Origin of the sequence: Paenibacillus cellulosilyticus, from assembly GCF_003182255.1 — a bacterium.
Classification (GTDB): domain Bacteria; phylum Bacillota; class Bacilli; order Paenibacillales; family Paenibacillaceae; genus Paenibacillus_T; species Paenibacillus_T cellulosilyticus.
Genome location: NZ_QGTQ01000038.1, coordinates 1 through 57,671, shown reverse-complemented (window position 1 = coordinate 57,671; position 57,671 = coordinate 1). Strand labels below are relative to the sequence as shown.

The 57,671-nt window shown below is 50.8% G+C and carries 53 protein-coding genes; 5 read left to right on the top strand and 48 right to left on the bottom strand.

Translation table 11 applies throughout. The features are described from left to right. Window positions 1–123: 123 nt before the first annotated feature. Both DFQ01_RS28055 and DFQ01_RS28050 read right to left on the bottom strand, forming a co-directional pair. The gene (locus tag DFQ01_RS28055) at window positions 124–1,428 is read right to left on the bottom strand and encodes a hemolysin family protein (RefSeq protein WP_110047244.1); all 1,305 of its coding nucleotides are present in this window, start codon (window positions 1,426–1,428) and stop codon (window positions 124–126) included. A 380-nt stretch (window positions 1,429–1,808) separates the two neighbouring features. Then, window positions 1,809–3,167, bottom strand: a complete 1,359-nt coding sequence (locus tag DFQ01_RS28050) for an Nramp family divalent metal transporter (protein ID WP_110047243.1) — start codon at window positions 3,165–3,167, stop codon at window positions 1,809–1,811. A gap of 412 nt (window positions 3,168–3,579) precedes the next feature. Here DFQ01_RS28050 and DFQ01_RS28045 point away from each other — a divergent pair, with 412 nt between their 5' ends. Continuing rightward, on the top strand, window positions 3,580–4,890 hold the full coding sequence (locus DFQ01_RS28045) for a GHKL domain-containing protein (protein WP_110047242.1): 1,311 nt from the start codon (window positions 3,580–3,582) through the stop codon (window positions 4,888–4,890). 89 nt (window positions 4,891–4,979) lie between these two features. Here the strand turns inward: DFQ01_RS28045 and DFQ01_RS28040 are convergent, their stop codons facing one another. The 13 genes from DFQ01_RS28040 to DFQ01_RS27980 form a co-directional block, all read right to left on the bottom strand. Continuing rightward, a complete protein-coding gene (locus DFQ01_RS28040) occupies window positions 4,980–6,296 on the bottom strand; it encodes a replication-associated recombination protein A (RefSeq protein ID WP_110047241.1) in 1,317 nt (438 codons plus the stop codon). Between the two features lie 168 nt (window positions 6,297–6,464). Next, a complete protein-coding gene (locus DFQ01_RS28035) occupies window positions 6,465–7,211 on the bottom strand; it encodes a tRNA threonylcarbamoyladenosine dehydratase (RefSeq protein ID WP_110047240.1) in 747 nt (248 codons plus the stop codon). A 138-nt stretch (window positions 7,212–7,349) separates the two neighbouring features. After that, entirely contained in the window at window positions 7,350–9,158 is a 1,809-nt protein-coding gene (gene aspS, locus DFQ01_RS28030; protein WP_110047239.1) for an aspartate--tRNA ligase, read from the bottom strand. Between the two features lie 42 nt (window positions 9,159–9,200). Further along, window positions 9,201–10,454: a histidine--tRNA ligase gene (gene hisS / locus DFQ01_RS28025; protein WP_110047238.1), complete on the bottom strand. Its 1,254-nt coding sequence runs from the start codon at window positions 10,452–10,454 to the stop codon at window positions 9,201–9,203. Between the two features lie 794 nt (window positions 10,455–11,248). Then, the gene (locus DFQ01_RS31275) at window positions 11,249–11,419 is read right to left on the bottom strand and encodes a hypothetical protein (protein WP_174812762.1); all 171 of its coding nucleotides are present in this window, start codon (window positions 11,417–11,419) and stop codon (window positions 11,249–11,251) included. Window positions 11,420–11,532: 113 nt separating this feature from the next. Next, complete coding sequence (gene dtd / locus DFQ01_RS28015) at window positions 11,533–11,979, bottom strand: D-aminoacyl-tRNA deacylase (protein WP_110047236.1); 447 nt, start codon at window positions 11,977–11,979, stop codon at window positions 11,533–11,535. A gap of 61 nt (window positions 11,980–12,040) precedes the next feature. Then, window positions 12,041–14,227 (bottom strand): RelA/SpoT family protein, encoded by a 2,187-nt coding sequence (locus DFQ01_RS28010; RefSeq protein ID WP_110047235.1) that lies wholly within the window; start codon window positions 14,225–14,227, stop codon window positions 12,041–12,043. Window positions 14,228–14,550: 323 nt separating this feature from the next. Further along, window positions 14,551–15,066, bottom strand: a complete 516-nt coding sequence (locus DFQ01_RS28005) for an adenine phosphoribosyltransferase (protein ID WP_110047234.1) — start codon at window positions 15,064–15,066, stop codon at window positions 14,551–14,553. A gap of 5 nt (window positions 15,067–15,071) precedes the next feature. After that, a complete protein-coding gene (recJ, locus tag DFQ01_RS28000) occupies window positions 15,072–17,465 on the bottom strand; it encodes a single-stranded-DNA-specific exonuclease RecJ (protein WP_110047233.1) in 2,394 nt (797 codons plus the stop codon). 486 nt (window positions 17,466–17,951) lie between these two features. After that, window positions 17,952–18,851 (bottom strand): cation diffusion facilitator family transporter, encoded by a 900-nt coding sequence (locus DFQ01_RS27995; RefSeq protein WP_110047232.1) that lies wholly within the window; start codon window positions 18,849–18,851, stop codon window positions 17,952–17,954. 12 nt (window positions 18,852–18,863) lie between these two features. Then, window positions 18,864–19,799: a protein translocase subunit SecF gene (gene secF, locus DFQ01_RS27990; protein ID WP_110047231.1), complete on the bottom strand. Its 936-nt coding sequence runs from the start codon at window positions 19,797–19,799 to the stop codon at window positions 18,864–18,866. Beyond that, window positions 19,789–21,024, bottom strand: coding sequence for a protein translocase subunit SecD (gene secD / locus DFQ01_RS27985; protein WP_110047230.1), 1,236 nt, complete (start codon window positions 21,022–21,024; stop codon window positions 19,789–19,791). Before secD ends, secF begins: the two co-directional genes overlap by 11 nt. A gap of 83 nt (window positions 21,025–21,107) precedes the next feature. Further along, window positions 21,108–21,347, bottom strand: a complete 240-nt coding sequence (locus DFQ01_RS27980; protein WP_245946911.1) for a post-transcriptional regulator — start codon at window positions 21,345–21,347, stop codon at window positions 21,108–21,110. Window positions 21,348–21,600: 253 nt separating this feature from the next. Between DFQ01_RS27980 and spoVB the strand changes: the two genes are divergently transcribed. Beyond that, on the top strand, window positions 21,601–23,184 hold the full coding sequence (gene spoVB / locus DFQ01_RS27975; protein WP_110047229.1) for a stage V sporulation protein B: 1,584 nt from the start codon (window positions 21,601–21,603) through the stop codon (window positions 23,182–23,184). 16 nt (window positions 23,185–23,200) lie between these two features. Here spoVB and DFQ01_RS27970 read toward each other — a convergent pair whose 3' ends face one another. Beyond that, window positions 23,201–23,926: a DUF421 domain-containing protein gene (locus DFQ01_RS27970; RefSeq protein WP_245946910.1), complete on the bottom strand. Its 726-nt coding sequence runs from the start codon at window positions 23,924–23,926 to the stop codon at window positions 23,201–23,203. Between the two features lie 203 nt (window positions 23,927–24,129). On the opposite strand from DFQ01_RS27970, the gene DFQ01_RS27965 reads away from it, so the two are divergent. Together DFQ01_RS27965 and DFQ01_RS27960 are read left to right on the top strand one after the other, a co-directional pair. Continuing rightward, the gene (locus DFQ01_RS27965) at window positions 24,130–24,519 is read left to right on the top strand and encodes a TIGR04086 family membrane protein (protein WP_174812763.1); all 390 of its coding nucleotides are present in this window, start codon (window positions 24,130–24,132) and stop codon (window positions 24,517–24,519) included. Between the two features lie 91 nt (window positions 24,520–24,610). Continuing rightward, a complete protein-coding gene (locus tag DFQ01_RS27960; RefSeq protein ID WP_110047228.1) occupies window positions 24,611–25,456 on the top strand; it encodes a phosphatase PAP2 family protein in 846 nt (281 codons plus the stop codon). A 74-nt stretch (window positions 25,457–25,530) separates the two neighbouring features. Here DFQ01_RS27960 and yajC read toward each other — a convergent pair whose 3' ends face one another. The 32 genes from yajC to DFQ01_RS27800 form a co-directional block, all read right to left on the bottom strand. Then, complete coding sequence (yajC, locus tag DFQ01_RS27955) at window positions 25,531–25,863, bottom strand: preprotein translocase subunit YajC (protein ID WP_110047227.1); 333 nt, start codon at window positions 25,861–25,863, stop codon at window positions 25,531–25,533. Window positions 25,864–25,878: 15 nt separating this feature from the next. Beyond that, a complete protein-coding gene (gene tgt, locus DFQ01_RS27950) occupies window positions 25,879–27,015 on the bottom strand; it encodes a tRNA guanosine(34) transglycosylase Tgt (protein ID WP_110047226.1) in 1,137 nt (378 codons plus the stop codon). Window positions 27,016–27,066: 51 nt separating this feature from the next. Next, window positions 27,067–28,113, bottom strand: a complete 1,047-nt coding sequence (gene queA, locus DFQ01_RS27945; RefSeq protein ID WP_110047225.1) for a tRNA preQ1(34) S-adenosylmethionine ribosyltransferase-isomerase QueA — start codon at window positions 28,111–28,113, stop codon at window positions 27,067–27,069. Between the two features lie 45 nt (window positions 28,114–28,158). Continuing rightward, complete coding sequence (locus DFQ01_RS27940) at window positions 28,159–30,243, bottom strand: SpoIID/LytB domain-containing protein (RefSeq protein WP_110047224.1); 2,085 nt, start codon at window positions 30,241–30,243, stop codon at window positions 28,159–28,161. 56 nt (window positions 30,244–30,299) lie between these two features. After that, window positions 30,300–31,307 carry a Holliday junction branch migration DNA helicase RuvB gene (ruvB, locus tag DFQ01_RS27935; RefSeq protein WP_110047223.1) on the bottom strand — a complete coding sequence of 336 codons (1,008 nt, stop codon included), beginning with the start codon at window positions 31,305–31,307 and terminating at the stop codon, window positions 30,300–30,302. Between the two features lie 25 nt (window positions 31,308–31,332). After that, window positions 31,333–31,956 (bottom strand): Holliday junction branch migration protein RuvA, encoded by a 624-nt coding sequence (gene ruvA, locus DFQ01_RS27930; protein ID WP_110047222.1) that lies wholly within the window; start codon window positions 31,954–31,956, stop codon window positions 31,333–31,335. Next, the gene (gene ruvC / locus DFQ01_RS27925) at window positions 31,953–32,456 is read right to left on the bottom strand and encodes a crossover junction endodeoxyribonuclease RuvC (protein WP_110047221.1); all 504 of its coding nucleotides are present in this window, start codon (window positions 32,454–32,456) and stop codon (window positions 31,953–31,955) included. Before ruvC ends, ruvA begins: the two co-directional genes overlap by 4 nt. A 500-nt stretch (window positions 32,457–32,956) precedes the next feature. Further along, window positions 32,957–33,649, bottom strand: a complete 693-nt coding sequence (locus tag DFQ01_RS27920; RefSeq protein WP_110047220.1) for a BofC C-terminal domain-containing protein — start codon at window positions 33,647–33,649, stop codon at window positions 32,957–32,959. A 118-nt stretch (window positions 33,650–33,767) separates the two neighbouring features. Further along, on the bottom strand, window positions 33,768–35,915 hold the full coding sequence (locus DFQ01_RS27915) for a LysM peptidoglycan-binding domain-containing protein (protein WP_181394755.1): 2,148 nt from the start codon (window positions 35,913–35,915) through the stop codon (window positions 33,768–33,770). Window positions 35,916–36,124: 209 nt separating this feature from the next. Then, on the bottom strand, window positions 36,125–37,003 hold the full coding sequence (gene pheA / locus DFQ01_RS27910; protein WP_110047218.1) for a prephenate dehydratase: 879 nt from the start codon (window positions 37,001–37,003) through the stop codon (window positions 36,125–36,127). Next, window positions 37,000–37,974: a homoserine kinase gene (gene thrB, locus DFQ01_RS27905; protein ID WP_110047217.1), complete on the bottom strand. Its 975-nt coding sequence runs from the start codon at window positions 37,972–37,974 to the stop codon at window positions 37,000–37,002. The genes pheA and thrB overlap by 4 nt, the downstream gene beginning before the upstream one ends. Before the next feature lie 102 nt (window positions 37,975–38,076). Next, window positions 38,077–39,363, bottom strand: coding sequence for a homoserine dehydrogenase (locus DFQ01_RS27900; protein ID WP_110047216.1), 1,287 nt, complete (start codon window positions 39,361–39,363; stop codon window positions 38,077–38,079). A 166-nt stretch (window positions 39,364–39,529) separates the two neighbouring features. Next, the gene (locus tag DFQ01_RS27895) at window positions 39,530–39,967 is read right to left on the bottom strand and encodes an ACT domain-containing protein (RefSeq protein WP_110047215.1); all 438 of its coding nucleotides are present in this window, start codon (window positions 39,965–39,967) and stop codon (window positions 39,530–39,532) included. 459 nt (window positions 39,968–40,426) lie between these two features. Next, window positions 40,427–41,746 carry a GTPase ObgE gene (gene obgE, locus DFQ01_RS27890; protein ID WP_110047214.1) on the bottom strand — a complete coding sequence of 440 codons (1,320 nt, stop codon included), beginning with the start codon at window positions 41,744–41,746 and terminating at the stop codon, window positions 40,427–40,429. A 17-nt stretch (window positions 41,747–41,763) separates the two neighbouring features. Continuing rightward, the gene (locus DFQ01_RS27885; RefSeq protein WP_110047213.1) at window positions 41,764–42,501 is read right to left on the bottom strand and encodes a Spo0B domain-containing protein; all 738 of its coding nucleotides are present in this window, start codon (window positions 42,499–42,501) and stop codon (window positions 41,764–41,766) included. Window positions 42,502–42,659: 158 nt separating this feature from the next. Beyond that, a complete protein-coding gene (gene rpmA / locus DFQ01_RS27880) occupies window positions 42,660–42,971 on the bottom strand; it encodes a 50S ribosomal protein L27 (protein ID WP_110047212.1) in 312 nt (103 codons plus the stop codon). A gap of 15 nt (window positions 42,972–42,986) precedes the next feature. Continuing rightward, window positions 42,987–43,325: a ribosomal-processing cysteine protease Prp gene (locus DFQ01_RS27875; protein WP_110047211.1), complete on the bottom strand. Its 339-nt coding sequence runs from the start codon at window positions 43,323–43,325 to the stop codon at window positions 42,987–42,989. Between the two features lie 12 nt (window positions 43,326–43,337). After that, window positions 43,338–43,649, bottom strand: a complete 312-nt coding sequence (rplU, locus tag DFQ01_RS27870; RefSeq protein WP_110047210.1) for a 50S ribosomal protein L21 — start codon at window positions 43,647–43,649, stop codon at window positions 43,338–43,340. Between the two features lie 230 nt (window positions 43,650–43,879). Then, window positions 43,880–45,154, bottom strand: a complete 1,275-nt coding sequence (locus DFQ01_RS27865) for an Rne/Rng family ribonuclease (RefSeq protein ID WP_110047254.1) — start codon at window positions 45,152–45,154, stop codon at window positions 43,880–43,882. Between the two features lie 54 nt (window positions 45,155–45,208). Next, a complete protein-coding gene (locus DFQ01_RS27860; RefSeq protein ID WP_110047209.1) occupies window positions 45,209–46,090 on the bottom strand; it encodes a M50 family metallopeptidase in 882 nt (293 codons plus the stop codon). Further along, window positions 46,083–47,144, bottom strand: a complete 1,062-nt coding sequence (locus tag DFQ01_RS27855; protein WP_110047208.1) for a M23 family metallopeptidase — start codon at window positions 47,142–47,144, stop codon at window positions 46,083–46,085. Before DFQ01_RS27855 ends, DFQ01_RS27860 begins: the two co-directional genes overlap by 8 nt. Window positions 47,145–47,235: 91 nt before the next feature. After that, entirely contained in the window at window positions 47,236–48,195 is a 960-nt protein-coding gene (locus DFQ01_RS27850; RefSeq protein ID WP_110047207.1) for a D-2-hydroxyacid dehydrogenase, read from the bottom strand. A gap of 122 nt (window positions 48,196–48,317) precedes the next feature. After that, complete coding sequence (locus tag DFQ01_RS27845) at window positions 48,318–49,466, bottom strand: FtsW/RodA/SpoVE family cell cycle protein (protein WP_110047206.1); 1,149 nt, start codon at window positions 49,464–49,466, stop codon at window positions 48,318–48,320. A gap of 7 nt (window positions 49,467–49,473) precedes the next feature. Further along, the gene (gene minD, locus DFQ01_RS27840) at window positions 49,474–50,268 is read right to left on the bottom strand and encodes a septum site-determining protein MinD (protein ID WP_110047205.1); all 795 of its coding nucleotides are present in this window, start codon (window positions 50,266–50,268) and stop codon (window positions 49,474–49,476) included. Between the two features lie 5 nt (window positions 50,269–50,273). After that, window positions 50,274–50,939 (bottom strand): septum site-determining protein MinC, encoded by a 666-nt coding sequence (locus tag DFQ01_RS27835; protein WP_110047204.1) that lies wholly within the window; start codon window positions 50,937–50,939, stop codon window positions 50,274–50,276. Window positions 50,940–51,072: 133 nt separating this feature from the next. Then, complete coding sequence (mreD, locus tag DFQ01_RS27830) at window positions 51,073–51,600, bottom strand: rod shape-determining protein MreD (protein ID WP_110047203.1); 528 nt, start codon at window positions 51,598–51,600, stop codon at window positions 51,073–51,075. Further along, window positions 51,597–52,466, bottom strand: coding sequence for a rod shape-determining protein MreC (gene mreC / locus DFQ01_RS27825; RefSeq protein WP_245946909.1), 870 nt, complete (start codon window positions 52,464–52,466; stop codon window positions 51,597–51,599). Before mreC ends, mreD begins: the two co-directional genes overlap by 4 nt. A gap of 91 nt (window positions 52,467–52,557) precedes the next feature. Next, entirely contained in the window at window positions 52,558–53,586 is a 1,029-nt protein-coding gene (locus tag DFQ01_RS27820; protein WP_110047201.1) for a rod shape-determining protein, read from the bottom strand. Between the two features lie 46 nt (window positions 53,587–53,632). Then, window positions 53,633–54,322, bottom strand: coding sequence for a RadC family protein (radC, locus tag DFQ01_RS27815; protein ID WP_110047200.1), 690 nt, complete (start codon window positions 54,320–54,322; stop codon window positions 53,633–53,635). Between the two features lie 73 nt (window positions 54,323–54,395). Then, a complete protein-coding gene (locus DFQ01_RS27810) occupies window positions 54,396–55,037 on the bottom strand; it encodes a Maf family protein (RefSeq protein WP_110047199.1) in 642 nt (213 codons plus the stop codon). 47 nt (window positions 55,038–55,084) lie between these two features. Beyond that, window positions 55,085–55,327: a DUF4321 domain-containing protein gene (locus tag DFQ01_RS27805; protein WP_110047198.1), complete on the bottom strand. Its 243-nt coding sequence runs from the start codon at window positions 55,325–55,327 to the stop codon at window positions 55,085–55,087. Window positions 55,328–55,388: 61 nt separating this feature from the next. Next, window positions 55,389–56,891: an SPOR domain-containing protein gene (locus DFQ01_RS27800; RefSeq protein WP_110047197.1), complete on the bottom strand. Its 1,503-nt coding sequence runs from the start codon at window positions 56,889–56,891 to the stop codon at window positions 55,389–55,391. A 251-nt stretch (window positions 56,892–57,142) separates the two neighbouring features. Between DFQ01_RS27800 and DFQ01_RS27795 the strand changes: the two genes are divergently transcribed. Then, window positions 57,143–57,472, top strand: a complete 330-nt coding sequence (locus DFQ01_RS27795) for a helix-turn-helix domain-containing protein (RefSeq protein ID WP_110047196.1) — start codon at window positions 57,143–57,145, stop codon at window positions 57,470–57,472. Window positions 57,473–57,671 lie beyond the last annotated feature (199 nt).

Here is a 57,671-nt window from a genome sequence, read left to right as displayed (position 1 = left end):
TGGGCAAGGGCAAGCTTACTAAAGTGCGTACAAATATTAATAATAAAGTGAAAATCATAAAGCCGTCAGCAGCAGGATGTCCTGCCGCTGACGGCTTGTTGTTTATTATTAGATGATAAGGGCTTAGCCGTGCTCTGCCTCGCGTTTCTCGTCGACCTCTTCTCCCTGCTGGCGCTTGCGGACTGTGATGCGGGAGATTCGCAGATGGTCGGTCTCTTCTACGATGAATTCATAGTCGTTGTCGGCTTGGACGCGTTGGTTTGGCTTGGGTGGAATTTCGATTTGCGAATATAACCAACCGCCGATTGTATCGTAATCATCGGTCTCAATATCGAGATCGAAGTAGCTGTTTACTTCCTCAATGAGCATCATGCCGCTTATGGAGTGAGTATGTTCGTCCCGCTTCTCTACCTCGGGTCGCTCTTCGTCGAATTCATCTTGAATTTCGCCGACGATCTCCTCCATGATGTCCTCCAGTGTAACGAGGCCAGACGTGCCGCCATATTCATCAATGAGAATCGCGATTTGCGTCCGCCGCTTCTGCATCAGCTTAAGCAGCGTACTGATTTGCATGGATTCAGGAACGGTCGTCATCGGACGGATAATGAGACGAATGTCTTTCATATTTTGCGAAGAAACCTTCAATATATCTTTGATATGGACGAAGCCGATAATATTGTCCTTATCGCCGTCGCACACCGGATAGCGGGTATGCATCTCCTTCAGCGCGATTGCCTTGTTATCCTCGAACGACATATCGGCATACAGACAAATCATCTCGGTGCGTGGAATCATAATTTCACGCGCATTCGTCTCGGCAAATTCGAAAATATTGTCCACCAGCGTTAATTCGGTATTATCGATAAGCCCATTCTTATGGCTCTCTTTCACGAGAATGCGGATTTCCTCTTCGGTATGCGCCGATTCCTGCTCAGACGCGGGCGCAACGCCAACCAGCTTCAGCAGACGATTCGCCATGCCGTTAAGCACCCATATGAAGGGGTACATGATGCGGTGGAATAATACGAGCGGGGCGGCAGTCAACAGTGTAACACTTTCGGATTTGCGTATCGCAATCGTCTTCGGGGCCAGCTCTCCGAGCACAATATGAAGAACGGTAATGAATGTAAAAGCGATAGCAAAAGCGATCGTATGCGTCAGCACCTCGCTTCGTAATCCGAACTGCGAGAACCACCTCTCTAACAGACTTGCAATGGCAGGCTCGCCGATCCAGCCAAGGCCAAGAGATGAAAGTGTAATGCCAAGCTGACAGGCCGACAGGAAACCATCGAGATTGTTCGTCAAGTGGGAGGCAAACCTCGCCCGCTTATGCCCAATCGACGCAAGCAAGTCGATGCGGCTGCTTCTCACCTTGACCATTGCAAATTCTGCAGAGACAAAAAAACCGTTCATAAACACCAACAGCATAATTAGTACCAGCTTCAACGCTAACGGTAACGGGTCGCTACTCAACCAGTCCCTGCCTACCGCACGCCGCTCGCTTCGCAGGAAACGGACGATGCAATGGCAGGCGCACCTCCTTCATTTAGACGAATACACGTAAAAATTACCAATTGCATACCATAAGCTTATTCGATTCATTACGGCAGCGTCAAATGATGGCTGGACCAATTTCCGCTTTAAACGCTCCGTATTCCACTCTATTCCGGAATGATCCTGTCTTATGCCAGTCATTCGTGCCTATTCTGCCGCTCAGCGATGAACAGTGCACTTTACATCAACTCTACAAAAACTTAGAGAAGCCGCACACTGCGCCCTCTTCGGGCCAGCGTACGGCTTCTTGTTGTTCAGCTGAACCAGTCTGCAAACGTCTGGTACAGCAAATAAATATTTAATCCTGCGATGATAACGGCTACTGTCCATGCCGTCAGCTTCATCCACAGCTTGTTGGCGAACTCGCCCATCTTCTGCTTATCACTCGTAAACTTGACGAGCGGGATGACTGCGAACGATAGCTGGAGCGACAAGATTACCTGGCTAAGAATAAGCAGGTCTGCCGTACCAGAATCACCTACGATTGCAAGAACGACAATCGCTGGAACAACTGCGATCAGACGAGTGATCAGCCTGCGGAGCCATGCCGGAAGCCGGATGTTAAGGAAGCCTTCCATTACGATCTGACCAGCCAGCGTACCTGTCAACGTAGCGTTCTGACCGGCCGCGAGCAGTGCGACACCAAACAGGACGCTCGCTGCAGTCGTGCCAAGCAGCGGTGCAAGCATATGATAGGCATCGCCAATCTCAGCAATCGCTGTGTTGCCTGTCGTATGGAACGTCGCAGCCGCGATGATCAGAATCGCCGCATTGATAAACAAAGCCAGCGTCAGAGCGATGGTCGAATCAGCTGTAGCGAAACGAATGGCTTGTCGTTTGCCCTTCGTCGTCTGTTCAATCTGACGTGTCTGTACGATCGAAGAATGCAAATACAAGTTATGCGGCATGACCGTTGCACCAAGAATACCAATGCCAATATAGAGCATTTCGGGATTGCGAAGCAATTCCATATTCGGTGCGAATCCAGCAAGCACGCCGCCTGCGTCCGGCTTCGCCCAAATGATTTCGATTAAGAAGCAGACACCAATCGTACCGATTAACGTGATAACTAACGCTTCAATGTAGCGGAACCCTTTATTTTGCAGCAGCAGCACGATGAATACATCAAGAACGGTTATGATGACGCCATATATAATCGGGATCCCGAACAATAAGTTCAACGCAATTGCCGTTCCGAGCACCTCTGCTAGATCACAGGCTGCAATCGCAAGCTCGCACAGCACCCAAAGTCCCATTGCAACCGGCTTACTGTAATGATCTCGGCACGCCTGTGCCAAGTCGCGGCCTGTTACAATGCCAAGCTTACCCGCCAGACTTTGCAGCAGCATCGCCATAATGTTGGATAGCAGGATGACGAATAACAGCGAATAGCCAAACATTGATCCGCCGGCGATATCGGTCGCCCAGTTGCCGGGATCCATGTAGCCGACAGCGACGAGGTAGCCGGGTCCTGCAAACGCAAGAAACTTTCGAAACCATGATCCTGTCTTCGGTATTGTGAGTGAAGCATGCACTTCAGGCAGGCTGACACCTTCACGCTGCTTCTTCCATCCTTGATTATTATGCATCGCCAATCCAGTTTCTTTCCCCATGTCGACTCACCTCTTTATAAAAATTGTACTAGGCAAACGGTTTTGCACTCGGTCAACTTTTTCGGTAAAAAAAGGAACGTATATGATCACGATATGTCATACCCTTTGGGAATGTACCTATCCTCATTGTAGCCGACCAAAAAAGTTTGTCAAGTGCAACTTTTATGTAAAATATTAACATAAGCTTGTCCACTGACGATAAATGTTCGAACTAACGTACTGCCTAACTAAAGCCAATTCAAACCTATAATAAAGCACGCATAATGGTTGAAATTAAAATTTTTCATTGAAACTGGATATTTTTACTATTAATGAATTCCTGAAAGTCGATTTCCTTGTTAATATAAAGGATGAATGCTCTCAACAAATTCGTACTCTCCGATAAACGTAATTCATATAGAAAGGATGTTTCATGAGGTCTTATCGCTATAACCCAAAAAAGAAAATCGCTTTCTTTATTGTGCTCACGCTGCTTATACTCGGTTTGCTTACGTTCTTAAAGATCATGCTCTCTAACTATACAACAGAGAAAGCATCACAAATAACACTTGCTCAGCAGTATATTGCAATGGCCCAGTCGATCGCTAGCGGCATGGACAAGATCGCCTATGAGAAAGTGCTGGCTTCTCGGCAGTATGATCGTGACTTTGATTCGATCAAGCATTATTTGGAGGAATACCGAACCAGAATCAACGCGCTGTATGTCTACACATTAGAGCTCGATGAAACCGATGTCGCGAAGGTTATGGTTGCCGCCATGTCGCCTAATGTGAACGATCATATGATAGGCGTACCTTGCACAGTTCCTCCTAAACAGGTCAATCAAGCAAAAAATGGTCTTTCCTATTATACAAATGTCATTAACGATCCTACCCATGGACTGTACATTTCTGTCGGCGTTCCATTCTACAGCGCTGCCGGCAAGATGTTAGGCGTCGTTGCGATTGATGTGGATGTCAACCATCTGAAAGAGATTGGACATGAAGTAGTCAACAGCAATCGGCTCATCCTCGTCGTTGATATTTTGTTTGTTGTCCTGCTTCTTGGCGTCGTATTTACGGTTCACAGTTGGTATCGCGTTAGCCTTAAGCACGACCTGACGGAGTCAGAAACGATGTATATCTCAGAAATGAGTAAAATTCTCCAGTCCATCAAAGCTGGACGGCATGATCTAATGAACCATCTGCAGGTGATGCGAGGGCTAATGGATATGAGGATGTACGATCGTGCGAATGAGTATTTGAAGCAGTTCTCCTCCGATACGCGAATGCTCGATTTATCGACACGCATCAAAAATCCGGTCCTTATGGTGTTGTTCCAAACGAAATGGCAGCAGGCTCATATAAAAAACATTGAACTGCAGTTTGAGATCGATTCCGATGATTTCAGCCGTGTGGCTTCCATGGATATTGTGAAAATCTATTCCAATCTGCTGGACAATGCAATTGAAGCGGTTGAAGCGTATAAAGGCGATCATCCGCGGTGTATCCGTGTCGTCTGTAAGACAGTTGGCTCCCACTATATGTTTGCAGTGGAGAACCCCGCCCTAATCTCGATGAAGGACCAAAAATATTTGTTCCAGCGCAACTATACGACCAAATCAACAGAGGCCGTCCTTCGTGGCAATGGTCTTATGATCATTAAGCGCACCGTGGACAAATACGAAGGGCATATCCACTTCCAATATGAGAATGAGAAAGTGTTGATTCAGATTACGATTTAATAAAATGGTATTACAGGAAAAAGGCCAATAGGAGTCGCGTGACGCTGACTTCTACTGGCCTTTTTGCTTTTGCATATACGAATAATAATCTACCCTTTGGAACGGCTGCGCCGGCGCAATTGGTTCTGGCGGATTTTGTCCTCCATCCCCTGCTCGGTCGCCTCGTAGAATGCACGCTCGCGCAGTCCGTCCGGCAAATACTGCTGCACCACATAATGACCAGGGAAGTCATGCGGATACTGATAGCCGACATGGCCCAGCTTCACAGCTCCCTTATAGTGCGCATCGCGCAAATGGAGCGGCACCTCCATCGTACCGACGTGCTCAATTGTTTCCATCACTTTGCCGATCGCGACAGTCGTCGCATTCGACTTCGGACTCTCGACCGCGAACAGAATCGCCTGCGCGATATTGTACTTCGCCTCCGGCCAGCCGATTTTGCGATACGCTTCAAGCGCTGTCGTCGCCTGCACCATTGCCTGCGGATTCGCAAGTCCAATATCTTCGCTGCATGCGACGATCAGCCGGCGGATGAACACCATCGGCTCCATCCCCAGCTTCTCGACCGCATACAAGAACCAGAACAGCGCAGCGTCACTGGAGCCCCTCACACTCTTGTGAAAAGCCGACAACACATCATACTGCGTTGATTCATCCGCCTTCGCCAGCGGCTTGCGTACCGATTCCTGTGCAACCTCTAGCGTAACATGCACCGAGCCATCAGGCTCGGATGGCGTCGTAACAGCTGCAATCTCGAGTGCATTAAGCGCCCTGCGAATATCGCCGCCTGCCGTCTGAGCAATGTGCTCAAGCGCGTCATCATCAATTGCCAGCTTCATGAATCCCAGCCCCCGCTGCGCGTCTGCAATCGCCCGTCTCATCGCTTCTCGGGCATGCTCCTTCGTCAGCGGCTCTAATTGGAACAACGTCGAACGTGACAGCAAGGCCCCGTTCACATAGTGGTAGGGATTTTCCGTCGTCGCACCAATAAATATAATAATGCCCTGCTCAACAGCAGGCAGAAGCGCATCCTGTCTGGAAGAATTAAACCGGTGCACCTCGTCGAGAAACAGGATCGTCTTGCGCCCGTACATCATCTTAGCTGTCTTCGCTTTATCGATGACGTCCCGAACGTCCTTCACGGAAGCGTCAACGGCATTCAGCTTCACAAAGTCCGCCTCGGTCCGTTTCGAAATAATATGCGCAAGCGTCGTCTTGCCGCATCCCGGTGGTCCGTATAGCAGAATCGATGAGATTCGGTCGCCTTCAATCGCCCGTCGCATCAGCTTGCCCGGGCCGACGATATGCTCCTGTCCGATATAATCGTCGAGCGTTTCTGGACGCATCCGGTCCGCAAGCAGTCTTGCGCGCGGCGTCTGCTCGTCCGCATAGCTGAACAAATCCATTTCCCCGTCGCTCCTTTAACTTGCTCTCTATAATAAATATTGTAGCATAAAGAGACGCTCATCCGCACACTTGTTCGGACATGGCAACGTGCATCGGCATGCTTACTTCACTTTATAACAAAAAAGAAACCAGCCCCATTGCGATGCTCAGGCTGGTTTCTTGGGTTACTACAAAATGTCCACGAGCAGGTCCTTCACGATCACGCTGACCATGATTAGACCCGCAACAGGCGGAACGAAAGCGTTGCTCGCCGGCGGCTGCTGCGCCTTGCGGATTTCTGGCGCATTCTCAGGCACGATACGCTGCGTGACGTCCTCACGCGGCTTCATCGGCTCTTCGGACGAGAATACGACCTTCACGCCTTTCTTAATGCCTTCTTTGCGCAGCTTCGTGCGTACTACACGCGCGATTGGATCGGTATGTGTCTTGCTGATATCAACAACTTGGAATTTCGTCGGGTCCATTTTGTTCGCGGCACCCATGCTGCTGATGATCGGAATTTTCCGCTCAAGACACTGCTTGATCAGATGGATTTTGTACGAAATCGTATCGGAAGCGTCGAGCACGTAATCAAGCGGATACTCGAACAGCTGCTCATACGTTTCCTCTGTATAAAACATCCGAAGCGAAATCACATCGCATTCTGGATTAATGAGCTTGATCCGCTCAGCCATCAGATCTGCCTTCGGCTGTCCGACGGTCGTTGTCAGCGCGTGAATCTGACGGTTAATGTTCGTAATGTCGACAACGTCTTTATCGATGAGAATGAGTCGGCCGACGCCTGTACGAGCCAATGCTTCTGCCGCGATCGAGCCTACGCCGCCGATGCCAAGCACCGCAACGGTGCTGCCGCGCAGCTTATCGAGTCCTTCAGGACCAACTGCTAACTCTGTCCGTGAAAATTGATGCAGCATGAGAAGATCCACCTTTCTTGAATTGAAAATTATGTATCCCTGAATACAGAAAATGTCCGGCATCGGCGGCATGTAGCGCCAGAAGCCGGACGATTCTCATGTTGTAGGGCCAGCAGCTAAGCCAGCCTCATCCAATCATTACGCTTGCGGCGCACCTGCACCAGCAGCGGCAGGCTTCGCGCTTGGCTTCGCTACCGTGCGGATGTGCAGCTGCTCAAGCTGCGACAGCTCAACTGTCGAAGGTGCATCAACCATAAGGTCCGTTGCGCTTGCCGTTTTAGGGAACGCAATCGTCTCACGCAGGTTCGTACGGCCTGTCAGCAGCATGATCAGACGGTCAAGACCGAATGCAATACCGCCGTGTGGAGGCGTGCCGTATTCAAATGCGTCGAGCAGGAATCCGAACTGCTCATGCGCTTGCTCCATCGAGAAGCCAAGCGTTTTGAACATAAGCTCTTGTACATCACGCTTGTAGATACGCATCGAGCCGCCGCCGACTTCGTAGCCGTTGAGAACGATATCGTACGCTTGTGCGCGCACTTTGCCTGGATCTGTTGCGAGCAGCTCGAGGTCTTCTTCGTTCGGACGCGTGAACGGGTGGTGCATTGCAACATAACGCTTCGCATCTTCGTCCCATTCGAGCAGCGGGAAGTCAACCACCCACAGGAACTTGAATTTCGACTCGTCGATGAGGCCCAGATCACGGCCGAGCTTCAGACGCAGGTTGCCCAGTACGTCAGCTACAACCTTCGGCTTGTCAGCGGAGAACGTCAGCAGGTCGCCATCTTCAACGCCTAGACGCTCCGTCAACGCTTCGATTTCTTCTGGCTTCAGGAATTTAACGATTGGACCTTTCCACTCGCCATCCTTCACCGTAATCCATGCCAGACCTTTACCGCCGTAGCGTGCTGCGAACGGCTGCAGGTCGTCGAGCTCTTTGCGGCTCCAGCTTGCGCAGCCCTTCGCGTTCAGCGCTTTAACTTCGCCGCCGGATGCTGCTACCGATGCGAACACTTTCACTTCGCTGTTTGCAACGATGTCTGTAATGTTCTTGATCTCAAGGTCAAAGCGCAGGTCCGGCTTGTCGGAGCCGTATTTGTCCATTGCTTCAGCATATGTGATACGTTGGAACGGAAGTGGAATCTCATAGCCGATCGTTTCGCGGAATACGCGAGCCATCAGCTGCTCCATCATGCCGAGGAGCTGATCCTGCGACAGGAACGACGTCTCAATGTCGACTTGCGTGAACTCTGGTTGACGGTCAGCACGAAGGTCTTCATCGCGGAAGCAGCGTGCGATTTGGTAATAACGCTCGATGCCGCCGACCATCAGCAGCTGTTTGAAAATTTGCGGCGATTGCGGAAGCGCGAAGAATTCTTCTGCATGCACACGGCTTGGTACGAGATAGTCGCGCGCGCCTTCCGGCGTGCTCTTCGTCAGAATTGGCGTCTCTACATCGAGGAAGCCTTCGCCGTCGAGGAAGTCACGGAATACTTTGGACGCCTTCGAACGAAGCAGCATCGTACGCTGCATCTCAGGACGGCGCAGGTCGAGGTAACGGTGCTTCAGACGAATCGACTCGTCTACTTCAACGCCGTCTTCGATTGGGAATGGAGGCGTCTTAGCCGCGTTCAGAATTTCGATCTCTGTTACGCGAATTTCAATCTCGCCCGTTGCGAGGTTCGCATTGTACGTTTCTGCATCGCGCTCAACGACTTTACCACGAACTGCGAGAACATATTCGTTACGCGCTTTGTCTCCCGTTTCAAGTGCAGCACCGGAGAAATCAGGGTTGAATACGGTTTGCACGATACCCGTACGGTCGCGCAGGTCGATGAACAATACGCCGCCAAGGTCGCGGCGACGCTGTACCCAGCCGTTCAGTGTTACGGTTTGGCCGACATCTGCTTTCGTCAGCGTACCGCAGGAATGAGTTTTTAACATCATGTTAGATCAAGCTCCTTCGGATAGTTTGAGTATGAGTTAGTGCTATTTGCTGCTCGCGATTGCATCAGCCAGCTGATCCAGCTTCACGAAGCGCTGTTCGCCTGTCGCCATCTCTTTCAGTGCGATTTCGCCGCGCTGCAGCTCGTCATCACCGAGAATGGCTGTAAAGCGTGCTTTGAGACGATCAGCCGATTTCATCTGAGCTTTCATCTTACGGCCCTGATAGTCCCGCTCCACAGACAGCCCGTGTTGGCGCATGCCGTAGATAAGCTTCGAAACTTCGCGTTCCGCCGCATCGCCTAGGGCGATAACGTACGCGTCAATTGCGTTCAAGTCCGGAAGCTCCGTCTGCTGGTGCTCCAGCAGCAGCACTGTCCGCTCAAGACCAAGACCGAGACCAACGCCCGGCTGGTCCGGACCGCCGATTTCGGATACGAGACCATTGTAACGGCCGCCGCCGCCGATCGTATCGATCGCGCCGATGCCTTCCGCCTTGTACTCGAACGCCGTGTGCGTGTAATAATCCAGGCCGCGCACGAGACGCGGGTTGACAGAGAACGGAATGTTCATGTCGCTGAGGTACATTTGGACTTTATCAAAATGCGTGCGGCACTCGTCGTCGAGGCTGTCGACGATCGAAGGTGCGCCCTCGAAGTGCGCCTGATCGACTTTGCAGTCGAGCACACGGAGCGGATTACGGTCCATCCGCGACTGGCAGTCCTTGCACAGCAGGCTGCGTTTCGGCTCCAAGAAGCTGAGCAGACGCTCACGGAATGCGGCGCGTACGGCTGGCGTACCGACGGAGTTGATTTCGACGCGAACGCCTTTAAGACCAACTTCTGTATAGAACGTATAGCCGAGTGCGATAACTTCCGCATCTAGCGCCGGATCAACAGCGCCAAGCGCTTCGATACCAAATTGATGGAATTGACGGTAACGGCCGGCCTGTGCACGCTCGTAGCGGAACATCGGACCGATGTAATACAGTTTCGTCAGATCCGGCTCGCCATACAGCTTGTTCTCGACGTACGCGCGAACCGCGCCTGCCGTTCCTTCCGGGCGCAGCGTCAGGCTGCGATCGCCACGGTCGGTGAACGTGTACATTTCTTTCTCGACGATGTCCGTCGTCTCGCCTACGCCGCGTTGGAACAGCTCGGTCGATTCAAAGATCGGCGTCCGAATTTCACGGAAGTTGAACCGGCGGCAAATCTCGCGCGCCTTGCTCTCAACGAACTGCCAACGCTCAACAGCGCCCGGCAGAAAGTCCTGCGTTCCCGGCGGTTTCTGGAATGCCATGTGAATCCTCCTAAAAGCAATTTGCTATCTTCTTCGGTTTTGCTGCTTGTGGCAAATTGCTGCTTCGTAAGCATACGCTTAGCAATTTGCTATCTTCTTCGATACTGCTGTTTGTGGCAAATTGCTTGCTTCGTAAGCATACGCTTAGCAATTTGCGTTCTTCATGGTTTCAAACTCGGTCAGCCCGGTAGGATGCTGTGAAACAAAAAAACTCCCGCCCCTGACTGCCGAATTAATCGGTCAATCAGGGACGAGAGATTGTCATTGTTCTCCCGTGGTGCCACCCACATTCCGAGTCTTATCACGATAGACGGCGTAAGGCCTGCCCCCGATCCAAGAATCGCTCAAACGGTTAACGCCCGTCATACGCGAAACGGCTAATGACATCTGCATAGGCTAACCTGCTTGCAGGATGCAAGTCATGCATGTGTTCACCGTTCGTTCTCAGGGAAGTCATTCGCCTCGCCATCATAAAGACGCTTGCAGCCTTGGCGTCTCTCTCTGTGTACGTGTACGCGGGTACTTGGTCCCATCATCGAATCATTACTTATTCCTTTAAATATTACTCGCCAGCTAATCCGAAGTCAAGCCGCCAATTAGAATTCAATTGCATCATCGATCAAATCAGGCGCAGACGTGTAAACCCTCTTGAAAAAGACAGAAAAAAACCTGCGGCATACGCCACAGGTTATCAAAAGTATATTTTAAAAAAGGGGGTCGAGTTCTAGTATAGACCGACCATGTTAAGGAAAGATGTTAATCGCATTACAAACAGATTACAAAATATAAAGCGTTTACGTTTGCTCCTGGTTATGCCTTCTCGCCGGCATCGTGCCATGTGCCCACTCCGCAGCCGCTTCCATGTCGTCCTCCCATTCGTCCAACAGCATCGCTTCCTTACGATCGGTGGACAGCAGGCGGTTATTAGCACGCTGCACACTTTGCTCTTTGCGCGATTGATGCATTCGGATACAGCTCCTTTACGGTCAGTCGTCTGCCGTGCCCACGGCAATTCGCTATCCCGTATTGTTTCCGAATTCGGGCAAAGTAACCGTCATTAGAGCGCTCGCAGCAGCTATTAGCTGCTTGGGCTGTCCAAAATAAGCGTAACCGGTCCCCAATTGACCAGAGACACGTCCATCATCGCGCCAAATCGACCCGTTTCAACCTGAAGCCCTGTATCGCGCAGCAGCTCATTAAATCGATTGTACAACGCCTCGGCAGGCTCTGGACGTGCTGCGGCCATGAAGTTCGGGCGCTTGCCATTACGGCAATCGCCGTACAGCGTAAACTGCGAAATCGATAAGATGGAGCCGCCTACGTCTTGAATGGACAAGTTCATTTTACCTGCATCATCTTCAAAAATACGCAAGCCGGCGATTTTGTCAGCCAGCCACTTCGCATCCTTCTCCGTATCGTCATGTGTGACGCCAACGAGCAGGACGAGACCGCGGTCGATCGCGCCTACAGTTACGCCTTCCACTTCTACAGATGCCTTCTTACTGCGTTGCAATACAACTCTCATCTCAATCTGCCTCCAAAATGTAAAACCGCCTGCCCAATTGGGCAGGCAGTCGCGAAATGTGCTATTGCATAATCCGCTGAACGGAATAAATATCTTTGACGCGCTTGATTTTCTCCACGACCGATTCCAGATGCTGAACGTTGCGAATGAGGATGGTCATATGGATCATCGCCATCTTGTTCTTCACCGCACGGCTCGTAACAGCAGAAATATTCGTCTTGCTCTCGGATACGGCCTGCAGCACTTCATTCAGAACGCCTCTGCGATCATGGCCGGTAATCTCGATATCGACGCTGTAATTCGCCTCGACCGACTCTTCCCATTCCACTTCGATCACGCGATCTGCTTCCTCGCCCTCACCAGCAGCCGGTATGTTCGTGCAATCCAAACGGTGCACCGAAACGCCGCGTCCACGTGTAATGTAGCCAATGATCTCATCACCCGGAACCGGATTACAGCAGCGAGCAAAACGTACGAGCAGGTTATCGATACCCTTAACGGTAACGCCGTAATTCGGTCGATTGCGCTTAGCGCCTGGCGACTTCATCTCATGCGGCTCGTTGGACAGCTCGATTAGGCTCGCTTCCTCCGCCTCTTTGCGAAGCTTCTCCGTCAGCTTAGAGCATACCTGCGCCGCTGTAATGCCGTTGAAGCCAATTGCAGACAACATATCTTCAACGTCGTTGAACGTAAACTTGGTCGCTACTTCCTGCAGCTTATCTTCCGTCAGCCATACCGAAGCTTCCAGTCCAAGACGTTTGATCTCACGCTCAAGAAGCTCGCGGCCCTTGGCCACATTCTCGTCGCGCTTCTCTTTCTTGAACCACTGCTTGATCTTGCTGCGCGCGTGCGACGACTGCGCGATCTTCACCCAATCCTGGGATGGTCCATACGAGTGCTTCGAGGTAAGGATTTCGACGATGTCGCCGGTTTTCAGCTTGTGGTCAAGCGGAACGATCCGGCCATTCACCTTCGCCCCGATCGTACGGTTACCGACCTCCGTGTGAACGCGGTAAGCGAAATCGAGTGGTACAGAACCTGCAGGCAGCTCGAACACTTCACCTTTTGGCGAAAACACAAATACAAGATCCGAGAAAAAGTCCATCTTCAGCGATTCGACAAATTCCGATGCATCCTTCGCGTCCTGCTGAAGCTCAATAATTTCACGAACCCATGACATTTTATCTTCAAAATTACCGCCAGCTACGATATTCGGGCTGCCTTCCTTGTATGCCCAGTGCGCAGCCACACCGTATTCGCTCGTCCGGTGCATGTCCCATGTCCGGATTTGTACCTCAGTGGGTTCCCCGTTCGGCCCGATCACCGTCGTATGGAGCGACTGGTACATATTCGCCTTTGGCATCGCGATGTAGTCCTTGAAGCGGCCAGGCATCGGTCTCCACAACGTATGAATAATGCCAAGCGTTGCGTAGCAGTCTTTAATATTGTCGACAATAATGCGAATCGCAAGCAGATCATAAATTTCGTTGAACTGCTTGTTCTTGATCGTCATTTTCTTATAGATGCTGTAAATATGCTTCGGACGGCCGGAAATGTCGCCATCAATGCCCATTTCCTCCATCTTTTCAAATATTCTTGCAATTACGTCCGCGATGTACCGTTCCCGTTCGGTCCGCTTCTTCTTCATCAAGTTGGCGATACGATAATACTGCTGCGGATTCAAGTAACGGAGAGCGATATCCTCCATCTCCCACTTGATCGCACTAATACCGAGCCGATGCGCAATCGGGCAAAAGATTTCGAGCGTCTCATACGCGATGCGGCGCTGCGCCTCTTCCGACTGAAATTTCAGTGTACGCATATTGTGGAGCCGGTCGGCGAGCTTGATTAGAATAACGCGAATGTCCTGTGCCATAGCGACAAACATTTTGCGATAGTTCTCGTTCTGCTGCTCTTCCTTCGACCGGAATTGAATTTTCTCTAGCTTAGTAAGGCCATCGACCAGCATCGCACATGTTTCGCCGAACCTCGCGCGAACAGCACTTAATTCGACGGTCGTATCTTCGACAACATCATGCAGCAATGCCGCAATAATCGACATAACGTCCATCTGCATGTCGACAAGGATTTCTGCTACTGCAACCGGGTGCAAAATATATGGCTCACCCGACTTACGGACTTGACCGTAATGGGCCTGCTCCGCAAAAGCATAAGCCTCGCGCACATGCAGCAGATCCTGTTCCTTCATGTAGGTCGATGCCTTTTCAAGTAACTGCTCTATGCCCATGCAACGTCCCTTTCCGAAACGAGTCGACATACCTCGTTTGCCCTAATCAAACTATCGGTCGTACACGATTCATTCATAATGGATTAAAGCTATTATGCCTGTTAAACCAACACGGCGTCAACTCTTGCCTGCTGTTAGCTGGGACCCACACCATAACGTCTGTACCGCAATTCATAATCGTTTATACGACAAATTAGGTCATTGGTGTCTGTTTTCTAGACTTCGAAGCTTAGAAATTGTTAGGTGTAAAACAAACACGCCCTTTGAAGGACGTGTCATGTGTCTGTATATCAATCGAAATTGAGGCTTCGTAATCGTTGATTCTAGTACGTAATAAGCGAGTTAATCTCGATTCCGCTTCCAAGCTTCTCGCGTCCTGGCAAATAACTGAGCTCAATGAGGAACGACGCACCAACGACTTCGCCGCCGAGCTGACGAATCAGGTTGATCGTCGTAGCGATCGTGCCGCCTGTAGCGAGCAGATCATCGGCAATAAGAACTCGCTGACCTGGCTTGATGGCATCGGTATGAATCGCCAAGCTGTCCTTTCCATACTCGAGATCGTAGCTTGCTTGCACTGTATCGAACGGCAGCTTGCCTGGTTTGCGGACAGGAACGAAGCCTACGCCAAGCGCAATTGCAAGCGGAGCGCCAATGACGAACCCGCGCGCTTCAGGACCGGCAATTACGTCGATCTCCAAATGTTCTACAGCAGCCCTCATTGCTTCAATTGCTGCGCGATAAGCAGGCCCGTCCTGAAGAAGGGTCGTAATATCTTTGAAACGGATACCCGGCTGCGGGTAATCGTGGATAACGCGAATATAGTCCTTGAAATTCATGAAGCTTAACTTCCTCTCGTTATAAAATGAAATAATTGCTCGGTCGATGCGAATAAAATGCCATTTGTCTCTACCCGGCGCTGCGCTTTGATATACGCTTGCGAGGTAGACAGCTCCGCCTTAACCGGCGTCTCCGCGACTGTTACTACGCCAGAGCTGCGTTGAATAAAGGCCAGCTCCTCGAACACATCCAGCATCATCGCCGCCACGGAAGGCGGCCAGCCAATTTGTCCAGAGAGCCGCTCAGCCAGCCCTTGCTCCTGTGCCTTGCCAAGCCGCCTGAGCAGCTGATAAGCCATACCGAAGTCATTCCGCTCTGGGAAGCTCGGCTTCCCAGCTCTATCATTCCGTTCATTGGCCCGCTTCGGATAAAGCAGATGAACGGACTGTAATCGTTCGAATTTGGCGAGAATCGACTGCAGGTCATCAGCAGATGGCGGTAAGCCGTAAACAATAGCTTCTACGAATGGCAGAGAATCCAATAATGAATCTTCATAATGCCCAATATAATAATGCTCCGCCATTGCATCGGTTCTTGCACACGCTGCCGCCGTCTCGCGAACCGCTTCTTCACTCGTGAGTATAATCGTTCGTCTGCCGCTTCGGCTTGCTGTCTCCAGCAGGCGCCGAAGCGCCGCATACGGTTCTCGTTCATCACGCCAATCGAATAGCTGGATTTTCTCCACTCTTAAATCTTGTATGAACAGCTGCGGCTTCCGATTGCCGTTCCATTCATTCACAGCAAGCTCGCCAACCAGATCAACGGATGAACCATGCGCCATACGTTCCGCTAACTCGCCGAAGCCGAAACCAACGGCTTCAAGCTTTATTCCGCTGCCGACAGTAAGCCTCAAATGGCGGTGATCCTTGCCCATCGTACGCTTGTCCGTAACGGGTTGATCAGTCAACAGAAACCGCGGAGCCGGATTTCCCGCACCGAAGGGCTCCAACAGACCCAACTGATCGATTGTTTCCAGCGTAACATCCGACGCTGTACAGCAAATATCTACAGCCGTCCGCGGAATCCAATCCTCCGGCTTAAGCCATGCATTGGCAGATTGAATAAGACTCGCCTCAAATGCTTCGAGACGATCGCGATGCAGACTCATCCCCGCCGCAGCCTGATGGCCGCCAAAATGTTCAAACAGCTCCGCGCATTCGTTCAACGCAGCATGCAGGTCGAAGCCTTCAATAGAACGCGCAGAACCTTTGCACATCCCAGTCTCAGCATCGATGCCAAGCACAACGGTCGGCTTGTAATGTCGATCAAGCAGCTTGGAGGCGACAATACCGATAACGCCGGCATTCCAGCCTTCACCTGCCACAACAATGACAGACGGTTCCGGTGCCCCAGCCTCTGCCGCCGCTTGGCACTTATCCGCCCACTGCTGCTTCGCTTGCTCGACAATAACTTCTACGATACCTTGACGTTCTCGATTAAGCGTATCCAGCCTTGCCGCCATGGCATCAGCTGATTCTTGATCCGGTGTTGTCAGCAGCTCAACTGCACCGTTCGCATGATCGATCCGCCCGCTTGCATTAATGCGCGGCGCCATGGCAAACGCTACATTCGTCGATGTCACTTTCTGAATATCGACGCCAGCGATCTCTGCTAGCGAGCGAAAACCTGGGCGCATGTTCTTCGCCATCGTCTGCAGTCCGAACTTGACGAGTACACGATTCTCTCCCGTGAGCGGCATCACGTCTGCGATCGTGCCGAGCGCTACGATATCCGTCAAATCAAGCGGCGGTTCGCCAAGCAGCGCCGTTGCAAGCTTGAATGCAACACCAACACCCGCAAGAGACGAGTAGGGATACGTGCAAGCTTCTTGTTTCGGGTTGACGATCGCATACGCTTCCGGCAGTATAGCTGGCGGTTCATGATGATCGGTGACAACTACATCGATGCCTAAACTATTCGCATAAGCGACCTCATCGACAGCACTAATTCCAGTATCGACTGTGATGAACAGCTTTACCCCTGCTTCAACTGCAAGATCTACAGCCGCATGGTTCATTCCGTAGCCTTCACGTGTCCGGTGTGGAATATAGTAATCAAAGTTGGCATTTAGTCGATGGAGCAAATGTATCATAAGCGACGTGCTGGAAACCCCGTCTGCATCGTAGTCACCGTAAATACGGATACGTTCTCCGCTTGCAATTGCATGACGAATTCGCTCCACGGCTGCTGTCATACCGTGCAGCTCATAGGGATCGTGGAGCAGCTCTTTGCCGCCTTGAAGAAAAGCTTCCGCTTCATCCGCTGTCTCGATGCCTCGTCCAACCAGCAAACGAGCAACGATCGTAGGAATGCCGAGCAGCTTCGATAGGCTGCTCGCCGCCTGATCGCGGTCTTCCGTCCATTCCGGCTCCGACCACCGTGTTTTCGATGGAATCATCGGTGCTCGCCTCCCTTACGTAGAATAGGGGCTCTCCGCCCCTTTTGACCCCGATATGTTTAAACCACCATAATAATTGCAATTTCTTAATCTTTAAGAGTTCTACCGCGCTGTGAGTCGCGTGCCCTGTCGGGCACAGCTTTTGTTCGAGCTGCTCATTTGTTACTCACTAGGTTGCTCTAACGGACCACAGAGATGCTAATTACCATTGAATTGCCCGTTTAGAGCTGTAACGGACTTCATTAGCGCTATTTGCTTGGAGTATGAGCTTCATTCGAGCAAATTCATCCTATAAGCACGTATGAGTCCGTTAGAATCTGAATTATTTAATTTGGTGCAAAATAAAGTCCTCTCGGTCCGTTAGAGCGGTAGCAGCCCCCTGAGGAGTGTCGCTCTTATAATCCTCCCTGCTAGGGAGGACCCCATGGGACTCCCGTCCCCTGAACCCCAACCCTTACAAATCTTCATCCACATGCAAAGACGCTGCTATTGCAGCAGCGTCGGCATATGGTCTTGATTTGGATCGTGGTTTGATTTGTACGGATAACCAGGATCATAGGGTTCAACATAGACGGACGTCTCTGTCACATGAATGAACCTTTTCATAATAAGCTCTTTAATCCGCTTCGCGATCTCTTGCCCTTCGAGCACAGAGATGCGAGGATTGACACTGATGACAATATGAACAACAATATAATGCCCATGCTCCCGTGCACGCAGTGACTCTACCGTAACAACGCCTTCGACACGCTGAACAATTTCCATAATAGAAGCAACCTGTTCCTCATGGCCGAGCGGCATGCTTCGACGATTCGACGTGAGCTGAAGCAGACAGCCATATCCCTTGTAAACAACAATAAGAGCAACGAACATGGCAGCTATAGGATCAGCTGCTTCAAGCGCAGGCAAGTTAGCGTAATCCCCTATTGCAGCACAGCCTGCACCTGCGACGGTTACAAGCGATGCCAGGCGATCAAGAAGCTGCTTACCGACAGCAGGCACCAGCCATTCCTTCAAGACGAGCGCAATTAAAGCAAACACAGCGGCGGTCCAGTCCGGTACTGCGGATGATTCTGACGACCAACTGCGAAATGCTTCAAGTCCAATCTCGACACCAAGGAGCAGCGTTATCGCAGACACGATAATAATCGCGGAAGCTCCGCTGCTCTCTGAATTTTTCATTCGGGTCGTGCTGCGCCCATCGATGTGGAAGCTGTATGCGAGCGATTCAGCGCCATTGGCGATTGACCGAATCGAATCTGCCATTAATGCCGTGCTTCCTGATAAAAGCGCTGCAGCCGCCTTGCCAAGCGCCAATGCTCCATTACCCCATATCCCTGCGCGCATCGCAGAGAATCGCTTGTCCGATAATTGATTAGCGCTCATGTAAATCCCCTCTTACGATGCAGCAGGCGTTTTGACTGTTTTGCCTTGTTTCTGCCCTTTACCGCGCAGCATCAGCCACAGTGGGCTCGCGATGCAGACGGAAGAGTAAGCACCACTCGCCAGACCGATCAGCTTCGCAAGTGCGAACAGCTTGATCGATTCGCTGCCGAACAGGTACAGGCAGGCAGCCACGATCAATACGGTAAGTACCGTATAGACGTTACGCGCCATCGTCTGCCACAGACTCGCGTTAACAAGCTCAGCGAGCTGCTCTTTATTTTTCTGTTTGCTGAACCGCAGATTTTCACGGATACGGTCAAAGATAACGATTTTATCGTTGATCGAATAACCAATCGTTGTTAGAACTGCTGCGATAAACGGAAGGTTAACTTCCAACTGGAATATCGAGAACAACGCAATAACGACAAATGCGTCATACAAAATCGCGATATTCGCTGCAAGCGCAAACCGCCATTCGAAGCGGATCATCACGTAGAGCATAATCGCGATACTCGAGATAATAATCGCATAAATCGTTTTCTTACCTAGCTCGCGCGCCATATCGGGGGATACAACGTTCGTCTCTGCCGCCACTTGGTCACCGTATTTAGCTTTCAGACCTGTCAGGATAGCAGTAACCTTCGCTTGCTCCAGTACGTCGTCGAAACGAACCGATAGACGCGAGTTGTTCGAGCCGCCTACCGTCGTCTCAACATCTTTATAACCCAGCTCGGCCATCTCGGCCTTTGCCTCGTCCTGCGTTACTGTCTTACCGAGCTCAATATCCATATTCGTGCCGGCTTTGAAGTCGACGCCGAAGTTCATGTGGAAGAAGATCAGAGACAGAATCCCGATAATAACGAGTGCGATCGACGCACCGAAAAACTTCTTCTGATGCTTGATGAAGTCAAAACGAATATTAGTATGAAACTTCTCGTTATAGTGCACGGATTTCGTCCTCCTTCACGCCATAGTAGCTTGGTTTCTTGAACACATTGCTGCGAATGAGCAAGTGAATGAGGAACCGAGAAAAGAAGATGTTCGTAATGATACTTACCAAAATACTGAAGATCATCGTGAGCGCGAAGCCGCGAATGGCGCCGTTGCCGATAACATACAGCACAACACTTGCAATGATGTTCGTAATGTTCGCGTCCATGATCGTACGCAGCGAGTTTTTCGAGCCTGCTTTGAGCGAGGACAGCAAGCTTTTGCCACTGCGGATTTCTTCCTTGATCCGTTCGTACATAATAATGTTCGCGTCAACCGCCATACCGACACCAAGCACGAATGCCGCAATACCTGGCAAGGTTAGCGTTGCGTTCATCAGCTTGAACACGACAAGCAGCAGCCAGACGTACGAAACGACCGTAATACCCGCAACAACGCCAGGTACACGGAACAAGATGACTAGGAACACAAGAACGATTCCCGAGCCGATAAGACCAGCTTCAACCGTCTGATGGAGCGACTGCTCACCGAGCTTAGCGCCTACGCTCTGCGTATACTTCTCCGTCAATTGGAGCGGAAGGGCACCAAGGTTAATCGTATCCTTCAGCTTCTTCGCTTCTTCCGTTGTATAGTTACCGCTGATTTGTGCGCTGCCACCGCTGATAGCGTAATTGACCATTGGATCAGACAGCATCGTATCATCGAGGTAGATCGACATTTTCTGGCCAATCAACGCTGTTGTTACTTCTTCAAACTTCTTAGCGTCTTTGAGCTTAATCGTAATAATCGGATTACCCAGATCGTCCCTTACGACATCAGCACCGTTCTGAACAAAGTCAGCACCTGTAAGCACTGTCTCGCCTTGCGGATTGCGGAACGTCAGGTTAACTGGTTTCTTGAGCATGTCGCGAACTTCATCTTCATTCATGACACCCGCCAGCTTAACGCGAATCCGGTTGCTGCCTTCAGTCGTAATCTCCGGCTCAGCAATACCTGCCGAGTCAATCCGATCTTGGAGGCTCTTAGCCGTCTGCTTCAACGACTCCGGCGTAACCTCTACACCGCCTTCAAGCGGTGATGCCTCGTACAAAACCTCGAATCCGCCTTTCAAGTCCAATCCCAATCTGATGTCCTTGACCAGCCCTGGGGATGTCCAAGCGAAAACGCCGGCCATAATAATGATAATACCCAGGAAGGCTACCAACCTGCTGCTGCCTTTCATAGACGAATGATCCCCCTTATTTTCACAATAGTCCTATTATACCGAGGAGGTAAAATGCAGTCAAAAAAAAGACCGTTTCTATATCAGAAACGGCTGCCTCGGTAAGCGTCCAACGTCATCTGATTCATGAATGTCGTCGCCTTCAGCGACAAAATATCGTTTACAACCGCATGCAGCGCCGGTACGCCAGTCTTGCTATACTTCCTGCTGACACAAGCCCATACTTCCTCTGCCTCAGCATACTCGTAGCCGATCAGCCTAAACTCCGCCGCCTTGCTTTCGCATAACGTTTGCACCATTTCATCGAATTCTTCCTCCGTCATCGCCGCGCTTCCTCTCCATTGCCGAAATTCGAATCCATTGATGGGCAACACTTCTGTATTCGCCTTAACCCGTAAAATCTCCTGCTGGGAAATATGAGAAAAGCTCTATACAAGGATTGGACATGCGCTATTCGTTGTCTGCATAAGGATTAGTATGAGCTTGTTCCACAAGCTGAATCGACTGTTACCAAACGCTAATCGGTACCGTCGTTTCATTCCGGATAAAGTCCTTATTTTGAAAAGAGGGAAGCACGTGACGAAACAATCGTTCATCAAGGGTGCCATGATTTTACTTCTGGCAGGCGTAATCAATCGTTTGCTCGGCTTCGTTCCCCGCATTATCCTGCCACGAATTATGGGAGCTGAAGGTGTCGGCATCTACCAGCTTGGATACCCGTTCTTGTCTGTCATGCTGACGATTGTCGTCGGCGGCATTCCGCTTGCCGTAGCGAAGTGGATCGCAGAAGCAGAATCGCGCGGGGACACCCGAAGAGTCAAGACGATCTTCCGCACGGCAATGACATTGACCGTTACATTGTCCTTAGCGCTTACGGCCTTACTTGTCTTATTCGCACCATTCCTATCATCACATATTTTGCCCGATGCACGGGTTTATCAAACCTTTCTATGTATGACACCGCTCGTTACGATTATCGGGGTTTCTTCGGTATACCGAGCCTATTTCCAAGGCAAGCATAACATGATCCCTACTGCGGCTTCACAAGTGACGGAAACCATTATACGGATCATCTTCCAACTTACGCTGGCAGCGGCTCTGCTTCCATATGGATTGGAATGGGCCGCGGCAGGCGCTATGCTCGGTACGGTTGCAGGTGAAATCGCAGGGCTCGGCGTGACGGTTTACCATTATTATAAAGATCGTCGGCGTCAGCCGATCGCTGATGAGCAAGAAACGGAAGTCAAATCTCCTCCTACCTTATATAAGCGTCGTCCTTCCGAACCACCTGTTATGCGCCGACTTCTCCATCTGTCCGTACCCGTTACAGGCAGTCGATTAGTCGGATCGCTGTCTTATTTGCTCGAGACCATTTTTACCAATCGCAGCCTTGCCGCTGCCGGTATTGCCATTGGTGTTGCGACCTCGCAGTACGGAGCACTGCAAGGCATGATTGTTCCACTTGTACTACTTCCAACAGCACTTACGTATTCGTTGTCTGTATCGTTAATTCCAACCTTAGCCGAAGCCGCCGCCAAAGGCGATCGTGAGCTTATTCACCGCCGAATGCATCAATCGCTGCGGCTATCGCTAGTGACGGGCGCACCATTCGTTGTTGTCATGACGCTGTTCGCAGAACCGTTGTGCCGACTAATCTACAATCATGCAGACATTGCCCCGCTTCTGCGACTCATTGCGCCGTTTGGAATGTTTATTTATTTGCAAGGGCCTTTGCAGGCTGCCCTTCAGGCACTAGAAAAGCCAGGAACGGCACTTATGAACACCTTCATCGGCGCCGGCATAAAGCTTGTCCTAATCATTCAGCTCGCCTCAAAGCCAGAGCTTGGCATCTACGGAGCCGCCATTGCCATTTGTTTAAATATCGTTATTGTTACGGCTTTGCATGGCTGGAGCGTTGCCCGCTTCGTTGGCTATCGGATTAAATTATTAGATTTTGTAAAGGTCGGGACAGCGATGATGATCATGAGCGCCTTCGCACTTTGGCTTATGAAAGGCGCATGGCTGCCGCATGAGGCACTTAATCTGCTGCTTGCATCAGTTGGCGGGATTGTCCTCTATATCATCATCATGCTGCTCACGGGTTTTGTAAATCGGTACGACGTTCTCCGCATCCCGATTATTAACCGTTTATTCAAATAAGCCAAGCCTCGAGATATTATTTACGATCACGCTTCGTGTCCACATACCATCTGCCGCGGTGATCAATCGTACAGAAGAACACTTCCTTGAAGTCATTAACGCCTTGCTGCTGCAGTTCATTTTTGAGCCAAAAACGCGTTTTCTCCATTCTCTCCAAGTTTTTATCCTGTACCTTGCCATCCATAATGAGCGGAACAGGCAGCATCTCAAACCGATAACGACTAGGGAAAATCGGGTCCTTCGTTTCCTGTGACTTGTCATTCATGATGGAGGATCCCAAAGAACCCTCCTTCTTAATAACCGACAGCTTACCGCTCGTCTCTAGAATGGCGAATTCCACTTCACTAACCGAGCTGATACCGTTCTCTCGAAGCTGCAGCATCAGATCGTCAAGGTTATAGCGCCCGCTGTGCATGACATGACGATCCAGCTCACCGTTCTGGACAATAATGCTCGGCTTGCCATCAAACAATAACCGCAGCCTACGGTTCTTCAATGTAACATAGGAAATAACAATTTGAAGCAACATCAGCAGTGCCATTGGGAAAATACCGTGCCACATCGAACGCTTCGTATCCTCAATGACAATGACGGCGATCTCCGCAATCATGAACGAGATGACGAGATCGAGCACTGACATTTTGCCAATTTCACGCTTGCCCATCAAACGCATGACAATAAAAACAACGAAGTATATCAGAACCGTTCGAAGGAATAAGCTCCCGAATTCTGCCGCTTCCACACTTAACGCCCTCCTCTTCGCTGTATTCGACTTGTAAAAGTATTCTCACCCTCACCCTTAGCCGTCATGCTTGCGTCAACGTTCGAATTTATGGCAGTACAACAAATGTTCGGCAGGCGCTTGTACTAAATGGGTGGACAGAGCCATACAGTGGAAGTAAGTCATCATTCGATCGATACCATTTTAAGGGGGGTACATCACTCGTGAATTCAATTAAAAATGTATCCAAGGTAAGCGTCTCTTCACCTATGCTTGGCGGCGCATTAACCGCCTGTATCTGGCTGGCTGTTGGCGCACTGCTGCTATCGCTCATTTTGAAGCTCAGCAGCATGCAAGAAACGTTACTTCCGATGTATGCAATGACTGTACATGGCTGCGCGTCTTTCGCTGGCGGTTTTTCTTCTGGCAGACGTTCGGGGCGTAAAGGCTGGTATTTCGGAGGTTCACTCGGCCTTTTATATGCCCTCATTATCATTCTGATTGGCTTCCTGTCCGTGAATGCAGGCTTCTCGTCGCATACTTGGAATCTGCTCGCTATCGTCGTTCCAGCTGGCGCCATCGGCGGCATGATCGGCGTGAATTTGAGAAAATAAGTGACGTTTGCGATTGTCCCCCAGTTTTGTGTTATACTAATGCAGGCACTTTCGGCTTCGCTGCTGCATTAAGTCATTAGGGGGATCATGCATGGTTTTGTTTGACAATATGGGGAGCGTAGCAATCTATACAACCATTGTCGTTACCGCGCTTCTTACATACGGCGTAGCTGGAAATCCGTTTGCTGTTGCATTGGATTTTCTGAAAAATTTAGTTTTATCGCCGAGGTATTTCATTCATTTCATCGCTCTGCTAGCCATATTGTACTTGAATAAGAGTGAAATGCGAATCGAACGAAACATGGATTATACCGTCAATTTCACACATTGGTTCAAATCCATTGAAGGCAGCTTCGTTGCCAATCTACAGCATACATTTGAAAATTCGGCGTTAACGACCGGACTTGTTTTTTTATATGTTGTCGGCCTGCAAGCACTTATCATCGCTTCCATCGGCGTTTATTCGTATCGAAGCAAATCGAAGGAAATGTACTACGCGACCTGCTATGCCATTATGCTTAATTACCTCATCGCGATCCCATTCTTCCTGTTCTTCCCGATCAACGAAGTCTGGTCCTTTGATCCTAACGTAAGGTTTCTTATGCTGGAGGCTTTCCCGAAATTCGAGACGGAATATCGTCCGCTGTCGGGACTTAATAACTGCTTCCCAAGCCTGCATACTTCGATCTTGACAACACTTGCTATTCTTTCCGTTAAGTCTGGCAATAAGAAATGGGCCGTTCTTGTCTGTACATGCGCGGTATTGACGATCTTCTCCATCTTCTATCTGGGCATTCATTGGCTAATCGATATGTGCGGCGGTCTAATGCTCGCGACTTTCGCTTCTGTCGTTGGCATCAAACTCGCGAAGGTGAACGTTCTACGTCTTCCAGACACGCTGCCTAGCCGTTTGTTCGCACGAGAAGAAGTGAAATAAATGAAATTAGGAATACCTTAAGCAAAAAAAGGTTGAGCAGATTAATCTGCTCAACCTTTTTTATGTCTTGTGGTCTACTCGGACTTCTCCAGCTTCTCCGATGGCGCTGGCGCGCTTGTCAGGACGCTGCTAATTGCGCTGCGTTCGAACGTGAGCTTGACCGTATCGTTGACGCGAAGAACTACCGTATCGTTGTTCAGTTCAACGATCGTGCCGTGCAAGCCGCCGATTGTAGCGATTTTGTCGCCCTTCTTCAGCTGGTTCATCATCGCATTACGCGTTTTCGTCTTGCGCTGCTGCGGTCTCAAGAGTAGGAAATAAAATACCGCGAACATGAGTACGAATGGGAGTACTAGACCCCAAATGCCACCGCCTGAGCTCGAGGCAGTATCTGCTGCTAAATACATACAAACTCCTCCTTTTTAGAATCCTCGTTCATTGTCATTCAGACCATACTTCGCGAAAAATTCGTCCCGGAAATCGAGCAGCCGGTCGTCCATAATCGCTTGTCGTACATCCTTCATGAGCTGAATCAGGAAATGCAAGTTATGGTACGTCGTCAATCGAATACCGAATGTTTCGTCGGCCTTGATTAGATGACGGATGTACGCGCGTGAGTAGTTGCGGCATGTGTAGCAGTCGCAGTTCGGATCTAATGGTCCGAAATCATCTGCAAACTTCGCATTGCGAATAACAAGACGACCTTCGCTTGTCATCGTTGTACCATTCCGTGCAATACGCGTAGGCAGTACGCAGTCGAACATATCGATGCCGCGAATGGAGCCTTCGATTAGTGCATCCGGCGATCCAACGCCCATCAAGTAGCGCGGTTTGTTAGCTGGCATCAGCGGCACCGTCACATCGAGCATCTCATACATAAGCGGCTTGGACTCGCCAACGCTCAAACCACCAATAGCATAACCCGGGAAATCCATAGCGGTCAATTGCTCCGCGCTTTGCTTGCGCAGATCTGCATACATGCCGCCCTGGATAATCGCGAACAAAGCTTGATCATCTGGACGAGCATGCGCCTTCAAGCAGCGCTCTGCCCAGCGTGTTGTCCGCTCCAGCGAATTTTTCACATATTCATAATCGGCTGGATACGGCGGACATTCATCGAACGCCATCATAATGTCCGGTCCAAGTGCGTTCTGAATCTCCATTGCAACCTCTGGGGAGATAAACAGCTTGTCCCCGTTCAGGTGTGAACGGAACGTTACGCCTTCTTCGGTAATCTTGCGCATATTCGCAAGACTGAACACCTGAAAACCGCCGCTGTCCGTCAGAATCGGACGGTCCCAGTTCATAAACTTATGCAGGCCGCCAGCTTGACGCACAATCTCATGGCCTGGACGGATAAACAAATGGTACGTGTTGCTCAGAATGATCTGGGCATCCATCGACTTCAATTCTTCCGGGCTCATCGTCTTCACGGTCGCCTGCGTACCTACCGGCATAAAGGTTGGAGTCTCGATGACGCCATGCGGCGTATGAACGCGGCCTAAGCGCGCTCCCGACTGTTTGCAAACTTTAATTAATTCGTATTTAACTGCTGCCACGAACGTCCCTCTTCCGTATCCATGAATGATCGTAAGTCATCATTATATTTTTTAGTAAATAAACATTGCGTCACCGAAGCTGAAGAACCGATATCGCTGTTCTACCGCTTGACGATAGGCTTCCATAATGTGCTCCCTGCCAGCAATTGCACTGACCAGCATGACGAGCGTTGACTTCGGTAAGTGAAAATTCGTGAGCAGCGCGTCTACCAGTTTAAACGAATAGCCCGGGAAGATGAAAATATCTGTCCAGCCGCTGCAAGCCTGCAGCTCCTTGCCTTCAAACCGCTGCGCTACGCTTTCGAGCGTACGCGCCGATGTTGTGCCCACAGCTACAATACGTCCCCCGCGCGCTTTGGTTTCATTCAATTGCTGGGCTGTTTCTTCCGACAATTCATAGTACTCGCTGTGCATCACATGATCCTCAACCGCATCAACACTCATAGGCCGGAACGTGCCTAGACCAACATGCAGCGTAATGTAGCCGATACGGACACCTTTGTCCTTCAACCGTTCCAGCAGGTCCTGTGTAAAATGAAGACCAGCCGTCGGAGCCGCAGCCGATCCCTCATGCTTCGCATATACGGTCTGGTAACGCTCGCGATCCTCTAGCTTCTCCTTAATATAAGGCGGAAGCGGCATTTCGCCAAGTCGGTCGAGCAGCTCATTGAAGATCCCTTCATATTCGAAGCGTACAACGCGGCCGCCATGCTCGCCTTCTTCTTCTACGACAGCTGTCAGCAATGGGCTGCCATCGGCAACACTACCGAATGCGAGGACCGTTCCTACTTTCATTCGTTTCGCTGGCTTCGCAAGCGTCTCCCATCGATTATCGCCAAGCGCCTTCAGAAGCAGCAGCTCAACCTTAGCGCCTGTATCCTGCTTGATGCCCATTAACCGAGCTGGCAGTACACGCGTATCGTTGAGAATTAACAGATCTCCCTCACCAAGCATCTGCTCGATATCGAGGAAGGTTCCGTGTCCTACTGCACCTGTTTGCTTATTCAGCGTAAGAAGTCTTGAGCCTGTCCGCTCTAACAGCGGAGTTTGTGCGATAAGCTCTTCTGGCAGTTCAAAATCAAACAAATCTACGTTCATCGCTTCCGTCCTAACTGATCAATCAACAGCTTGACCTTAATGCTCTTACTGTCCTTCGATCGTAATTCCATTATAGTAGTATTTCATGATATAGACGTAGTCATACCCAAGTTGTGCCAGCCCCTGCGCCCCATATTGCGACAAGCCAACACCATGTCCATTGCCATAGCCGACAAAACGGAACTTCGGCTCTACAGTTGCAGCTCGGATTGTACCGTCACCACTCAAAACATAATAGTTCGAGGATGCGGTCGTCTTGCCATTGGCACCTGCAATGTACAATGAACCGGACTGCTCTGGACGCTTGCTCGTCGCGCCATTGGCGCCTGCAATTTGGACACGCGCCGTCTCATCAATCGTGAATCGCGTGCTCGGCAGACCACCCATCAGCGTACGATAGTTGACTGGAGACTTCGTCGAAAGTGCGGAACCGTTAATGCTCATACCGATAACACGACCTGATTCACCATAATCGGCATCGAGTGTACGGATCGCCGTGGTCCACCCCGAAGACTTCTGAAGCACATCCGATGTATAAGGTCCGAGCACCCATGACATTTTGTTCGACTCGACCGTTTGTTCGATCAGAACAACTTCCGTTCCTCTCGCCAGCTTATCAACCAACGCAATGGCATCATTAATGACAGGGTTATCTCGTACCTTCACACCATCGGCATTCGTAATCATAATTGTCGCGCCAACTGCATTCTTGCGACCTGTATCGTCCAACAAATCCTCACGAATATAGCCGACGGCACCGCTAGGTACAACAACCCGATACCACTGCATCAGACCGTTCTCTGCACTCTGGTCCGGACTTGGCACCGACTTCAAGTATGGAACGGCGTTGCCCCAAATCTCGGTTGCGTCTGCTGTCTGACCGCCTGCATTCGAAGAGAACAATGCTTCGATCGGCTTACCGTTATACATCGCGACCATCCCTGCTGTTGCATTGACAGCCTCTGTCGTCGATGTTTTCTCCGTATCCATCCCGCTATAAACTTGGCTGAGCTCCGTATCATTCACATGCGCAATACCGAAGCCCATTCCTTGATAGAGCGCATAGGACCGTGCTGCCACAGCTTGTGCCTTAAGCGCCTCACTAGCCCAAGACGAAGGCATCTCGGAAGGAACAACCGAATACAAATACTGCTCGAATGGCAGCTCATTCACAACCGCCATTTTGCCATTGTAGGCACTTACCTCCATGGAGCCGCGGTAAGTCCGGCTGCTCCTCTCCTGCAGCTTAATTCCTGTGCCGCCGTCCGTAGACACCCATACCTTCGCGCTGCTAGCCGGGAACGAATAAGATGGGTATGTCTGCTTCGCCGTACCGGAAATCGTATTGTCATCACGAAGGAGCAAATAAGGGGTAGACGCATCTGCCTCACGAAGCGTAGGCGCTCCCGAGACCTTGCTTGCACTCGTCTTTACGGCTGCAAGTGCCGTTGCATCGGCTGCAGCTCCAACCATAACACTGTATGTACCTGCCTTACGAATGGCGGGATAAGCATCAATGCCTGCGCTGCTGAACAATTGAACCGCATTGCGTGCAGCAGCCTCTGTCGTGTAACTTCCGCCTTCTAAATGGAGCGGACCCGTTAACGATGCTTTGAGTGAACCCATCAACGAAGCAATCGAGCTGTCCTTCGTCCACTTATCCATTGCCGTCTTTGCGTCAGCAGCCGCACTATAACTGCCCTCTAATACGACGTAATAGGACTTCCCACTCTTCGAAATCGTAGTAACGACCGCCGATCCGCCTAACGCTTGCACCCGCTTCGCGACGGACAACGCTGTATTGAAATCTGTCGTCTCAATCAATTTGACTTTATAGTCGTCGACTGCGAAACGCACAGGGTCTTTACCGGCTGTCAACCAGTTCTCGACTGCGGAAGTCGTCCGCATACCGATCTTGAGCCCGCCTGTTGATGAGAAAGACGCAGTCGCAGTATTCAAACGATATTTACCGGTAGCTTCGATAAACAAAGCAACACGAATGTTATCCAACTTGGGGACTGCCGCACCGGCAGAAGGCGATTCCTGCCATACGGAGACAGTCAACAGCAATGCAGCTGACAAAATAGCGCCGAATACACGGTTTCTGACTTTGGTTCTTTTAGCAGACATGTTGTGAAAAGCACTCCTTCCTTATTGCATGCTGTTACCGACCCGGGGGCGATTCGTTACGAATCGCCGGGTACTGGTATGCCGAGATGGCGATATGCCTGCGGCGTGGCAATACGACCACGAGGCGTTCGCTGTAGCAGGCCGACCTGCATTAAGTAAGGCTCATATACATCTTCAATCGTCTGGCTTTCCTCGCCGATCGTTGCTGCGATCGTATCAAGGCCGACCGGGCCGCCGCGGAAGCCCTCGATCATGGCACGAAGCATCTTGTGGTCAATTGCATCGAGTCCCATCGGATCGACACGGAGCAGCTCCAGCGCAGAGCGGGCAAGCTCATGCGTAATGATACCGTCACCGCGAACCTGCGCGAAGTCACGCACGCGCTTCAGCAGCCGGTTCGCAATACGCGGTGTCCCCCGTGAACGGAGCGCAATCTCCGTCGATGCTTCGCCGACGATGCTAACGCCGAGAATTTCAGAGGCGCGAGAGACGATGAATGCCAGCTCGTCTGTCTTGTAAAATTCAAGTCGGCTGACGACACCGAAACGATCTCGCAGCGGTGCGGACAAGAGCCCTGCTCGAGTCGTTGCGCCGATCAGCGTGAACGGCGGCAGATCAAGCCGAACGGATCGCGCGCTTGGTCCTTTGCCGATCATAATATCGAGCGCGAAATCTTCCATCGCTGGGTAGAGTACTTCCTCTACTGACCGATTCAATCGATGAATCTCGTCAATGAACAGAACGTCGCCTTCCTGCAAATTCGTCAGAAGCGCCGCGAGATCACCTGGACGTTCGATCGCTGGACCTGATGTCGTGCGCAGATTAACGCCAAGCTCGTTAGCGATAATGTTCGACAGCGTCGTTTTGCCTAGACCAGGTGGTCCGTACAGCAGTACATGATCGAGCGCTTCCTTGCGCATCTTAGCAGCCTCGATGAATACCTTCAAGTTTTCCTTTACGCTTGTTTGACCGATATATTCAGCCAAATAGCGGGGACGAAGACTCAATTCAACAGCCTGCTCATCCATCATCAAGTTAGCGGATATGATGCGATCATCATCCATGGGTCATTCCTCCTTCCGCTTACCATTACCCCTTAAACAGCTGCTGCAGAGCCCGCTTCATAAGCGAATCCACCGACTCGTCCGGCTTAATCGACTCACGCAAGCCTTCATAGGCTTTATTAAGCTCTGCTCCCGTATAGCCCAGCGCTTCCAGTGCCTCGCGAGCTTCCGCCCACGGGCCTATCTTCTGGTCGGATTTAGCGCTATCCTCAGTGACCCATGCCGAAGCGTCCGCCCCGAATGCAAGCGGCGCATTGCCGAGCTTATCCTTCAGGTCAAGAATCATTCGCTGCGCCGTTTTCTTGCCGATGCCAGGCAGCTTGGTCAAGAAGTTGATGTTCTCCTGCTGGATAGCCGCTACAATGGCTTCAGGCTTGCCGCCCGCTAGCACGCCAAGCGCTACACGAGGACCTATGCCGGATACCTCAAGCAGCTTGCGGAACATCGTCTGCTCGTCACGCGAAGCGAAGCCGAACAGCTGGATCGCATCCTCGCGGACATGATGATGAATAAACACCGTTACCGGATCACTCGACCGAGCGAACGCATATGGATTCGGCGTAAACACCCGATAGCCGACATCCCTCACATCGAGTACAACGTACTCCGAATCCCAGTGGACGACTGGACCTTTTAGAAAATCGATCATAATTTCGGCACCCCGTTCAATTTGTTCGTCAGCACGACGGAATGCGCATGGCAAATCGCGACAGCAAGTGCATCGGCCACGTCGTCGGGTTTCGGTACGCTACTTAGCTTCAAAAACATGCGGACCATCTCCTGCACTTGCCGCTTCTCTGCCTTACCATAACCAACAACAGCCTGCTTGACCTGCAACGGCGTATATTCTGCAACGGGGAGACCGCGCTGCGCTGCCGCCAATATAATAACCCCACGTGCCTGACCAACAGCAAAAGCCGTCGTCACGTTACGGTTGAAAAACAGCTTCTCGACCGCAACTTCGTCCGGCTTGTATTTGTCCATCAGCGCTCCTGCCGATTCATACACCTGTATGAGGCGTTTCTCCTGCGGCGTTCCTGCCTTTGTCTCAATCGATCCGTATTGCACAGGCGTGAGCTTATGTCCGTCCTTATCCACAAATCCGAATCCCACAATCGCTATCCCGGGATCTATGCCGAGCACACGCAATATTGTCCTCTCCCTTACGCACCTGCTTTTAACGGAAGCTTCCCCCCATTATAGCAAAATATCTGCCCTATGAGAACGCGCGTTTCTACTTTGAGACACTTCGCGAGGGGAATCGTTTATTAGTATGACTAGTAATCATCACTACGCAGGCAAATGTTCTTCCGATCGCTGTGGTTTTCGGATTCCTTGAACAATATTCAAATGGGGGAATCCGAAAACCAAGGCGAACGCTGACGCTTCTCCAGAATCATTTGTCCGCTTCGTGATTTTCTAGTCATTAAAAATACCCATTTCTCTTCGCTTCGTTAGGGGGATGGGATTGATGCGGTCGTCCTATTTCATATGGACGACCTTAGCTGTCGTTAGTTTGTGGCTTGGACGCGCATGCCTGTTCTCTGTATTATATCGTCAATCATTGATCGCTCGCTGAATAGGCTTGGTGATTTTTCTATGGGTAAAAAGTGAACAGCCCCCTGTCTTATCGACAAGGGGCTGTTTGGCTAAGGGGTCATCGTTTGGCGGGAAGCGTCGAGTGCGAAGTCGCTGAATGACGAGAGGACGCTGTAATAGGTTTCTTTGTCCTCAATGCGAATGCCGTTGGTCAACCGTTTGATCTCTTCTTCTGGCAGACTGCTTTCCATAAAGTTGACATCCAGCTGGTAGAAGGTACGCACCACCTTTTCTTTCTTTGGTGGTCCGTCATACAGCGTCAGCCGACCAGCATGATCGAGTCCGATAACAGCGTGCTGCTTGCACGCTTCGGACAAATCGCTGACCCGCTCCTCTAGAATAAGTGATGGCATTGCTGACGATGATGTGTTCAATCGCGCAAAGGACACAGTCGGCCTCTTCGCAATCTTAAGTGCACGATCGATCGGAAGGAGCCCCAGTGAACGATATTCTTCGCCACATATATAGGTGCGATGAATACGTACAATCATCGGCTGCTTGACTGTTGCGATCGCTTTCTCAAGCTTTTGCCATTGGCCTTCAGTCTCTATATTTCCATTGAACGTCCATTGTGCAGCACTCGGTTCGACGTCGAATTGTGCCACGCTTGCAGCAGCGGCCGGCTCAACTAATGCAATAGAGCCATATACGACAAGGGCCAACATGCTAGCAAGCGTCCATACTGGGCGACCATTGCGGCGAAGCTTACGTTTAAGCTGTTTCCATAGGCTGAATGCCTTCATGGCGAATATCCCCTTACATCCCTTTTTTCCGTTATTGTGGCTTAATGCAAGGGAAATATTCACACTTCATTACAAAACAAACAGCGTCCGCCGCTTACACGGACGAACGCTGTCTTCCTTAATTATTAATCCAAGGCTTGCTGCTGCGCTTACGCTCTGCTGGGCGCGATGCGACACTACGAACCGATACTTTCTTAATCGGCTTTCGCGGCGCATTGCGCTTGGTTGATTTGGAGCTGCCAGCCGCCCCCTTCACATTGAACGACTCCGGCTCGAGAAGCTCATCGGCAACTTCTTCATCCTCACGCTTTTTGCAACCGCAATCTTCTGCCGCTTGTTGTACTGGCCAAGTCGGATACGCTCCGTAAGGCCATGCCGACTGACCCGCTGCAAACGGATCTACAGCCGTTGGCGAACCGTAGCCATAGTCATAGTACTCCGGTCTACCACCGGCAGGTGATACGGTAGGCACGCCATAACCATAGTGTTCAAAGCCAGTTGGCGATACAGCCGGCGATACGAGTGGCGAGCCGTAACCATGGAGCTCAGGGCCGACATTCGCTGGCGATACAAGCGGCGAACCGTAGCCAAAGGATTCAGGGCTGACGTTCGCTGGCGACACCAGTGGCGAGCCATAGCCAAAGGATTCTGGACTAACGTTCGCTGGCGATACAAGCGGCGAACCGTAGCCAAAGGATTCTGGACTAACGTTCGCTGGCGACACAAGCGGCGAGCCATAGCCAAAGGATTCTGGACTAACGTTCGCTGGCGACACAAGCGGCGAGCCATAGCCAAAGGATTCTGGACTAACGTTCGCTGGCGACACAAGCGGCGAGCCATAGCCAAAGGATTCTGGACTAACGTTCGCTGGCGACACAAGCGGCGAGCCATAGCCATGCTGCTCCGGTCCGATGTTCGCTGGCGATACGAGCGGTGAACCATAGCCAAAGGATTCTGGACTAACGTTCGCCGGTGATACCAGCGGCGAGCCATAGCCTAGTGACTCTGGACTAACGTTTGCTGGTGATACAAGAGGTGATCCGTAACCATGCTGCTCCGGTCCGATGTTCGCTGGCGATACGAGCGGTGAGCCATAGCCTAGTGACTCTGGACTAACGTTCGCTGGTGATACCAGCGGCGATCCGTAGCCGTGCTGCTCCGGTCCGATGTTCGCTGGCGATACAAGCGGCGATCCATAGCCATGCTGCTCCGGTCCGATGTTCGCTGGCGATACAAGCGGCGATCCGTAGCCATAATGCTCTGGGCCAATGTTTGCAGGCGATACAAGCGGCGATCCGTAGCCATGCTGCTCCGGTCCGATGTTCGCTGGCGATACAAGCGGCGATCCATAGCCATAATGCTCTGGGCCAATGTTTGCAGGCGACACCAGAGGTGAGCCGTAACCATAATGCTCTGGGCCAATGTTCGCTGGCGATACCAATGGCGAGCCATAACCATACCCTGTCGATGCCGGCGACACGTGCTCCGGCATATGCGGAACACCATATACGGCACCAGCTTCCACAGCAGGGATACCGCATTGCTGGAACAGCTGAACATTTTGCTGATGATATTCCACATGAACAGGATACGGTTTCGGTACTGGCTTCTCCACAACGATTGGCGCTGGCGCTGGCGTCGGCGCTGGCACAGGAGCTGGTGCAGGAGCTGGAAGCGTCACGGGTGCTTCTGGAAGCGCCTCTGCGATTGGACCTGTCGGCGTTTTCTCGATAGGTGCTGTTGGAATTTTTCCTGTATTCTTTTTGCCTGGAATGATGCCTGTAGGAATTTTACCTGCCAAGCCCTGTACGCTATTTTTGATCGACGATGGATTGAAATGCCCATGGTGACCGCTATGATGCGATCCCGAGCCCTGCGCATTCATCTGATTGACGATGCTCTCAGCGTGCACATGCGTTTTTGGAATGTTAACGATGTCGCCCGTCAGTAAAACATTAGGATTTTTCAACTGCGGATTTGCCTTAATCAGGTCATTTAACGGAACGCCCCAAGCCTTCGACAGCTTCCACAGTGTATCACCCTGCTTCACAACATGCTGGTGCATAATGTCATCGCCTGCATGAGAGCCATTCGAGCCATTCGCACCTCCATGCGGGTTGGACGGGATCTTCACCTTCATCCCAACTTCGATGACGTCAGGATTCGAAATACTAGGGTTTAGCTTCAAAATTTCTTCAACCGATACGCCATATTTTTGTGCAAGAAAGAAAAGCGTATCGCCACTTTTGACAATATGGATTTTCACTCCCCGCAAACCTCCATTCACGGTCTATATTGCGAGCGGCGCGAGACATTCGCCCACCAATCATTACATCCTATGCGGGACATATGCGGATGTCCCCGTCCGTTCGAAAAAAATTTGTATGAATCCCCCTGCTGCTCCCGCAATACAAAAAAGCTCTTTCGGCAAAAACCGAAAGAGCCTGGTATAACCCGTATATAAAAACTAACTTGTTATTTCAGTGCTGGTTTATAAGAGAAACTCGGATAGCTGCCCATCACCCGAACTTGGAAACCAATCGCCTCGATCTCCGCGATAGCCGATTGCAACAGGATCGACTCCAGCGACATATCGATATCGATCAAGAAGTAGTATGTACCAAGCTTCTTCTTCGTCGGCCGCGATTCGATCCGCGACAGATTGATTCGGCGCCACGCCAACGCAGACAGCACTTGGTGCAGCCCGCCTGGATAATCCTCTTGGCTCGATACGATAATGGTTGTCTTATGCTTGTCCGATGTTTTGCCATTCAGCGGCTTTGGTCCGATTAAGAGGAACCGCGTGTAATTATTATCGTGATCGGTAACTGACTCTTGCAGCACATCCAGCCCGTTATGCTGTGCAGCTGTTTTTTGTCCAATCGCAGCCCAACCGATACCCGGGTTGTCACGCACCGTGCGGATCGCTTCCGTCGTGCTTCCAACATGCTCAAGCTCTGCGTGCGGGATATGCTGCTTCAGAAACTGTCGACATTGTGCCATCGCGACCGGATGACTCATCACCTTCACAATGCGGCTGTAATCAAGCTCGCCATTCGGTTTACGATCCAGCTCTGACAGACGACCCACGAGGTTCTGAATCGATGGATATACCCATTCCGCTTGAATGGGCAAATCGACATCATCGATCAGCATATCCGTGTGCAAGCTTACCGAACCATCAATCGTATTCTCGATTGGAATGACGCTGTAGTCCGTTATGCCTTCCGCTGTGCTCGCGAATACTTCCGCAATCAACCGATGATAATGGAAGTCAACACCGTCAATCTCGCCTAAAATATAGCGTGCTGCATCATCCGAGGTCGAGCCTTTCGGCAATACGGCTACTTTCATTTTGCACGCACCTCGTTACGAATGCGATCCATAAGCGGTGTTTCGTCACTTTCGCTTATCTGACGCCACTGCGTACCCTGCTTGCACGGCTGGAGCCATATCGTCTCTGCTTCAATGCCTTCTGCCGCAAACGTATCTTTCAAGAACTGCTCTAGCTCCTTCTTACGGTCGCTAATGCCGTCCACGAACGTAATAATCGTTGGTCCCGCACCGCTCAGCGCCGCACCAAGCGCCCCATGCTCAGCAGCATGCTCCAGAATCGTGCTCATACCCGGAATGAGAGGTGCACGATAAGGCTGATGGAGACGGTCCCGCATTGCCGTACTGATAAGATCAAGTCGCCCTGCGCTCAGTGCAGCGACAAGCAGCGAGCTGCGGCCAACGTTGAATACCGCATCCGACATATTAAGCGTCTTAGGAAGCGCATGCCGTGCCTTCTCTGTCGAGAGCTGGAACGATGGAACCGCTACTAACGTTTCGAGTGAAGTATGCGGTTCGATACGTACATGATCCGCACGTTCTCCGTCCCATGCAGAGACGACAATGCCGCCGAACAACGAGGCACCGACGTTGTCGGGATGTCCTTCAAGCTTCGTCGCAATCTGGAACAGTCGATCATTGGTCAATGGAGAGCCAACTAGAGCGTTCGCGGCCACCAGTGCACCGACGATAGCCGAGGCGCTGCTTCCAAGTCCTCTTGTAAGCGGAATGTCGCTGTACATCGTTATAGACAGCTCGGGAACCGCTACACCTGCTTCTTCGAATACAAGCTGCGCTACTTTGTAAATGAGGTTTGTCTTATCTGTTGGGATATCCTCCATCCCGTCGCCAAACATCGTAATTGATGTTTCACTTGCAGCCTGCATCTCAATCCAGGCAAATAACGATAGAGCCATGCCTAGCGCGTCAAAGCCCGGTCCTAGATTAGCCGTGCTCGCCGGAACTTTAACAAGAATCCGTGGTCCGTTCATAATTACCCTCTTTTCAGCCTGTCTTTCAGACATAAGATTAAAAAATAAAAAACCGGTACGCCGCCAATTGGCGACGCCCGGTCGTAAAAGTTCGCCTGCGTGTTAGCCTTCGACGCGATAAACGCTCTTCACTTGCCGGATCACATCGAGCGATTCGAAGGCGCGGAGCACTTTATTCATTGCTGCTTTGTTCGCATCATGAGTAATAACGATAATTTCTGCTTCCGGGTTGTGCGGGTTCGGCTGTTGAAGCACCGATTGCAGGCTAACCTCGTGTTCAGCGAACACTTGCGTAATACGCGCCAGTACACCTGCACGGTCTGCTACATGAAGCAGCAGGAAGTATTTGGCCGAGATCTGCTCGTCGGTTTTGAGCTTCTTCTCCTTGTAAGCTGTAACCCCTTGCTTGCCGTTCACGCCAAGCTTCAGGTTCTTCACAACTGCGACCAAGTCTGCTACAACAGAAGTTGCCGTCGGCAGCTCGCCTGCACCTGCACCATAGAACATCGTCTCACCAACCGCTTCGCCGTATACATACACAGCGTTGAAGACACCGTTAACCGATGCTATCGGATGGCTGAGCTTGACCATCGTCGGCTCTACACTGACACTGATATAGTCATCCTGGCGCTCTGCAATGCCGAGCAGCTTGAGCTCATAACCGAGACGCTTCGCGTATGCGATATCGTCTTGGCTGACCGACGAAATACCTTTCACGCTGACATCTTCAAGCGCAACATTCGCACGGAAGCCAAGTGTCGACAGAATCGTCATTTTGCGAGCCGCATCAAGACCTTCTACATCAGACGTCGGATCGGATTCTGCGTAGCCAAGCTGCTGCGCTTCCTTCAGCACATCCCCGTAAGACGCGCCTTCATTGCTCATCTTCGTCAGGATGAAGTTCGTCGTACCGTTCACGATTCCCATGATCTTCGTAATGCGATCCGAAGAGAAGCCTTCAATCAGCGTACGAATAATAGGAATGCCGCCCGCAACACTCGCTTCATACAAAACATCGCATTGGTTCGCGCGTGCAGCTGCAATAATTTCGGGTCCGTGCAGTGCCATGAGATCTTTGTTCGCCGTCACGACATGTTTGCCGCGCGACAGCGCTTCGAGGATGTACTGCTTCGTATCTGCAATACCACCCATAACCTCAACAACTACATCGATCTCTGGATCACGAATGATGTCCCATGGATCTTCTGTTAATTTATCCGCATCAATATGCAGCGCGCGCTGCTTCGCTTTGTTTTGTACAAGAATTTTCTCAATTACAATAGATGAGCCCACTTGACTCTTCAAATCTTCTTGATGACCCTCTACAAGCCGAACGACGCCCGTTCCAACTGTTCCGAGTCCAAGCAATCCTACTTTAACTGGTTTCATGCGCTACCTCCATCAACCGTTGATTTTCCACATAAGAATTTACAAGTTTTCGAGTGAAGAAAAAACAAATTCTTATTGGCGATAAAACCTTCTCATGCTTACGAAGCTGCTTTGCTATGCAAAGCTTTAGGTCACTCATCTCCGAACGGCCTCGATAAAGGTTTTCTCACCCCTGCCCGATGACTGAGGCTTTGCGGACGCCATCCAATTGGCGAATTCGTTCGAGCAATTCTGTAAGCTCTTCTGTCATATAAGAAGTATCAACCGATATGACCACATTGGCAAGCCCCTGCAGCGGAATACTCTGATTGATCGTTAACACGTTGCCTTCTAGTCCCGCTACGAGACTAAGCACCTTTGACAAAATGCCAGAGCGGTGCTCCAATTCCATCGATATCGTTACTATTCGCTCCCGATCCAGCTCACTCAGCGGATAAACGCCATCCTTATATTTGTAGAATGCGCTTCGGCTAAGTCCTACCCGTTCCACAGCTTCGTGTACGGTAGCAGCTTCGCCCCGCTTTAGCATGTCCTTCACCTGAATCGTCTTCATGATCGCTTCCGGTAATATGTCCTCCCGGACGACATAATAACGCTCTGTCATTCATCGTCCTCCTGAAAAAGACAATTGTACACCTATAGTGGACATTATACGTGAATTTCCTGGGATCGGCAATAGGCAATTAGGGGCGACGTCCCCTAAGACCCCGTCTTATACAAATTCTTATAAGAGTTTCTATCCACCCAAACCCTCCGAAAGCGTATGCTCCCGATGTGGTCTCCTCCGGAAACCTTTACCTCTGAACTCCTCACAAGGACGTTTCTTGTTTATGCGGAACGTATGCCCGCACTTGCCGCTTCCAGCGGCAAAGCTATTGTTTGGCCGGATCAAGATACGTTATATCGTTCACATTGTTTGTTCCTCCGCACCCAACAGTCACCGCCCATTGACGGTACATTTGATTAGATGCAGCATTCAAATAAACGAAATTAATAGTACTGCTAATACCAAAATCAGATTGTGGCTCACCTAAAAAGAAAAAGACGGGTTGCCCCGTCTTTTCTAGAAGATATAGTCAGTGCCTTCGAAGAACTCGAATTGATAGTGGCCGATGCGGCAAATGTCGCCGTCCTTGGCACCGATCTTACGGAGTTCTTTGTCCACACCGAGATTACGCAGAATGCGTGCGAAACGCATTACAGCATCGTAGGAGTTAAGGTTCGTACGTCTCATGAGACGCTCGATGCCTTCGCTCTCGACAACGAAAATTTCATCCTCGCGGAATACGCGGAACGTAATTTGATCGCGCTCTTGGAACTTGTACACCTTACGTTCAGCCAGTTCGCTCACTTCTTCAAGCAGCGGCTGATCCGGTACTGTCTCCAGTACATCTGATGCACGGTACAGCAACTCCTGAACGCCTTGGCGCGTCAGCGACGACATCGGCATAATTTCATACTTGTCGCCGCCCTCAATCTCAGCAAGCTGCTCCTTGAACAACTTCAGCTGCTCTTCTGCACCTGGCATGTCCATTTTGTTCGCAGCAATGATCTGTGGCCGTTCGCTCAGCTTCTCATTGTATTGACGCAGCTCGGCATTGATCTTCACCCAATCATCGAATGGGTCGCGGCCTTCCGTTGCTGCCATATCAATGACATGGATAATAATCCGCGTCCGCTCGACGTGACGCAGAAACTCGTGGCCAAGACCAACACCTTCACTTGCCCCTTCAATCAGACCCGGCAAATCCGCCATAACGAAGTTGCGTCCATCACCTACGTCAACAACCCCGAGATTCGGTGTAATCGTCGTAAAATGATAAGCGCCAATCTTCGGCTTCGCACCTGATACAACCGACAGCAGCGTCGACTTGCCAACGCTTGGGAAGCCGACAAGACCAACATCCGCCATGACCTTCAGCTCAAGCACTACCCAACGCTCTTCGCCTTCTTCGCCATTCTCGGAAATGTCCGGCGCCGGATTGTTCGATGTCGCGAATCGCATGTTACCGCGACCGCCGCGTCCGCCGCGTGCGATAACAACCTCTTGTCCTTGACGCGTCATATCCGCAATAATTTCTTGCGTATCGTCATCGACGACGACCGTGCCTGGTGGAACACGTACGATCATGTCGTCCGCGTTGGCACCATGCATGCCTTTGACCTTGCCTCGATCGCCCGGCTTCGCCTTGAAGTGCTTCTGGTAACGGAAGTCAACAAGTGTCCGAAGACCTTCGTCCACGCGGAAAATAACGTTACCTCCGCGTCCTCCATCACCGCCTGCTGGTCCACCGTTTGGTACGTACAGCTCACGACGGTAAGACACGATACCGTTACCGCCGTCGCCGCCTTTTACAAATATTTTCGCTTTATCTACAAACATGTTGCTCTGGCCTCCGTTCAGCCGCGCAGTTCAGCCTTTAGCAGCAGCTCCCTAAGCGTCTGCTCCGAACCGATCGGCTGCAGCGGCGAGTTTTTCAGCCGCTGTTTTATTTTGTGCATCGAACCCTCGATGTCATTCCATTCACCATCATAGCATAAGGCAGCATGAAGTGCCTTGTCATCACGCGACAGCCGAAGCGTCAGCTGTGCAGGATCGCCGATGATTGGTTTAACACCGCTTCGATAAATATTCATAAGATCGATGAGTGCGACTGCAACCGTCTCCTTATCGATCGGAATTTCTTCTATGTCCAGCTCGCCGTCGATGTCCACGATTAGCTGCAGCGAATTCGTCATCGTTCGGAACGACTGCAGATACATGACAAGAGATGGCACGCCCAGCTTGGCAATTCGGCTTTCTGCTGCCATACGATCTCGAATCCGTTCCACGTACTGAACAGCTCTATCTTGCTTGTTCATCCGGATGTAGCCGTACAGCACCTGCAGATCATTCATCCAATCATGGCGATGATGGTTCAACGTCCGAATCGATGCGGTCTGAACAGCGCGTTCAATCGCGCTCTGTCGCCTCCGCTGCTCGCTGCGCTCGAGTCGAATCCATATAACAAGCACCATCAAGGACCACGCGACGAAAGCTAATATCGGCCACCACGCCTCATCCCAAATGAAAAGACAAACAATTGGGAGCAGCAGCGAAGCCGACACGTAAAGTTTTGCCGAACCGATCCGATTCATTCGCGATAAACCCACCTTTATATGTAGAGCGGTATATGCATAAAAGTACGGTACGGATGATCTGCTCATCTATGAAGTGAAAAAGCTTAATAGAATCTTATACTTAAATCTGAAAAACCCGGCCTGTGACTTCAGGCCGGGCTCTTGTTGAAGCGATATTATTCGACTGCTGCAGCAACAGCAGCTGCTTCAGCAACAGGGTATACGCTAACTTTTTTACGGTCGCGGCCCCAACGTTCGAATTTAACGACGCCTTCGACCAGAGCGAACAGCGTATCGTCTTTACCGATGCCTACATTGTTACCTGGGTGAATTTTCGTTCCGCGTTGACGGAAGAGAATGCTGCCCGCTGTAACGATTTGGCCGTCTGCACGTTTAGCGCCCAGACGTTTCGATTGGCTGTCGCGTCCGTTCTTCGTCGAGCCTACGCCCTTCTTGGATGCGAACAACTGAAGATCCAATTTCAACATGGTGGTTTCCCTCCTTTATTGTACGAATTTCTCTTGAATGGCAACATACTTCCCGTACGATTGCCGTATCGAATCGATCATGACCGCCATACCTTCAAGCAGCAGCTGCACCCGTTCATCAGCAGACGAGTCATCATGAACCGGAATCTCCGAGCTCACAAAACCGTTCCGCATGGATGCCGGCAGCGTAACGCCAGCAACTGCCTCTATCGCATTGACCGTTCCAACGGTAACAGCAGAAACGCCTGCACAGACAATGTCTTGACCGTGCTTCGCGTAATGCGCATGTCCAGAAACTTCGAACGATACGATACGGCGGTCAACGGCGTTCCGTACGATTGTGACCGTAATCATCGATCAAACCGATTACGCTTGGATTTTTTCAATCGTCACTTTCGTGTACGGTTGACGGTGGCCTTGTTTACGACGGTAGTTTTTCTTCGCTTTGTATTTGTAAACGATGATTTTTTTACCGCGGCCTTGCTTCTCGACTTTAGCAGAAACCGATGCTCCGGCTACAACCGGTGTTCCTGCAACGAGTGCGTCGCCTTTGGAAACGGCAAGAACGCGATCGAAAGTGATGCTTTCGCCTGCGCCAGCCTCGAGTTTCTCGATGTAAAGAACATCGCCCTCTTGAACTTTGTATTGCTTGCCGCCCGTTTCAATAATTGCGTACATGGATGGTGCACCTCCTTATTAGTGAAGACTCGCCTGATAGCAGGTGGCATGCGCCTGCGCGCTTGCGCTTGTAAACCTGAATAGAGCGGTACCTTGTGCAATGCTTAGCCATAGGCAAAACATACACCCGATTAGTATAGCATGCCCATTATGCGAATACAACGGTTTTCGTACTATAAAACTTCAATCGATGCGATTCGAAGATGAGCGACCTCGTTTAGCGATAGATTTTATTGTGGTAAAAGCCCACGTCCGCCGCAGCTGCTGCATGTCGTAACGGCAGACGGAAGTGCTTTGAGCCTTGATTTCTTTCGCGTAATCTCCAATAGTCCAAGCCTTGTCCACCCTACAACGGTACAGCGGCTGCGGTCCATGCGCGTCAGGGCTTCCATCTGCTGCGAGATGCGCTGCCGATTCGCGTCGCTCTCCATATCAATGAAATCGATAATAATGATACCACCAGCATCCCTTACACGAAGCAGCCTCGCAATAAGTTCGGCCGCTTCCGCATTCGTGCGGTATATGGTCTCCTCTAGATTATCACTGCCGATGAATCGTCCTGTATTCACGTCGATAACTGTTAATGCTTCTGTCTGATCCCATACGATATAACCTCCGCTGACCAGCTGAATCGTACGAGAAAGCGCCTGTTCAGCCTGGCGGCTAATGCCGAAGTGGTCAAATAGATTATCTCTAGCTTCATAACAGCGCACCAGCTTCTCCCGCCCTGGTGCCATCGCGTGCACAAGTGAGCCAACCTGCTTATAGAGCTGCCGATCGCTTACGATCACTTCCTCAATGTCGGCGGCCAGCATGTCACGGATCACTCGATGCACAAGTCCAGCCTCCAGATGGAGAACGGCTGGCGCCTTCTTCTGCGATGCTTCTTCAGACACAGCCTGCCACAATTCACGCAATGAAGATGCATCATCTGCCAGCGCATCATCAGGTAATCCGTCGGCGGCCGTGCGCATAATGACGCCTTCTTCCGGCTGTCGAATCCGTTCGCCGACGATTCTGAGTCGCTCACGCTCCTGCTCATCGCCGATTTTACGTGAAACGCCAACATAAGCTGCCTCCGGCATGTACACCAGCCATCTTCCCGGCAGCGAGATATGCGTCGTGACGCGCGCGCCTTTCCCGCCGCCTGGTTCGCGTACGACTTGCACGACGAGTTCCTGACCCGGTCTCAGCACATCGCGAATGGACGGCTTGCCAGCCGATTGCTTCTCACGTTTCTCTAAGTTTGGATGGAGTGCATCATCAATGTAAAGAAACGCATTTTTCGATAAACCAATATCTAGAAAGGCCGCCTGCATACCAGGCAGCACGTTGACAACTTTCCCCTTATAAATGTTTCCCATAACAGCACCAGGCTGAACTTGTCCCGGCTGATCAGGATCATGGAGCTGAGAGGCGTAATCGACCAGTATGCCATTATCGAGCACTGCGGCATAGAGACCTTCTTTACTGCCATGCATCAGCAATTGCTTCAATGTCGTCACCTGCCCGTCCAAATCATTAACGTCAGGTCGATTATAGCACGAACGATTCCTCGGTTAAATGATCAGTTCAACAACCGGCCGATTCGGATTGGCAGAAGCGAAAAATCCATGCAGCAGTTCATTTTCTGGCAAAATGCCTAAAAGCTCGCCACGCGCAGTCGTGACATACACCAAATGAACGGCATCTCTGCGAAAATCTTTGAGCACCGAATGAAGCGCAGCCTCGGGTCTAACAACAATTGGCGCCGCACTAGCTCCTCGGTCCATTCGCTTGCGCGCATAACGCTCCCGATTCATCAGAAAGCGAATAAATAGAAATGGCATATGCCGCCGCTGCATCCAATTCGTCGCCAGCAGGAACAATGCAATGGTAAGCAAATTTAACTGAATGCCGCCGCCAGGCCATAACTGCTGTACAAGTGCGGCAGCACCAATCAATACACTAAGTGTAATGCTGATCCGAATCGTCCAAGCCATCGCATGATGATACGGCATAAGTCGGCCGAGCAAACACTGCAGCAGCTTGCCTCCGTCCAATGGATGAATGGGAATGAGATTAAAAAGCGCAATCAGCATATTCGCCTCGACTAGTTCGTTCGCCCATGCGGGATCTCCAATTCCGAACTTCCCGATTCCCCAAGCAAGCGCCGCCATCCAGACGTTCTGCATCGGGCCTGCAATTGCCACTATCGCTTCCTCACGAGTCGGCATCCCACCCGCCTCCTCCGTCTCGGCAACACCGCCAAAGGGGAGCAGCTTCACCTCTCGGATGACCCAGCCGAACGAACGAGCGGCAACAACATGCCCCAGCTCGTGGACAAATACGAGAACGAACAATGTAATAAGCTCTGCGAACCGTCCTGCCGCAGCGGACAGCAGCATGACGATAACGAAAAGCGGGTGAACACTCCAAACGATGCCGCGAAATTTAATCAAGCGGGATCACGTCGGTCGGATCAATAAACCGGCCATCTTCTTTAACAGCGAAATACAGGATGCCAGATTCGTCGCTGCTTCCATCTTGCAGCTTACCAATGACATCTCCCGCTTCTACCCAATCATCCTTACTAACCGATGACGAAGCCAACTGCCCGTACTGGGTCTGCCGGCCTCCAGCGTGCTGAATGACGACGGTCTGACCTTTACCCGAGTCCGGCGTAACGAGAATAACTTGTCCGGTCTCAGCGGCTTCAACGGCGCCGCCCGGCTCTCCCGCCAATTCAATACCACCGAGCGACTCTGCGAAGGATTTGATTAAAGTGGACCTCGGTAATGGCGACACAATTGGCAGTGTGCTGTGAGGCGTGCCTTCGACGGCAGTAACCGCCTCTTTATCCTCACCGAACAGCGGAATGAAGGCCGGCGAGCCTGCAAAGGTCCGATCGTACCAAGCCTCTACGGTCTGAAAATCAAACTCGTCCGTCAGCGCTGCCGTCACAATCGTCTGCCCCTGTTCAGCCATCCCGCCGTTCAACTGAAAGAGCCCCCAAATGGCTCCGAACAACACTGCGCTCGCAATAATTTGCAGCCGGAACTGACGCAAGAAACGAGAACCGCCGCCGTTAGAAGGGTCTATAGGAGGATACTCCGTTACCAGATCACCGTAGGTAACACCCCGGCTAGAACGATTCAGACCAAGCCATGGTGCAGAAGATGATTTCCACAGCTTCTCAGGATCGTGTTCAACATATTGAACGGGTCCAGCTACCGGATATTCTCCTCGTTTCACAAGAATGGGAGGCTGCTTCTCCAACATTTCAACTGGCGGAAGCGATCCTGCTTCCTCTCTAGGAACAATCGGAGGGACTTGCACTGTCGATGTTGGCTGAAGCTGTTGAGGTGTCTGCAAGCGCGAAGATTGGTTCACTGCTTCTGCCGGAAGCGGATATCCGCCATCCTTTGTTCGTTGCTCCAGCTGCAGACTGTTCTGTGATTGCTCTATAATTTGGCGAATTCGCTCTTTCTGCCTCTCCCGAATCCTCTCGTTCATTCCTATCGCCCTCCTTCACTTGTCCTATTTGTATGACAGAGGATGGACAACTATGAACGGAGCACGGGCTGTTGAAGAAACTATTGCCTGACTATCCTATAACACGATTGATTGGATGACCGGCCTTATATTGAGCTAAGTTATTGGCGGCAATCGCCATTAATCGCTGCCTTGCCTCGAAGGTCGCCCATCCGATGTGTGGTGTAATTAAGCAGTTGCGCGCACCGATCAGCGGATTTCCTGCTGTTGGAGGCTCGACCGATAGGACATCAACTGCCGCGCCTGCAATACGACCTTCATTCAAAGCTGCTGCAAGCTCGTCCTCTGCAATGTGTCCTCCGCGTGCTGTATTGATAAGAAAGGCGGTTGGCTTCATGCATCCAATCGTCTCGTTGTTAATCATCTTCGCTGTCTGTTCCGTTAGCGGACAATGCAGCGTTATGTAGTCAGAGGCCGACAGCAGCTCTTGAAGGCTAACAAACTGGACATCCTCTAGTCCTGCGACCCACTTTTCTGTTCGACTGTTCACCAGCACCTTCATCCCAAAGGCTAATGCGATACGCGCAACCTGCTGACCGATTTGTCCGAATCCAACGATACCAATCTTCTTCCCTGCCAGCTCGATAAGTGGATAGTTCGCAAACATAAAATGCTCACTGCGGCTCCACTGTCCGCCTCTTACCGAATCGCTATGCTGCCGCACATGATGGCAGTGCTCCAACATATAAGCGAATACAAGCTGCGCCACAGCCATCGTGCTGTAGTCTGGAATGTTCGTTACCGTTATGCCCTTCTCTGCTGCGGCCGCGATATCTACAACATTGTAGCCCGTCGCTAGTACACCGATATAACGAAGTCTCGGAAGCGCCGCAATCGTTGCTTCGTTCAGTGGTGTTTTGTTCGTCAGAACCACATCCGCCTCTTGTGCCCGCTGCGCAACCAATGCTGGTTCCGTCTTGTCATAAACCGTAACTTGGCCAAGTGCTTCGAATAACGCCCAGCTCAAATCACCGGGATTAAGCGTATAGCCGTCCAATACAACAATATTCATATCCTCTTCTCCTCTTCATGTCGTAATCAAATCATTGACATCTCGCTTCATTATCGCCGATAAAACGAAAAAGGACGACCTTTGAGATATCAAAAGTCATCCTTGTTTTGCAATATGGCCAATTAAGTGTCCAGCTCGTATTTCTCCTGATGCAGCTTAATACTAAGCACAAGACCAATACAGATCATGTTAAGCAGCAGAGATGTACCGCCATAGCTGACAAACGGAAGTGTAATACCGGTAATCGGCATGAGTCCAATCATCATCCCGACGTTCTCGAAAATTTGGAACACAAACATCGAGACGATACCGATAATCATGAATGACCCCCGTTTGTCATAACACTGGAAGGAGATTAGGATCATCCTGTAAATTAATAAGAAATATAACAACAGCAGCACCGCTGAGCCTTGGAATCCGAATTCCTCACCGACAACGACGAAGATAGAATCAGAGTATGGGTACGAGATAAAGGCGTTATTTTTCGAATCACCCTTCAAGTATCCGTCACCCGACAATCCGCCAGAACCGATTGCGATCTTCGCCTTGGTCGCCTGATATACTTCCCTTTCCGACGCGTTGCCAGGATTCATAAACCCATTGATCCGTTCATACCAGTGCAGCTTGTTATGGTCGATCATATACGTCTTGATCTGATCATTATACGTATTGAACAAGGTGCCGAATATAAGGAGGAAGCCTAAGACAGCCACCAACCCGATCATAACATGTGAATATCGAACGTTGCCGATCCACAGCATGCCTAGCACAATGACGATATAGATGATGGCATTACCCAAATCGGGCTGCATCATGACCAATAAGAATGGTACGATCGAATACGCAGCAATCGCCATCACATCGCTGGTCAGCCTCAGCGGCTCGCCTTGCCGCCTGCCCATCAACTGCGCAATACCAATAATCAATACGATCTTAACCATCTCCGCAGGCTGAAACTGCAGCCCGCCCGGCAGCTTAAACCAAGCACGTGCACCGTTTATTTCAGCTCCCAAGAAGAAAACAAGCACGAGCAGAACAAGTCCGATACCATACCAGATCAGCCAGCCTTTGAGCAGCAACCGGTAATCAACCAAGGACAACAGGAAGACAACGCCTAATCCGATGCAATAAAAGATAACCGTCTTTGTATCATAGGAGGCATACCGCGGATCATACGAGGTTGCGCTGTGTACGATCAGGGTACTGATGCACATGAAGACCAGCAGCAGCGCAATAATGCCCCAGTCCATTTTCTTCAGTTTATTGATCACTGCAAGCTCATCCTATTCCTAGAAACTTGCGGAAGCGCTTGAACATACCAGCGGACTTCTCATCCAGCGGCATAAGCGGCACCATATCACCCAGAATACGGCGCGCAATATTGCGGTATGCAATCGCTGCACGAGACGAAGGATCCATGACAGTAGGCTCACCGGCATTCGCCGACTTGATAACCTTCTCGTCATCCGGCACGATGCCGAGCAGATCGATGGCAAGCACTTGGCACACTTCGTCGATCTCGAGCATGTCGCCTGTCTTCAGCATCGCTGGACGGATCCGGTTAATGATCAGCTTCGCTGTAATTTGCGACTGCTCCAACAGGCCGATCACGCGGTCTGCGTCACGAACCGCTGCATTCTCCGGCGTCGTGACGACGATGGCATGGTCAGCGCCAGCTACCGCATTGCGGAAGCCTTGCTCAATACCAGCAGGGCAGTCAATAATGACGTAATCGAATTCTTTCTTAAGCTCCAGTACGATGTCACGAACCTGCTCTGGCGTTACATCATGTTTATCTTTCGTTTGGGCAGCTGGAAGCATATACAGCTCCTCGAACCGTTTGTCCTTCACAAGCGCCTGCTGCAGACGGCAGCGGCCTTCAGCGACATCGACAAGATCGTAGACGATCCGGTTCTCAAGTCCCATAACGACATCCAGGTTGCGAAGACCGATATCGGTATCGACCATGCACACCTTTTTGCCGAGCAGCGCAAGCGCCGTTCCGACGTTAGCAGACGTTGTCGTCTTGCCGACGCCGCCTTTCCCTGAAGTTACGACTATCGCATCTCCCATAATCTCTACACTCCTTTATACACGAGCGGTTCTCTTCTCATACGGAACAATTGAGTCGTCTTGTCGACTTGCATAGCACCTTCCTGCAGGAAGGCGTATTCCATCGCCGCGTCGCCGGTCAGCCACTCCTCTGGGGGCCTGCTGATCACTTCTGCAATGCGCAGTTGTGTCGGCTTAAGCAGCGATGCCGCAATGATAACATCGGTTCTGCCTTCTGACCCCGCATGCGCCATACCAGCAAGTGTTCCCATTACATATATATCGCCTGTACAAATAATCGATCCGCCGGGATGCAAATCACCGAGCAGCAGCAAGCTGCCATCATGCGTGATCACCTGTCCAGATCGAATAATACCGGTCATAACTTTCAATTCCTGCTGATTCGCTTCCGTCTGCGATTGCAGCTCCGCATCGCTCTGGATCGATTGTATGAGCAGGTTGCCCTGCTGTCTCAGCACGGACTTGATTTGTTCCTTCTCTTCGTCCGTCGTCTCACGGCTTCCTAGCTTGACGTTGACGTGCATTAACGGGCCGGTTAACAGCTGTTGATGTGTTTTCTCCAACTTATAGTGCAGTTCGTCGAGCAATGCCGAAAATTCGCAGCGATCGTCGAGAATGAACACGAGACCTTCTTTAACACCTTTGATCGTAATATGTTGTTTATCGGTCAACGTTCGTCCCTCCCATGATCTATTCCTTTCTTTTCGACATGCCCCGAATCCTGCCGAACTGCATTTCACCGCATAAGAATTTATAAGTTTTCGAGTATAACGAAGAACAAATTCCTATATTGTCGAGGATTTCTCATTCTTCTTCTTTTTCCGGTTGACGCACGGGGATTGCACTCTGCACCCATCTTCTTGCCGGAACATAAACAGCCAACGCGAAACCGAGTTGTAAAAACGTGCTCAGCAGCATGTGGTCAACCATCGCATAACCGAGCGATTCTCGCGTAAACCAGAACACTCGATACACAGCAAATATAATAATTTCATAGACCATACAGCAGACAGCTATCGTGAACAGTGCGCTCATCATCGTAGACTTCTTCTTCTCTAGAAGAAGTCCGGTTACATAGCCGATGAGCCCCATAGCAAATGAATGAAGACCAAGCAAATTGCCGTAGAACACTACGTCCTGCATGAGACCAAAAAGCAGACCAAGCATCAACGCTTTATGTCTTGTGCCATACAGTGCCGTATACAACACGAACACGAAAGTGAAATGCGGATACAGCCGTCCAACTAGCGAGGTTGGAATGAGCCATGGCACAAGCGTACTCTCGATTACAAAAAGCAAAAACATGACGACGCCTAATCGACCAATCGTCATGGCGTTTCGCCCTCGCCCTCATTGTCCGACATCTTCACAACGAACACTTCCGTCAGTCGATTGAAGTCAGCCTGCGGTTTAACCGAAGCTACCTTGGTTAAGCCGAAGTCTCCTGCTTGTGGCGTCGTCTCCACCGTTCCGACCACGAGACCACGAGGGAATACGCGGCCAAGCCCCGATGTAATGACCGTATCACCAACGATCATCGGATCGTTCTCTGGAATGCGGGTCATCTCAAACCGCCCATTTTCTTGATCGTATGTGGCAATAATGCCGAATGAGTCATTCTCTCTGCCAAGAACCGTAACCGAAATTGACTTCGAATTCGGCGACTTCTCATCAAGCGACGTGATCGGCTCAACATTCGAGGAGAAAGCAGATACTTTAGAGACAATACCAATCAAGCCATCTACTGTCACGACCGCCATATTCTCTTTGATACCGTTCTCTGAGCCAAGGTCAATCTTAATCGTTGGATTGTAAGGATCGGTGCTTACCGACACCACTTGTGCGATCAAATATTCATAATCATTCAACTGGCTCTGACGCTCCGTAAACTTAAGATCCTTTTCTAATTGTGCATTCTTCTGCTCAATGACATTGTACTTGATTTTGTCTCTTGCATAGGCAGCAGCAGTCGTTCGAAGCTGTTCATTCTCTTCCTGCAGGGATCGGATGTTGCCAATATCCTCAAAGAAGCCCGCTATATAGCCAGCGGGCTTGTACAACCATTGCTGCACGTAGGCGACAGAGTCATTGACAAACTTCTCAGGCGCCGACAACTGACGGTCGCGCAGTGAGAACCCGATCGCTGCGATGAACAGGATCAATCCGATCATGAGGAAGAACAACCGCTTGTTTCTCATCAGATTAAACAGTCCAATCACCGCCGATTAAGTTACTTATGAAATTATTGCGATCCCTTACGGATAAACCGCGCGGGGATCGTCTAATTAACTAACGCTTCGAACGGGAGCTCGATGCTCTGTTCTTGAACAAATGGATGTTATCAAGCGCACGTCCCGTACCGATCGCTACGCAATCCAGCGGGTTCTCTGCAACAATGACTGGCATCCCCGTCTCGCGAGCCAGCAGCTTGTCGAGGCTGCGCAGCAGCGCGCCGCCGCCTGTAAGGACGATACCGCGGTCCATGATGTCAGCAGACAGCTCTGGCGGGCACTTCTCGAGCGTAATCTTTACAGCGTCTACAATCGAGTTAACCGTATCCGTCAATGCGTCCGTCATTTCGTCCGACGTGATTGGCAGCGTCTTCGGCAGACCCGTTACAAGATCGCGTCCGCGAATTTCCATCGTTTCCGTCTTCTCAAGTGGAAGCGCAGAACCAATTTCCATCTTCAGCTGCTCAGACGTACGTTCACCGATCATCAGGTTGTACTGGCGTTTAATATATTGAATAATCGCTTCGTCCATCTCGTCACCAGCGACCCGAATCGATCGGCTCGTAACGATACCGCCAAGCGAAATAACCGCAACTTCCGTCGTACCGCCGCCGATATCGACTACCATGCTGCCTGTCGGCTCCCAAACCGGCAAATCCGCACCGATTGCTGCAGCGAACGGCTCTTCAATTGTATAGGCTTCTTTCGCGCCTGCTTGCTTCGTTGCATCCTCTACTGCACGTTTCTCAACGGCCGTAATACCGGATGGCACGCACACCATCACGTTCGGATGGCGCGGGAACAACGCACGCTGCTTTTGCGCTTGCCTGATGAAGTGCTTTATCATCGTAGCGGTCGTCTCGAAGTCAGCAATTACGCCGTCCTTCATCGGGCGAATCGCACGAATGTTGCCCGGCGTTCTGCCGATCATTTTCTTCGCTTGTTCGCCAACCGCTGTTATCGACTTCGTATCGGTATGCAGGGCCACCACAGACGGCTCCCTGACGACAATTCCTTTACCTCGCGCATAGACCAGAGTATTAGCGGTACCCAAGTCAATTCCTAAATCTTTCGATCCTCCAAACATAATTGTAAAGCTCCCTTCTCTTCATACGACAATCCTTATTATTATATTACAACAAACCCCGCTCCTTCAAACTAACATACTTTCCATCTCCGATAATAAGATGGTCAAGCACATCAATTCCAACGAGCTCTCCAGCTTCGCGCAAACGCCGTGTTAATGCGATATCTTCGGGGCTTGGGGTCGGATCACCGCTCGGGTGGTTATGAGCGCAAATGATCGACGCACTTCCTCGCTTGATCGCCTCACGGAATACTTCTCGCGGATGCACGAGCGATGCGTTAAGTGTACCGACGGATAACGTTTCACGCGCTACAACCTGATTTTTCGTATTAAGAAACAAGCACATAAAGTGCTCCACTGTCTGATACCGAAGCTCTTCCATAATAAGATCAGATGCATCAGACGGCCGCTTTATGACCGGACGGTCTCCGAATCTTGCGGCAGCCATCCGTCTGCCAAGCTCGATGCCTGCTTTCAACTGAAGCGCCTTCGCCGGTCCTACTCCCCGAACATTCATCAACTGCTCTAGACTTGCATCTACCAAATACCGAAGTCCACCGCATTCTTTCAAAATATTGTTGGCCAGATCCATAACAGATTCCTGGCTCGTACCGGTTCGCAATAAAATTGCCAGCAACTCTGCGTGACTAAGCGCTTCAGCCCCATGTGCCATCATGCGTTCTCTAGGTCGTTCATCAAGGGGAACATCGCGCAGTAATTGTGCCTTCGCTTCCATGTCCCGTTCCTCCCCAGTAGCAATAAAAAGCTCACGTCCAGCAACCATCGGCCAGCGTCAGCCTCTCTTCGAATCAGTATACGTCAATTCCGAACACTTCCAGCATGTCTGACAAGAGCGACAGCGGAAGACCAACGACATTGAAATAGCAGCCTTCAATCCGATCGACATTGGCCGCACCAAGTCCTTGGATTCCGTAGCTGCCCGCTTTATCCATTGGCTCGCCAGTCGCTACATAGCGTTCAATACGTTCCTTCGACAATGGCTTCATCCATACATGCGTCCGGCGATGTTTCACTAACGCTGTTCCGTCCTCTGAATGAATGCAAGCGACGCCCGTGTATACTTCGTGGTTCCGTCCTTGCAGCCGCTGCAGCGTTGCAATCGCATCTTCCCGATCGACCGGCTTACCGAGCACTTCGCCGTCAAGTACAACGATTGTATCTGCGCCGACAACGAGCGAAGGCTTGTCCGTATGTTCTGCACGAAGACGCTCTACTGCTGCTTCCGCCTTGCGGTGTGCAAGACGCTCCACCACTTCAGCAGGCGTCCAGGCTGGTTCGATCGATTCATCCGCATCCGTCGACAAAATACGAACCGGCAAGGACAGGTCGAGAGATGCGACCAGTTCCTGCCGGCGCGGAGATGAAGATGCCAGCACAAGCTGACACAACGTATTCGATTGTGCTTCCTTACCGAATGCTGCCACTGTCATGGCACTTCCTCTCTATTCAAACCTTACCGTTTATTCGTTAACCCATTCTATAACTTCCGAAACAGCCAAATCGCTAAAACTAGACACAAAATGCTAAGCAGGCTCAGCTCCAGCCGTATCGTCAGGTCATAGCTGAGCACAACCAAATCCGCGTCCGGCGACCACTTGACTGTCGTCGTATCGGTTAGAAAGGACAGCGCCGATACACGCTTCAACCATTTCGTAATGAGTGCGCCCGTAATTAACCCGAGCACGATAAAAAGAAGGAGGGTCCAACCATTCTTCTTCATCCTACAACGCCTCTCGCCATGAAATGACACCTATGGACATTATAAGACGTATCGGTATCGTTTACAATCCAGCGTTCGATTCCAGCCATCCTTTTTCGGCGAAAATCGCGCCCATCAACGCTGTCTGCACATTCCATAAATAGGCGGCAGATGGTTTCTTATCAAACTCCCCAAGCGCGACTGCAGCCGTGTTAATGGATTGCGCCATCCGGCTTGCTCCTGCGCTCGCCTGGTCGCCGCTTAGTTTCGTTGTTACTTGAGAAGAAGTACTGAGCCATTGCTCATGCAGTTTCTTCCAGGCAGCCGATACCGCGGTACTGAATGGAGCCAGCTTAGCTTGATCCAGCTGGTCAAGCGTCAGTCTGTCCAGCACGGTTATCAGCTCGCTCGTTTGTTTCCAGTATTGCTTAAGCAGTTCAGCGTCGCCATTGAACGGCATCGAGTCGATTGCCGGAAGCTCAATGGCTTTCACATACACCTCCAGGCCGTCAAGCTGCTGCGTCAAAGCGAGCGCCCCATCCCGATCACTCGAAATACCCATATACACTCGATAATCTTCTCCTGTATCTAGGCGATAGGCTGCAAGCCCTTTGTCCTTCAACTCAGCAACGGCGGCATCTGCACCTTCAGTTCCGCTGAACACACCATATTGGAGCGCATGGTAGGTCTGCGCCGGCACCCCCACTTGAACGACAGCAGCAGAAGCATCTGTCTGCTTGTCTGCCGATCCCACTGATTCAACACCATCAGTCGAAGATTCAACGCCTGTAACCGGTGTAGTTCCACTGGCATTGTCAGTGCTGTTGCTGCCCGTTTGCGCTCCTTGTTGTCCCTCATTAGAAGCCGGCTGAGTAATCGTAGTCTGTTCATTGTCCGTCGAGGCCTTCTCACCGCTGCCTCCCGCCCAAGGACCTTCTCCTGCGAATAGCGCAAGTGCCATGTAGCCAAACAGAGCACCTGTAGCAATCGCGCCCGCAACTGAAGCGAATACTTTAAGCCAAGACGGTCCTCTTGCGTTTCTCGTATGGTTAATATCTACATACCGTAGACCGCCACTTCCTTTGTCAGTACCACGTCCGCGTTCTTCTTCGAGAATGCCCCAATCATAAGGACGAATCGCCTGCGTTTGCGAGATTTCAGGCGGAGGAGAAATAACGACAATGGGCTGGGTCTGCTCGATCATTGGCGGAAGTGACTGATTCGATTCCACAAGATCAAGCGGACTCAGATCGATGCTAGCGACCTCTGCTACGATACGTTTCGCAGCATGCTCCGTTTTTCGTTCGGTTTCGACATGATTTTGTTTCGGCTTATGAATCGGCTCTGGAAAATGCCACACACTCGGACGGTCTCCAGCCCGCTCTTCTCTTTGTTCAATGACTTCAACTGACTTGTCCACCACGGACGGCCTTGCCGGTGCAGCTTCGATGCTGCCGCCTCCGTGTCGAATAAGCTGCTCCAATGCCTGGATATCATCTTGGAGCGGCTGCGTATCATGCTGCCGCACGTCTTCAGCCCGTGCAGTCCCGTCAAATCGAAATGTTAATCGCGTGTCTCGTTTCATATGCCTCTCTCCTTCACTATCTGCATATGCATAAGCAGCATCGGAAGCTTGTCAATCAAGCCTTTACTAGTAATCTATGAACAAGATGCGAGATTTATGACGAGAATGAACGCGTACGTGATTTATAAAAAGATGGCTGAAAAGAAACAAGACCCGCAAGAGGCCACTTGAAGTGCACCCCTTATAGTAGACATTGTATAAAACACCCTGGTGTTTTACCGATGAAAATACTATAGGGGGTGCTTTTTGTTATGGCGATTAAGGGGCAAAAATTTAATCATTATCCGGAATCATTAAAGATCGAAGCCGTTCGACTGCATAAGGAAGAAGGCTGGAGTCAACAACGTATCGCAGATCATCTTGGAATTAAGGATAGGGACCGTGTGAAAGTATGGATTAGGAAGTTCCGGGAAGGTGGCTACGAAGCATTCAAGGATCGTCGAGGGGATCCGAAGCGAACTGAAACGGAGCAGGAACGTGAGGTTCGTCGGTTACAGATGGAGGTAGATGTTCTAAAAAAGTGGTTGCAAATCTTGAATCGGGGGGTGCACAACACAAACACGTCGTCATTGATCGAATGAGGGATAAATACGCGGTAACAGGACTATGTAACTTCTTAGGCATATCCAGGAGCGGATATTATAGCTATCTAAAGCGTGATGGTCAAGATCCAGATGCTGAGTTGTGTTGTTCTGCTGTGATAATGTCACCCCATAACTGTTCTGAGATAATGTCACTATGGGACAGGAGACAATTACATTGAGCAGAGAAGAAATGAAG

Excerpts from the sequence above, each read along its gene's own strand:
- DFQ01_RS27960 (WP_110047228.1), top strand. The coding sequence starts at position 24,611 with ATGGTTTTGTTTGACAATATGGGGAGCGTAGCAATCTATACAACCATT.
- DFQ01_RS27995 (WP_110047232.1), bottom strand. The coding sequence starts at position 18,851 with ATGAGCGCTAATCAATTATCGGACAAGCGATTCTCTGCGATGCGCGCA.
- rpmA (WP_110047212.1), bottom strand. The coding sequence starts at position 42,971 with ATGTTGAAATTGGATCTTCAGTTGTTCGCATCCAAGAAGGGCGTAGGC.
- rplU (WP_110047210.1), bottom strand. The coding sequence starts at position 43,649 with ATGTACGCAATTATTGAAACGGGCGGCAAGCAATACAAAGTTCAAGAG.
- DFQ01_RS28055 (WP_110047244.1), bottom strand. The coding sequence starts at position 1,428 with ATGCTGTTGGTGTTTATGAACGGTTTTTTTGTCTCTGCAGAATTTGCA.
- DFQ01_RS27810 (WP_110047199.1), bottom strand. The coding sequence starts at position 55,037 with ATGACAGTGGCAGCATTCGGTAAGGAAGCACAATCGAATACGTTGTGT.
- DFQ01_RS27805 (WP_110047198.1), bottom strand. The coding sequence starts at position 55,327 with ATGAAGAAGAATGGTTGGACCCTCCTTCTTTTTATCGTGCTCGGGTTA.
- recJ (WP_110047233.1), bottom strand. The coding sequence starts at position 17,465 with ATGATTCCATCGAAAACACGGTGGTCGGAGCCGGAATGGACGGAAGAC.
- secD (WP_110047230.1), bottom strand. The coding sequence starts at position 21,024 with ATGAAAGGCAGCAGCAGGTTGGTAGCCTTCCTGGGTATTATCATTATT.
- DFQ01_RS27885 (WP_110047213.1), bottom strand. The coding sequence starts at position 42,501 with ATGAATCGGATCGGTTCGGCAAAACTTTACGTGTCGGCTTCGCTGCTG.
- DFQ01_RS27855 (WP_110047208.1), bottom strand. The coding sequence starts at position 47,144 with ATGAACGAGAGGATTCGGGAGAGGCAGAAAGAGCGAATTCGCCAAATT.
- hisS (WP_110047238.1), bottom strand. The coding sequence starts at position 10,454 with ATGGCATTCCAGAAACCGCCGGGAACGCAGGACTTTCTGCCGGGCGCT.
- DFQ01_RS31275 (WP_174812762.1), bottom strand. The coding sequence starts at position 11,419 with ATGCATCAATCGCGCAAAGAGCAAAGTGTGCAGCGTGCTAATAACCGC.
- DFQ01_RS28045 (WP_110047242.1), top strand. The coding sequence starts at position 3,580 with ATGAGGTCTTATCGCTATAACCCAAAAAAGAAAATCGCTTTCTTTATT.
- DFQ01_RS27795 (WP_110047196.1), top strand. The coding sequence starts at position 57,143 with ATGGCGATTAAGGGGCAAAAATTTAATCATTATCCGGAATCATTAAAG.
- DFQ01_RS27980 (WP_245946911.1), bottom strand. The coding sequence starts at position 21,347 with ATGACGGAGGAAGAATTCGATGAAATGGTGCAAACGTTATGCGAAAGC.
- queA (WP_110047225.1), bottom strand. The coding sequence starts at position 28,113 with ATGAACGTAGATTTGTTTGATTTTGAACTGCCAGAAGAGCTTATCGCA.
- DFQ01_RS27920 (WP_110047220.1), bottom strand. The coding sequence starts at position 33,649 with ATGAAGGCATTCAGCCTATGGAAACAGCTTAAACGTAAGCTTCGCCGC.
- DFQ01_RS27800 (WP_110047197.1), bottom strand. The coding sequence starts at position 56,891 with ATGAAACGAGACACGCGATTAACATTTCGATTTGACGGGACTGCACGG.
- aspS (WP_110047239.1), bottom strand. The coding sequence starts at position 9,158 with ATGATGTTAAAAACTCATTCCTGCGGTACGCTGACGAAAGCAGATGTC.
- minD (WP_110047205.1), bottom strand. The coding sequence starts at position 50,268 with ATGGGAGATGCGATAGTCGTAACTTCAGGGAAAGGCGGCGTCGGCAAG.
- radC (WP_110047200.1), bottom strand. The coding sequence starts at position 54,322 with ATGGAAGCGAAGGCACAATTACTGCGCGATGTTCCCCTTGATGAACGA.
- DFQ01_RS28040 (WP_110047241.1), bottom strand. The coding sequence starts at position 6,296 with ATGGATTTGTTCAGCTATGCGGACGAGCAGACGCCGCGCGCAAGACTG.
- mreC (WP_245946909.1), bottom strand. The coding sequence starts at position 52,466 with ATGAGAAACAAGCGGTTGTTCTTCCTCATGATCGGATTGATCCTGTTC.
- DFQ01_RS27900 (WP_110047216.1), bottom strand. The coding sequence starts at position 39,363 with ATGAAACCAGTTAAAGTAGGATTGCTTGGACTCGGAACAGTTGGAACG.
- ruvA (WP_110047222.1), bottom strand. The coding sequence starts at position 31,956 with ATGATCGATTTTCTAAAAGGTCCAGTCGTCCACTGGGATTCGGAGTAC.
- DFQ01_RS28035 (WP_110047240.1), bottom strand. The coding sequence starts at position 7,211 with ATGCTGCATCAATTTTCACGGACAGAGTTAGCAGTTGGTCCTGAAGGA.
- DFQ01_RS27895 (WP_110047215.1), bottom strand. The coding sequence starts at position 39,967 with ATGACAGAGCGTTATTATGTCGTCCGGGAGGACATATTACCGGAAGCG.
- ruvB (WP_110047223.1), bottom strand. The coding sequence starts at position 31,307 with ATGGATGATGATCGCATCATATCCGCTAACTTGATGATGGATGAGCAG.
- DFQ01_RS27820 (WP_110047201.1), bottom strand. The coding sequence starts at position 53,586 with ATGTTTGGAGGATCGAAAGATTTAGGAATTGACTTGGGTACCGCTAAT.
- pheA (WP_110047218.1), bottom strand. The coding sequence starts at position 37,003 with ATGAAAGTAGCCGTATTGCCGAAAGGCTCGACCTCGGATGATGCAGCA.
- thrB (WP_110047217.1), bottom strand. The coding sequence starts at position 37,974 with ATGAACGGACCACGGATTCTTGTTAAAGTTCCGGCGAGCACGGCTAAT.
- yajC (WP_110047227.1), bottom strand. The coding sequence starts at position 25,863 with ATGTATTTAGCAGCAGATACTGCCTCGAGCTCAGGCGGTGGCATTTGG.
- DFQ01_RS27850 (WP_110047207.1), bottom strand. The coding sequence starts at position 48,195 with ATGAATATTGTTGTATTGGACGGCTATACGCTTAATCCCGGTGATTTG.
- mreD (WP_110047203.1), bottom strand. The coding sequence starts at position 51,600 with ATGACGATTGGTCGATTAGGCGTCGTCATGTTTTTGCTTTTTGTAATC.
- DFQ01_RS28050 (WP_110047243.1), bottom strand. The coding sequence starts at position 3,167 with ATGGGGAAAGAAACTGGATTGGCGATGCATAATAATCAAGGATGGAAG.
- dtd (WP_110047236.1), bottom strand. The coding sequence starts at position 11,979 with ATGAGAGTTGTATTGCAACGCAGTAAGAAGGCATCTGTAGAAGTGGAA.
- DFQ01_RS27940 (WP_110047224.1), bottom strand. The coding sequence starts at position 30,243 with ATGTCTGCTAAAAGAACCAAAGTCAGAAACCGTGTATTCGGCGCTATT.
- DFQ01_RS27875 (WP_110047211.1), bottom strand. The coding sequence starts at position 43,325 with ATGATTACGGTCACAATCGTACGGAACGCCGTTGACCGCCGTATCGTA.
- DFQ01_RS28010 (WP_110047235.1), bottom strand. The coding sequence starts at position 14,227 with ATGGGCATAGAGCAGTTACTTGAAAAGGCATCGACCTACATGAAGGAA.
- DFQ01_RS28005 (WP_110047234.1), bottom strand. The coding sequence starts at position 15,066 with ATGAATTTCAAGGACTATATTCGCGTTATCCACGATTACCCGCAGCCG.
- obgE (WP_110047214.1), bottom strand. The coding sequence starts at position 41,746 with ATGTTTGTAGATAAAGCGAAAATATTTGTAAAAGGCGGCGACGGCGGT.